This is a genomic window from Aquimarina sp. AU58 (genome assembly GCF_900312745.1).
GTDB lineage: Bacteria > Bacteroidota > Bacteroidia > Flavobacteriales > Flavobacteriaceae > Aquimarina > Aquimarina spinulae.
In genome coordinates, this window is the sequence record NZ_OMPD01000004.1 from 57672 (window position 1) to 99107 (window position 41436).

Sequence of the window (41436 nt, forward strand, 5' to 3'; positions counted from 1 at the left end):
AAGAAAGAAGTTATCGATGAAGATATTCATCAAATTATGAAAAATACTAATGTAGCTACTGTAGTAGCATAAATAATACTAAAAGCCTACAAAAGCATTATTCCTTTTGTAGGTGTTTTATATGCATATGAAGAAAACTTTATTTGACAAAGTATGGGATGTACATGTAGTCAAAGAGATACAAGATGGCCCACAAATATTATATATTGATAAACACCTAATCCATGAGGTTACCAGCCCACAAGCATTTGGAGAATTAGAACAACGTGGGATTCCTGTTTTTAGACCCGATCAAATTGTAGCTACTGCAGATCATAATACTCCTACAGAAGACCAACATCTTCCTGTTAAAGATGCATTATCCAGAAATCAACTCGAGCAACTTACCAAAAATTGTAAAAAAAATGAAATTACATTATATGGTCTTGGTCATAAATATAATGGTATTGTTCATGTAATGGCGCCAGAATTAGGTATTACACAACCTGGAATGACTATGGTCTGTGGTGATAGCCATACTTCTACACACGGTGCATTCGGAACCATTGCTTTTGGTATAGGAACCAGTCAGGTAGCGCAGGTATTTGCCAGTCAGTGTTTACTACTTCAAAAGCCAAAAAGCCTTAGAGTTAATGTAAATGGGCAGTTAAAACCTGGCGTATTACCAAAAGATGTAATTTTATATGTTATTGCAAAACTCGGTACTAATGCTGGTACTGGATATTTTTGTGAATATGCTGGTAATGTATTTGAAGATATGTCTATGGAAGGCAGAATGACTGTCTGTAATATGAGTATCGAAATGGGTGCCCGAGGAGGAATGATTGCTCCAGATGAAACTACTTTTGAATATATCAAAGGAAAAGAATTTGCACCTAAAGGGGTCGAATTCGACAAAAAAGTTGCCTACTGGAAAACATTACCTACAGATAAAGATGCTGTATTTGATAAAGAGTATCATTTTGATGCAGCAGATATAGAACCTATGATTACATATGGTACCAATCCAGGAATGGGAATCAAAATATCAGAAAATATACCTGTAGAAGATAATGCTTCATTCGAAAAATCATTAGCTTATATGAATTTTGAGAAAGGACAATCTCTTGTAGATCAAGAAGTAAATTATGTTTTTATAGGAAGCTGTACCAATAGCAGAATCGAAGATTTTAGAATTGCTGCAAACTATATTAAAGGTAAGAAAAAGGCCAACAATGTAACTGCTTGGTTTGTTCCGGGATCGCAACTTGTAGCACAGCAAATCGTTGAAGAAGGATTAAAAGATGTTTTTGAAAACGCTGGATTTCAATTACGACAGCCTGGATGCTCTGCTTGTCTGGCAATGAACGATGATAAAATTCCGGAAGGAGAATATTGCGTATCTACTTCTAATCGAAATTTTGAAGGACGACAAGGACAAGGTGCAAGAACAATTTTAGCAAGCCCTCTGGTTGCTGCAGCTACAGCTATAGAAGGAAAAATTATTGATATTACTAAACAATTAAATTAATTATGGATAAGTTTACCAAACTAACATCCTCTGCTATACCATTATCTATAGAAAATGTAGATACAGATCAAATTATCCCAGCACGGTTTTTAAAAGCTACTAGTCGTGATGGATTTGGAGAAAATTTATTTAGAGATTGGCGCTTTCATAAAGATGGAAATATAAATCAGGATTTTGTATTGAATAACACTAGTTATAAAGGCAAAATATTAGTAGCAGGAGATAACTTTGGATGTGGATCTAGTAGAGAACATGCAGCATGGGCAATTAATGACTATGGTTTTAAAGTAGTGGTATCTAGTTTTTTTGCTGATATTTTTAAAGGAAACGCTCTTAATAATGGGGTATTACCCATTCAAGTAACTCCAGAATACCTAAAGGACTTATTTAATGAAATTGAAAAAGATGCCAATTCACAAATTGAAGTAGATCTTGAAGCTCAGAAAATTACCATTCTCGCTACTGGTTCTTCTTCAACTTTTGAGATTAACCCATACAAAAAAACCTGCCTTATGAATGGTTATGATGATATTGATTTTTTAATCAGTAATAAAGCAGAAATAGAAGAATTTGAAAACGAAAGAATATAAATATATATAAGTTGTCAGGCAGAGCTGGTCGAAGCCTTATAAACTATAGTTAAGAACAAAAAACACTTCGACAAGCTTAGTGTGACAAAAAGAATAAACTTATGAAATTAGATATCGCAGTATTATCAGGAGACGGTATTGGCCCAGAAGTGACCGCACAGGCTATAAAAGCATTAGAGGCAATCGCACATAACTTTGATCATTCCTTTATCTTTAAAGAAGGATTAGTAGGTGCTATTGCCATTGATAAAACCGGAAACCCATTACCAGACGAAACATTAGAACTCTGTGTACAAACAGACGCTGTTTTGTTTGGTGCAATTGGTGCTCCAAAATATGACAACGACCCAAGTGCTCCGGTTCGTCCCGAACAAGGTCTGTTAAAATTACGAAAAGAACTTGGGCTCTATGCTAATATTCGCCCTGTAAAGGCCTATTCTACCTTAATCGACAAATCACCTCTTAAACGTGAGATTATCGAAGGAACAGATATTTCTATCTATCGTGAGTTAACCGGTGGTATCTATTTTGGTAAAAAAGAATTAAGTGATGATGGTAACGTCGCTTCTGATCTTTGTGAATATTCTAGAGAAGAAATTGAACGTATTGCTCATTTGGCATTTAAAGCAGCACAAAAGCGAAGAAAAAAGCTAACACTGGTAGATAAAGCCAATGTACTAGAATCATCTCGCCTATGGAGAAAAGTAGTTACCGAAATTGCTGCTGCTTATAGCGATGTAAACTTAGACTTTTTATTTGTTGATAATGCTGCAATGCAAATGATACTAAATCCTAGTCAATTTGATGTAATTCTTACCGAAAACATGTTTGGTGATATTATTTCTGACGAAGCTAGTGTGATTGGTGGATCTATTGGGCTCTTAGCGTCTGCTTCTATTGGAAATACCTGTTGCATGTTTGAGCCTATACATGGATCTTATCCTCAGGCAACAGGAAAAGGAATAGCTAATCCAATTGCCGCTATATTATCTGCCGCCATGTTATTAGAGCATTTTAATTTATTAGGAGAAGCCAATGCGATTAGAGATGCTGTAGAAAAAGCATTAGAATTAAATCTTACTACTTCTGATCTAAATCCTAGTAACCCACTTACCACAGAAAAAGTAGGAGATTTTATTGCTGATTATATATTAAATCCCGAGGATTCTAATATCAATTTTGAGAATATACACGTAGGACAATCTACGATTATATAATTTTTTAAATAATGATTCTGTTTAAAAGCAATCAAAGAGGTGTCTTTGGTTGCTTTTTTGATTTTATAATAAATCAGATAAGATTATACACTGAATAAAAGGAGATTTTATTAATACTTACCTAATACCTTTTCTACACACATAATTACGGATGAATTAAAAGTGTAGTTCTCAATTTATCAAGCTGTATACATTTCTATATATATTTTAACAATACTCTATATATTTTATTAAAAACAGGAAACAACGTAGTTTTAATTGTTAAAATAATACAAAATTATCAATTACTAACACTATATTATCTCATATTTTATTCCTTATAATTTTGATGGTATTATTGTTAATATAAATACAAACTAACTCTAATATTTTCAATCTTATAACCAATGAAACACAAACTCCAAACAGTAATCACCTTCGTACTATTTTGTATGTTGGTAAGTTATAGCCATGCGCAAAACGGATGCGGGACAAAGTTGTCTTCTGAAGAAAAGATCATCTTTAATCAGGTCATATATAAAGTAAAAAATCACAAAAAAAGTAAATCAGCAGCAGGTCGATATGTTATCCCTGTTGTTTTCCACATACTTCATAACGGTGGTGGTTCTGTTAGTAAAGCAGACATGAAATGTAGGATAGATGATGTATTAAAAACCGTAAATGGAGATTTTAATGGTACATTTCCTGGATTCAATCAAATCGACCCCAGATTCGAATCTATTAAAGACAAAATGAATATTGAATTTGTTGCAGCATCTATAGATCCAGATGGTAATACAATGGCAACCCCAGGAATGGATTGGCATGCAGATGCTAACATATCTTACGGTTACGACCCCAAAATATACAATTATATGTGGTGGGGTAAGAAGAATAAATATTATTTAGATGTAGTAGTTGTAGAAGCGCCTAATGCAGAAGGAGAGACTAATGGATCTGGTCATGCTTTTTTACCTATTCAGAAAGTAGTTCCCCATGTGACGTATAACTACAGATATATAGGCAGTACTTGTGGATCAGATTCTGCACCTGGATTTGAAAAAGTAATGACTCATGAATTTGGTCACTATTTTGGATTAAGACATACTTTTTTTGATAACTGTGAAGATGCCAATGATGGAATAGACGACACTCCCCCAACCACACAGGCAGAAGGCTGTGAAAGAGATAAATTAAACAATTGTGGAGTATATGCAAATCTAGAAAATCATATGGACTACAATACGAGTTGCCAAAATATGTATACAAAAGGACAAGTAGAGGCTATGACGTATTGGTTAGATGATATCAATACAGCAAAATACCCACGAAGTTTACTATGGTCTGATAGCAACCTTAGTTCTGTTGGTATTTTAAACAGAACTCCGATAGCAGAGTTTAGAAGTAATAACACTGCTGTTTGTACAGGAAAATCTATAACATTTGAAGACATATCATTAGGTTCACCAACTTCGTGGAAATGGGAATTCGAAGGTGGATCACCATCTTCTTCTTCTCAAAAAAAACCACAAATACGATACGATAACCCTGGAATATATAAAGTTCGTCTTATAGCATCTAATGACAGTGGACAGGACACCGAAGAAAAAAGTAGTTATGTTTATGTTTCACAAAAAAGAACATCAAATTTATCTGAAGATTTCCAAGGACAATTTCCGCCTGCACAATGGGATATTATTAACCCTGATGACATATTTAATCTCGGCTGGGAAAAAAGGGATGATGCGGGTAATGGAGACAACTCTAGTCTGGTTATGAATAATGCTGACAATGGAATTATAGGAGAAGAGGATTTTATCAGACTACCCTATTTTGATTTTTCATCGGCAAAAAACAGTGAAATGTACTTTGATATCGCTTATACCAAATTTGATAACAATAGCAAAGATGTATTAAAAGTACAAATATCTACAAATTGTGGAGGTTCCTGGACAGATGTATACTCAAAAACGCATACAGAATTAGAAACAGCAAACGTGACTACTGGCCTCTCTAACGATTGGATTCCTAAACAAGAATCCGACTGGAGAAAAGAAATAATAGATCTCAGTAATTATGCTGGCCAATCAGAAGTAACTATTAGATTTAAGAATATATCTGGATGGGGAACCAGAATATGGATAGACAATATTAATGTCTTAATCAATAACGATACCACTCCGGTTTCAGACTTTTATTCTAAAAAAAGAATATCCAACTGTAATACAACAGAAATATCTTTTAAAGATGTATCTACAGGAAAACCTACTTCCTGGAATTGGACATTTGAAGGGGGGTCACCAGCAACATCAACTAGCCAGAACCCTACTGTAACTTATAATTCACCAGGATCATATACTGTTACATTAAAAACAGAAAATGCTAACGGAACAGGCAATACTGTAACAAAAAATGGGTACGTAACGGTAACAAATCCAACAACAAACTCTTTTACAGAAGGGTTTGAAGGAAGTTTCCCTCCTATAGGATGGGAAATCATTGATAACGATGGATTATTAGCCTGGGAAAAGAGTACTAAAACAGGACGTAATTCTTCTTCGTGTATGATTATGAATAATACAGATAATGAAGAAATAGGAGAAATAGATGAAATTATTCTTAATCCTATAGATATGTCTGGCGGAGAAACTACCTTTTCTTTTGATTTGGCGTATACCAAATTTGATGACGACAGTAAAGACAAATTAAGAATATTGGTATCTACCAATTGTGGAAACTCCTGGACAGAAGTATATAATAAAACACATACAGAACTAGAGACCGTAGCAACAACAGACGATCCAGATACCTGGATTAATGAAATTAACCTATGGGTACCCACACAGGATTCACATTGGAGAACAGAAAATGTATCATTATCTCAATTTAGCGGAAAAGAAAATGTATTGATCAAATTAGAAAATACATCTGGGTACGGAACTAGAATATGGATCGATAATCTGAAATTCGATATTGAAAATTCTAGTGGAAACAATTTATCGGCACCAACAGGATTAGTGGCGTCTAACGTATCAGAAACATCATTAACGCTATCCTGGGATCCTGCTCCTAGCAACGAACAAGTAGTTGGCTATGATATATATCAGGACAATGCCATCGCTACATCTGTAACAGGAACATCTGCTAATATTACAGGATTAACTGCAAATACACCATATCAATATAAGATAAAAGCTAAAGATGCTTCAGGTAATACTTCTGAGTTTAGTAATATCGTAAACGTTACTACTTCTAGCGAACCAAGTCCTACTTGTACAGATGGGATTCAAAATGGAGATGAAACCGGAATAGATTGCGGAGGTTCTTGCAAACCATGTAACCCTTCGTCTTATTGTTCTTCTAATGGAAGTAATCCTAATGATGAATATATTAGTCGTATACAATTAGGAAGTATTGATAAAACTTCTACAGCAGGGAATGGTGGGTATAGTGATTTCACATCAGAGTCTACACCACTACCAAAAGGAGCAGTTCAAACGATTACAATTACTCCAACATGGTCATCAACTGTGTACTCAGAAGGATATAGTGTATGGATTGATTACAATCAAGATGGGGATTTCGAAGATTCTGGTGAACAAGTATTTAGTAAAAACCCTTCAAAAGATACTTCAATAAAAGGAAAGTTTACGGTACCAGATGGAGCAAAAAATGGAAATACCAGAATGAGAGTATCTATGGCATACAATACAATTCCTGGTACTTGTGAAACATTTGATTATGGTGAAGTCGAAGACTATACCGTTTCTATAGAAGGAACAACATCTACCCCTACCTGTACAGATGGTATCCAAAATGGAGATGAAACCGGAGTAGATTGCGGTGGAAGCTCTTGTCCCCCATGTAATAACACCGATGGGATTGTTTATGTAGATATCGAAGATCTTACAGTTACTTCATCTAATAGCTGGGAGTTTTTCCGAATCGAAGTTGGTGATAATAGAGATTATGGCGCATGGTACACTAGTAATTCGGTACGATTAGTTACATATGATAAAGATATTGTATGCGAAGGAAACGAAGGTAATATAACACTAATCGGAGAAGGTGAAGGAATTGATGGTTCTGATAATTTTATAGCAAAATCAAATAGTTATATTATAAGTTCATCTTCTTATACAACTTGGAATGGGAAATCAGGATTTATTGGATTTACCTTTAAGATTAATGGAAATACACATTATGGATGGTTTCATATATCTGTAGCTAATGATGGTTTATCTTATACCATACTGGATTATGCATATAATAAGAAACCAAATGAGATCATTTATACCCGATCTTCAAATGCAATAAATAGCATAGCAAACAAAGGAATTTCTAAAAACAAAACATTCACATCTCCTAATCCTTTTAACGATACTTTTGTGATTAACACTTCAAAACTTGACAAAACTAATATCACGGTTAAAGTATTTGATATACACGGAAAACTTCTGATACAAGAAGAATACACAAAAAACCCTAGATCCATAATTTTAGGAAGTGAGCTTAAAATGTCTGGGATTTATTTTGTTCAAGTACAAACAAATTCAAAAATGGAAACATTAAGAATTCTTAAGTACTAAATAACTTTAAATTTATTTTTGAAAAAAGGCTTGATTATGATATCATAATCAAGCCTTTTTAGTTTTTATGAAATCTTATCGAATAAATCCATCAGATCATAGTAGCTTTTTGTATTTTAGAACATATTAGAATTAAAAACTAAGCCTACTTAACATATATAACAAATGAACAGTAAATCTTTTATAATTTTTTTCTTTTTAATGACATATGCTATTCAGGCGCAAGAAATTATCTGTTCTGCAAAAGATAAAGAAATCTTTACCACCAGAATTACAGCTTTAAAAAAAGAATACACTCCAAAAACTGCTTTTGGAGAGACTCTGGTGTTTGTTGGAAAAACTTTTTTAGGTACTCCTTATGCTGCCAAAACTCTGGAGATCGGATCAAAAGAGTCGTTGGTGATTAATTTTCAGGGATTAGATTGCACTACTTTTGTAGAAAATGTACTGGTTTTAAGTCTAATGCTTAAAAATGGTAAAGATGATTTTGAATCCTATACCGCTTATCTAGAAAAAATACGTTATAAAAATGGAAAATTAGATGGATATGCCTCGCGGCTACACTACTTCTCTGAGTGGATTACTAATAATGAACAAAAAGGTATTATAAGAAATATTACAGGTGATATTGGTGGAGTAGAAATAGAGAAAGATATTAATTTTATGAGCACACACCGAGAACTTTATCCCTTTCTTAAAGATGATAAAAACTTTAAAGGCATACAACAATCCGAAATTAATATCAGCCAATCATCGGTATGTTTTTTACCAAAAGATCAGATTAAAGAACATGAAGCTTCAATACTATCTGGCGATATTATCGCATTAACTACTTCGATCAAAGGATTAGATATTACACATACAGGAATCGCTATACGCAAAGAGAATGGGCGAATTCATTTATTACATGCATCATCAAAGGGTCAGGTAGAAATCTCTGCGCTTCCATTGGTTGAATATCTTAAAAAGATAAAAAACAATACCGGAATTATTGTTAATCGGGTGCTGTAATCTTTTACTAGACTATCTCTTTAATCTTGTATAACTTAACCCAAATTGTTAATTTAGTAGAGCTAAAAAAAGAAGATGTTATTTCCCAGAACAAACATAGAGCAACAATTAGGTAAACTACGGGATAAAGAATTTAATGCCTCTACCTGGAAAGAACAAGTATATACAATCTTCTCGGAAGAAGAGAAACACGAGAATCAAATTCTTAAAAATCTGGAAAATTCTTCTCATGTAGTTCAGAATGTTTTTAATCTTGATCACATAGAAACTCACAGCATATACCATCTGGATCAAATCAAAAAAATCTGTATTACCTATCGATTACGTTTTTTGGATGTTAAATATTTTAAAGGAAAGTTGCCCTTATCTGCAATTTCTGCTATTAAAAACCTTGAGAAAAAACATCAAACCGAATTAAAAGGATTTAAAATTATTGCGCCATCTAAATTATTTAAATTAGAAAATGCTGATGATCCTCTACTCTTTGCTCCTATGGGTAATGACTATTTTTATTTAGTGCATAAATGGGGGAATGATTTACACCCACTTCGTAAATTTATGATGTGGTTTTTTAAGAGTTTTGAAAATTTACTCATACTCACTTTTTTAGTAAGTCTTTTACTTACATTTATGGTTCCAGAAGGTATGTTCACTAAACACAGTACTACCTCAACATTTATCATGATTTTATTCTTTATGTTTAAATCGGTAGCAGCTGTGGTGTTATTTTATGGATTTGCACTTGGAAAAAATTTTAATACTGTCATATGGAACAGTAAATATTTTAATGCTTAAACAAATAACACTATGTTTCCTGACAGTGAATATGAAAGAGTATATGCAGGTGGTTTAATTAAAACAAAACTTTTATAAATGATGATTGAAAGGCTTCAAAATAATGATGTAGAAGTATCCAAAAAAATACATTCAGTTTTTCAAGCATCGTACAAGATTGAGGCAAAATTATTAAATGTTACTGATTTCCCTCCTTTAAAAAGGTCTATTGAAAATTATGTAAATAGTAGCACACAGTTTTTTGGATACTTCAAAGATCAGGAGCTAGCTGGAGTAATTGAAATAGAACATAACAATAATTTTACAGACATTAATAGCTTAGTTGTAGATCCAAAATTTTTCCGACAAGGAATTGCTCGGAAATTAATGGAATTTGTTTTCAATACATTTGATTCGGATCTGTTTGTTGTTGAAACTGGACTGGAGAATAGACCCGCTACTAAATTATATAAAAACTCTGGTTTTAAAGAAGTTAAACAATGGGATACTGACTTTGGAGTTAGAAAAATAAAATTTGAGCGCAGAATAGAAAAATAAATAACTAAGCACAATAAAGTGCCCTAAAAATGTATTATAACACATTTTACACTAAATATCACCTAATTAATATTGGCAGTGAATATCAGTTTTGACCTTGACAGTACATTAATTCCAAATGGAAAAGAATTTGAAACCGAGAAGAGAAATAGAATTGCAAGACTTTTCGGAATCGAGGAAATTCGAAAAGGAACTCATGAATTGATTTCTGATTTACAAAAACAAGGGCATAAAATTCATATCTATACGACATCATTTCGAACTAAAAGGAAAATAAGACTGACTTTAAAATATTATGGAATAAAGGTTAATCGAATTGTGAACCAGACGGAAAATCAGAACGTATTAAAATCTCAGAATATAAACTCATCGAAATTTCCTCCTGCATTTGATTTTGATTTGCATATTGATGACTTAAAAGGTGTCGCTATCGAGAGTGAGAGATTTAATTTCAAAGTAATTATTGTTAAACCAAGTGACAAAAACTGGATTGAAAAAATAAAAAATGGAATTAAAAATAAGCGGAATCAATGATATATAAAAATAATTTCTCAATTTTGGGCTTAACCAAAAACAATTATTGGTTTACTTATTTCCAATTATCAAACAAAACTTAACCTAAAATTATGGAAAACGAAGATAAATCACCTCGCAAAACCTGGGATTTAATGATCGGTATTGCTCTTGTTTTATTTGGAGGTTTACGATTATATAATAGATTACAAGCTCAGGCAGAATGGGACTTCAGAGTCATGATAACCATATTATTTATTGGTTATGGAGGGTATCTAATTTACAAGCATTTTCAAACCCCATCTAAAGATTGAATTGGACCTAGTGTCATCGTTTTTTCTAATAATCGAAATCCTGCAAATACACCATAACCCCCTTCTCCTTCTATATTATTAGGCGGTATAATAGGCTGAAAGAAAGGGTTTGATGTTTGATCTTTATTTAAAAAAGAGGCTTTTAAAGTGGTAAAAATAAGTTCGTCTACATTTGCGACTTTTACGGTAATTTCTAAGCTTTCGTTTGTATTAAAGATTGTTCCATTTGCAGATATGCTTAATCCATCTCCATTTACATCAGTGGCAAATCTTTCAATATCAAAATTTGCAATAGAGCGATTTTCTTCTGTACTATTGGTCACATTAAATAATGCTCCTACGATATAAAAATTATTTTCGCCCTTTATATCATCAAAACTTACACTAAGATTCTCTACAACAGCACCATCTGCAGCTCTAAACCCAACCGCCGCCGATACATTTTCTATTTTCATAACAGGAATAACACAAGTAGCTTTAAATTCTTTTCCTTCTGCTAAGACATTTAGAGTATACCTTTTTCCCGGTTCAATCAAGAATTCACTAGATGCAATCTGATATAACTTACTATCGCTAGAATATCTTAATTCTACTTCTTCTTGGTTTTCATTTTTGATAACTACTACTGCATCTTTAATGATTAAAGTATTTACAAAATCTGCTGGTTCGAGTTGTAAAGGTTTATCAAAGACAGATATTGTTTTAGAAACTTCAACTTTTATTACTTCTTCTTCTGGAGATAAAAAACCATTAATCAAAACTAACTTCTCTCCTTCTGGTCTATTTTTTATCTCTTCTTTTAGATCTTCGCAACCTAAAACTATAAAACCTATGATTAATAAAATGTAGAGTCTCATATACTAAAATTTTAAACTATAATTAAACGACGGAAGAAACTGAAATAAGTATCTTCTATACAAAACATTGGGAGAACTTTGATTTTCGCTAGCAATTTCATAATAAAAAGGGTTTTTTCTAGCATATACATTATAAAACGAAAAGCCCCAAGTTCTTTCTCTATTACGTTTTGTGATTTTATGAAATTGAATTCCCAAATCTAAACGATGAAAATTTTCTCCTTTAAAATTATTTTTTTCTGTATTAAACAGTAATATATTATCATTATTGTTTACATCCTCTATCGGGAAATTATTACCCGCTGCAACTCCTAATGTATTAGGGAGGTTGTAATTAATTCCTGATGCAAATAACCAATTACCAGAAATCGTTATTCTTTTACTAGGCTTATAAATCCCTACAACAGAAAAATCATGTCTTCTATCATAGCGTTCATTAAATATCTTTCCTCCATTTAAATCTTTAAACTGTCTTCGTGACCATGATAAGGTATATCCCAACCAACCTGTTAGTTTTCCTTTCTTTTTTCTAAGTAAAAACTCTGCTCCATATGCCCAACCTTTCCCGGTAGTAATGCCATTTACAAAATCAACAGTTCGGATAGAACCTGTAATTTCTCTTACGCTTTCGAGACCTGCAAAAGAAGCACCTTCTTTAAACGCTATAATGTCCTTCATTTTTTTATAATACCCTTCGATTGTTAATCCAAATATATTATTCTTGAAATCCTTTGCCACCCCTAAAGCAATTTGTTCAGAAAGCTGAGGCTTTAATCGTTCTGTAGAAGACACCCAAAGATCTGTTGGTAATCCCAAACCACTATTAGATAACCGATGTATGTACTGATTCATTTTTGCATATGAAGCTTTTAATGTAAGCAAAGGATACAATTTATAAGCAGCAGAAAGCCTCATCTCTGGTTTAAAATAACCTTTAGATTTATGCTGAAAGTGACTAAACCTCAAACCCGGATATATGCTAATCTTGTCGTTAATTCTCCAATCATCTTCTATATATATTGCACTCTCTAAGGTTTTGATTTTTTGTGTGTTTACAATTTCATCATCATTAATATTTTTAATATTAATTTCTTTTGGTGTAAAATCATGATAGGTCGATCTAATACCAAACCTAAATGTATGATTAGGTGTGGGATAGTAATTAAAATCGAATTTAACTCCATAATCATTGATTCCTGAGCTTGTCTTAAATGTAGAACTTCGATTTGCTCTTCCTCTATCATCTTTACTTACCGTAAATTTATAATTACTAAATATTAATGATGTATTAGAGAAGAGCTTATTATTAAATTCATGATTCCAGCGTAAAGTAGAAGTTATATTTCCCCAAAGTATTTTCTGCTTAGATCTTTCATTCTCAAAAACGGTTCTGTTTCTATATTTATCTTGCCCATAGTATGTGCTCCAATACAACTTATTTTTATCATTGATAACATGATGAAGCTTAGCATTGACATCTGTGAAATAATAAGCAAGTTTCTCTTCCTTGGTCATTAATGGTAAAAGTAACAGATCTGCATATGTTCTACGACCACTAATTACAAAGGATGTTTTTCCTTTTTTTATGGGGCCTTCTAACAATAGAGATGAAGAAATCAAACTAATATTTGCTTTGCCAGCAAATTTTTCTTTATTCCCATTTTTAGTATTTATCTTCACTACAGAAGATAACCTTCCGCCATATCGAGCAGGAAAACCTCCTTTAAATATTTCTACGGATTTAATGGCGTCTCCGTTAAATATAGAAAAAATCCCAAAAAGATGGTTTGAATTATAAACTGTAGCTTCATCTAGTATGATCAAATTTTGATCTGGTGTTCCGCCACGAACATAAAAGCCTGTAGAACCTTCACTACCTGATTGTATTCCTGGTAATAATTGTAAGGTTTTAATAGCATCTTTTTCTCCCAGGATTGTAGGAATATCTTCAAAAAATGAAGGGCTTAGTTTCTCAGAACTCATCTGTGTAATCTGACTTTTACTTGTTTCCTGATCAGAATTTATAATAATTTCATCCAGATATTCAGTCTCTGGTTCTAAACTTAAATTTATCGTAATATCAGAGGTAAGATCAATGTTTTTCTTAATATTTTTATATCCTACAAATGAGATTAATATCTGATGATTGCCCTCTGGTATAGAAAGGGAATAAAACCCATAATCATTGGTTGTTGTACCCGTATTGAGTTTGGGGATATAAATAGATACACTACCAAGATATTCCTGGCTTCCTTTTTCAGAAATATACCCGCTAATTGTGTACTTTTTTGGACGTTTATAAATTAGTAGTTTTTTACCCAAAACTTTGAATTGATAGAGTTTCGAGGGAAATAGATTTCTTAATATCTTAGCTAAAGTTTTTTCTTTAGCATTAACCGATACTATTTTAGAAATATCTATTGCGCTATCAGAATATCCTATCGTAAAATTTAATTTTGTTTCTAACTCACCTAAGACACTGGCAATAGATACATTTTCTTTAACTAAACTAATTTTTTGATCTAAAATTTCTCCCTGGGTATAACCACTAAACCCTCCTATAAAAAGCGCTACAAATAGTACCCTAATTACTTTTATTCTCACTAGAAAATTAAATCGGCAATTTGATTTTTGCAAAAAGAATAATGTTTTTTAAGAATTACAATCTCCTCCTTTTATAACAATATTATTCGAATCATTTTTTTCATATGTGACATCAAATAATATTTTAAGAGTTTCCAAAACATCCTCAAACGATTCGTTGTCAAAGATAGTGGTTAACGTACAATTAGCAAATTCTCGACTCTCGATAATTATGTTCTTATTGTAATACAGTTCTATATCTTTAATTACTTGTTCTATAGAAGTTTTTTCAAATTTAAGTACTCCCGATTTCCAGGAAGAGAAATTTAGGCTTTTATTTGAAGTTTTTATCAATTTGCCACTCTCTTTTGCTGTTACCATATCTCCCGGAGCTAAAATTTCTTTATATTTTTTTGATGAAAACTCAACACTACCTGTTACCAATACAAGCTCTACTTCTTTTGTATTAGCATTATTTTTTAGGTTAAATGACGTACCTAAAACTTTAGTTTGTGTGATATTGGCAATAACAACAAATGGTTTCTCGGGGTCTTTTGTAACTTCAAAAAAACCTTCTCCTTTTAGGTTTAACTGCCTGTTATTTCCTTTAAAATCCTTTTTATAAGTAAGTTGACTACCTTCATTAAGCCATACGATAGAGTTATCTGGTAATACAAATTTGTTTTCTGCTCCCGTTTTTGCCAGTAAAATTACTTCAGTATTAAAAAGTGAATTAAAATAAAAGCCTAAACCAATCAAAAGCACAATAGAGGCTGCGATTTTAAGATAAACATTATTTAATTTTGGTTTCTTCTTTACTGTAGCATTTATGCCAGATTCAAATTTACTCCATTGTTCATCTACATCAATTTTATCAAAATCCTCTATATTTTCTGAAGTACTCCATATGCGTTTAACATCTTCAAAATAGGTTGTATTTGATTCGGATTCGGCAATCCAATCCTCTACAAACTTTCGTTCATCATCTTGTACGTCATTTTGTAAATAACGTGTTAAAAGTTGTAGTATGTGATCTTCTTGTTCGATATTCATTTCTGAAATTAAAATCTGGCTCTAAAAGTAATAAATTATTAAGATTATGTTGTCAAAACAACTTTAAGTTCGCTTTTTAAATAATAGTCTACTCGATTTTATCTTTTTTGTTTAAAGAGTTTCTTCCACTTCTGTTAATTGATACCCCGCAAAAACACCATATCCATTCTCTCCTTCTATATTGGTCGGAGCAATAACTGATTCTGCAAATGGATCTCCGTCATTAAAATCATTTAAATATGTTGCCCTTAGCGCTTCGTATAATATTTTTTCTGCATTGGCTACCTGAATCTTTATCTGAGGATTAGGTAATGCATTATCTGATAAAGTAAAAAAACCATCTGCTGTGATTACAGAATTTTCTCTACTTACATCTGTCGCAAACTGTTTAAACTCGAAATTTATATTTTCTACCTGGTTACTAGTTGTGCCTCCTCCATTATCAAAAGACTGAGTGACTACAGCACCTATGATATAAAAATTATTTTGATCTTTAATATCTCCTACCGTAACTTTCAACAAACGATTACCAGAGAATTCACCTTCTTTTATCTGAATATCCTTCTCTATCCTTTGTACAGATTCGGTTGGTATTGTACAAGATGCTTTATATTCTTTACCTAGAGCCGTAACTTTCAAAAAGTATTTCTTGCCAGGAGAGATTACTAAACCACTTGCTGGTGCTTCATAGTTTAAAGACGCATCTGTATATACAAGTGCCACTTCATTATTTTCTTCATCTGCTATTACCACAGTAGCATCTTTAATAACCATATCCTTAATATTGATTGCATTTGATGCTCTTGATTTAGATCTTGACACTTGTACTTTTAGTGTAGTGTCTTGTGGTGATAAATAGCCATTAATAACAACTAGTTGTTGTTTTTCTAACAAATCACTTGCGTCTACACTTGTCTCGCAGCTTACTAAACAAATACTTAGGGTTATTAATAGTATACTTTGAAAATATTTCATCTGTGTATCTTTATATTTTTCTAATAATTTTGACCTTGTTGATTTCACTTTTTAGAATTTATAGGTATAATTAATTGATGGAATAAACTGTAGTATTGATACTTTTTTAAGTTTAGCATCATCAAAATAATAATAGAAAGGATTCTTTCTTCCATAAATATTATATATCGAAAATCCCCAGGTACGTTCCCTATTCTTTGAAAATCGTTTATGAAATTGAATTCCTAAATCTAAACGATGATAATTTTCTCCTCTAAAATTATTTCGCTCTGTGCTAAAAGGTGTTCCTCCATTAGAGAGATCAGGTATTGTTATCGGAAAAGTACTTGTGTTTGATAATGACTCGGTATCCGGAAGATTAAAATTATTCCCCGAAGAAAACAGCCATGTTCCCGATAGTGTAATACGATCATTAGGCTTGTAAATCCCTACCAAAGAAAGGTCATGTCTTCGATCATATTTTGCAAAGAATTTTCGTCCTTGATTTAGTTCATCAAATTGTCTTTCTGACCACGATAATGTATACCCTAACCAGCCTGTAAGTTTCCCTGTTTTTTTACGTAATAGTAGCTCTGTACCGTAAGCCCACCCTTGGCCTGTAGTAATATTTTCTTCCCAATCTATTTCTTTTCCTGTTCCCAGGTCTTCTAACAACAAGAATGAAGCACCTTCTTTATATGCTATCACATCGTCCATTTTTTTATAATACCCTTCGACAGTAATAGAATATCCATCATCCATAAAATCTTTTGCCACTCCAAATGCATATTGTTCAGAGACCTGGGGTTTTAATTGGTCTGTAGAAGACACCCAAAGATCTGTAGGCAACCCTATTCCTGAATTAGAAAGTAAATGAATGTATTGATTCATTTTAGAATACGAAGCTTTTAGTGCCAAATCGGGTTTTACATTCCAGGCAATAGTTGCTCTTGGTTCCAGATTAAGGTAATCTGTTGATTTATATTGAAAATGAGTTAACCTTAACCCGGGAGAGAAACTTAATGTATTGGTAATTTTCCAATCATCCTCGAGATATAAAGCGCTCTCTAGAGATTCAATTTTTTGTGTGATATCAGAATTACTTTCTCCTGTTTCTCTTATCCTGGATTGTTTTGGCACAAAATTATGATATGTAGATGCTAGTCCAAACCGTATAGAATGCTTAGGGTTTGGGTAGTAATCAAAATCTGCTTTAATTCCATAATCATTGATTCCAGAGTTTGTTTTCAATTTAAAAATTTCATTCTGAAACTTTTCATCAACTTTAATTCCAAAGTTATAATTACTAAAAATTAAAGAAGTGTTAGAAAAAAACTTATCACTAAATTGGTGATTCCATCGTAATGTAGAGGTAATGTTACCCCAGAACAATTTTGTTTTTAAGTCATCTCCTGCTTCCTTTTCAACTGCATGGAATTTATCTTGTCCAAAATAATTACTCCAGTATAGTTTATTTTTTTCATTAAAAACATGGTGTATTTTAAAATTAAGATCCATAAAGTAATAGCCCGCTTTTAGATCTGATTTTTGAAAAGGCTTAGACAGTAGATCTGCATATGTTCTTCGTCCACTAAAAATAAATGAAGTTTTTCCTTTTTTAATTGGCCCTTCTACCAATAGAGATGAAGATATTAACCCGACGTTTATTTTTCCGCTCAGCCTTTCTTTATTTCCGTTTTTTGTATCTATTTTGAGTACAGAAGATAATCTACCACCAAATCTTGCCGGAAACCCTCCTTTAAAAGTTTCTATAGACTTAATAGCATCTCCGTTAAATACCGAAAATATTCCAAATAAGTGGTTAGAATTATACACAGGAGCTTCATCTAGTATGATCAGGTTCTGATCCGGGGTTCCTCCTCTTACAAAGAACCCTGCACTTCCTTCATTACCTCGCTGAATTCCTGGCAATAACTGCAATGCTTTGATTACATCTTTTTCTCCCAAAATAGCGGGAATATCCTCTATTTCTGAAGGTTTTATAGAGACAACACTCATTTGAGTTACCTGGCTTTCATTCACCCTTCTGTCTCCATCTATAATAACTTCATCAAGGCTTTCGGTTTCTAGTTCCATATCAAAATTAAGTGCGAGATCACTAGTAAGATCAATCGATTTTTTAATGGTACCATATCCTATAAAAGACACAATCAATTCATGTGCTCCTTCAGGAATAGTAAGTGAAAAGAATCCGTAGTCATTGGTAGTAGTCCCCACTGCACTACCTGGAATATAAATTGATACAGCCGGTAAATATTCCTGACTACCTGATTCTTTTACATACCCACTAATTGTATATTTTTCTACTGTTTTTTGTTGGCTAAATATTTTACTAAAGCCCATAAGTATCACCCAAAAGGCAAGAATTACTTGTTTTGTTTTCAATTTTCTAAAAAGTTTAATGATTATATATTCAAAACACCTATTATGATCAAATCATTGATTTTATATTCTAAGCGATATCATAACACTATTCTTTGAATCCATAATCGTTGAATCTTATGATAATATGAAGTATTGTCAGAACTCTCAGAAACCCACTGTTGTACAAAAAATTCTTCTTCTGGTGTTGCTTTATCCGAAAAATATTTAATTAAAGCATATTCTAAGTTAATTTGGTTGTGCATATTCATAACAGATCTCATTTTAATAAAAATTATATGTTATTTTTTCTTTCTACAACAAAGCATTTTACATTATCTCTGTATAGTTAGTTACCTATATGACGAATAGAAAAGAAGTTACACGTAACTGGAAAGTAAAAAAAATGAAAATAAATCATAAACAACTAACAATCAATATTATAAAAACAAATAAAAGTAATGCTTTTATTTTTTTAAGGGCATTACTGATATGAGTTTCTACTGTTCTTTTGCTAATATTAAGCTCATCAGCAATCTCTTGGTTTGTTTTTCCTTCGAACCGACTAAGCATAAAGATTTTTTGATTTTGATCAGGAAGGGTCTTGATAGCTTTATAGATTTTTTCCTGTAATTCTGTTTTCTCTATTTCATTATCATTCTCTTCTACAAGAATAGACGATTCTTTTTGAATGATATCCTTATGTTGTTGGCGAATATTATGAATTTTGATGTAATCCAAACATCGGTTTTTTACAGATGTATATAGGAATGATTTTAAAGAAGTATGGATGATAAGTTCATCTTTTCTTTCATAGAGTTTTATAAACACTTCTTGTGTAATATCTTGTGCTGTATCCAGATCCAAAACATACCTTTTGGCATATATGGTAAGTACTTTAAAATATTGCTTAAATACAGATTCAAAAACTTTGACATTTTTGTTTTTGATTTGTTCTATGATAAGTTGATCACCCAAACGTTGGTTTTGAAAATTATGCTATCAAATATCTTGCAAAGATAAAATTACATTACTATTCTCAAAGAACGAAAAATTCGAGTATATGTTACAAAAATTAAACAAACACCCCCTTCTCTTATCACTTCTTAATCTAATGCAGAATATAAAAAGGGGTATTGAAATTTGTTTTCTAATACCCCATCAATAGTAAACAATTAGAAATTAAATCTATATGATATCCCTACTTGCAAAACTTCGTTAAATTGGTTTTTTTCTTTATAAAGAGATTGTTGTGAAAAATTGTGAAAATCTCCATCAAAAACATCTAATGTTCCTCTTTTATATCTGGCCTCTACTCCTATGCCATTTTTAAATTCGTATCCTAAACCAACCGCGATCGAAACATCAACAAAAGTAACATCATTACCTTCATCCCTGTTTACGATTCCTACCGGAGTATCATCTACATCAAAATCAATACCTGGTGCAATTAAAAAATGTAAGCCTGTATTTTTAACAAAAAATTTATTTGTTGCAGATATTGAAAGATAATGAATTTCGACATCGCTCCCAGTAGCAAACTTAGTATTACCTCCTTGATTTGAATATCCGATTTCGGGTTGAAGAGCATAAAGTTTTGAGAATCTGATGTTCAATAATGCTCCTAAATAAACTCCTGGTTTAGTTTCTAAATTTGAATCAGAAAGATTAGAAATATTAACTCCTCCTCTTAACCCAAAAGATGTCTTCTTTTGTGCTGATGTGATTCCGAAAATGCTAATACATGTACATACTAATAAAAGTTTCTTCATTGTAATAAAAAATTATATGTTTTACTTTTTAGAGAATAAAGCATTATGCTTCACCTTTGTTCATTTATCAATATGACGTATAGAAAAGAAGGGACACGTAACTAAAAAGTGATAAAATTTCAAAAAAAACACAAATAGCTAAGAGTCAATATTATAAAATAGTCAAAACCTATAATTTTATTTTTACAGTATTAGTCACTAAAATTATTAATCTCATTTCCTCAATAGTAAACTCTTTAAGTACTATGGGAATAGCGTTTTTCCTGAAGAAGGTTATTCTACATCATTGTAATCTTATAATTTTTCATACTGTTTATATAAAAAATAATACAAGGATTAACCTTTATTCATGCATATTTTCACATAACTTTTTGGTTATTTATGTTGTAAACGATTAAGTTTGAAAAACGGAAAACAAAAAAGCAGAACTACTTTATACTAAGTAGTTTGATTTTAGTAAACTTATTAAACGTGGGAAGAAAATCTATACTCAAAAATAGAAAAGAAAAGAACCGAAAAGTAGAACAATGGACCCTGGCAATACTCCCTAAATTGAAGACCGCAGATTTAGGTGAACTAACCATGGATGACCTGGCTTTGCTTATGAAAAAAAGTAAATCTACTATCTATCAATATTTTACTACAAAAGAAGAGATTTTTGAATATATCACACAAGTAAGAATAGATTATTTGTACACGTATAAAAATCAGATTACAGAAGAAATTTTGAAATTAGATTACAGATGTGAAACTCTAGGGCGTATTCTTATGGAAGGAGCTAAGGACGTTTCTTCTTTTTTTTTAAGACAATTACAAGAACATTATCCCACAGCATGGAAAATTATTGAAGAATTTTTATGTGCATTACTCGAAGATCTAAAACAATTTTACATCTTAGGAATAGAAAGCAATATCTTTAAGCCCATATCGTCTGAGCTTCTTGTTAAATTAGATGAATACTTTATCAGGCAATTAATTACTGACGATAATTTCTTTGATCAGACTGAAGAAACATTAGAATCTATAATGAGAGATTACATGTTTTTAAAATTTGAAGGGTTAAAAAAATAAGTATACCTATAAGCAGAAACTTATAGGTATACCATATCTTATCGTTATAATAAAAAAGCTTATCTGATAACAATTCTTGTTGTATTTGTTATCCCACCATCTCCAAAAACCTTAACCAAATACATTCCTGATTTAAGATTTTCTAAGGACAACGTTTGTTGAGATTCATTTAGTGTTCCAATTCTTTTTGAGTATACGAGTCTACCACTTATCCCATATATTTCGACCACGCTGTTGTTCATTGTGGTTCCTGATGAAATCTGTACCTCTCCATTAGAAATTGTTGGATATAAAAGAGCGCCTTCTGAACTTCGAGGAGGTTGCACTATTTCTTCCTGTTCTTCTGCTACCAATTGTTCTTCTGGTGCATTTATAGAGCGAATAGCCCAACCAAAGGAAGTAAATAAAGGATCAGAAATTAACCGAAAACGTACTGCAATAACATCTCCTTCCTGAAAAAAGTCTAATAAATTGATTGATTGTTCTTTAAACAACTCATCATTTATTGCTGGAGAGGGGCCAGAATTAAAAGCATCTGTCCATTCTGGAAATCTTTGTGCATCATAAGCATCTAATCGTACCCAATCTTTTAAGTTACTAGAAGCTTCTATAGTTACGTAATCATAAAATTGACCCGGTGCAGGATCAAATTCTGTGATTGCAACATCCTCGTATGTAAAATTTCCATTCTCTGCATTAACAATAATAGGATGCCTTAAAACAGTACGATATTCTGAATCATTTAAATAGGGATGTGCAGAATTATTAAGAACCGCTTGACTTACTGTTTCATTAACTGTATTGATAACAAACTCTCCTCCAAAAGTATATACATCAGACATCTCAAAAGTTGCAATAGATACAAGATTTTTTGGAACTGTATAGTTTATAATATCAAATGATGCCGACGAAGCAACAGATGTATCTCCTGTACTATCAACGGCTTTCAATCCAACAGTATGGTTGCCTTCTACCAAATTTTCTATCGTATAAGTAAACTCGGTACCTTGCACGATATTATCTGTAATTTGGGCGATTTCTTCTCCATCTAAATACACTACTATTCTCTCAATATCTTCATTCTCCTGTACATAGGTAATCGTTGCATTCTGATTTTCTACAGATTCTTGTGTCGAAGCCGTAATTGTTGGAGGTGCGTAGTATATAGGAGGTTCATAGCCTTCTAGTTCCTCAAGAGTAGCGGTCCAGACTCCTCTACCATGAGTTGCCATGACTACTTCATCATTTACAATTTTCATTTGCCAAACAGAAAAAGCTGGTAATCCCGCCAGAAGAGACCAGTGCGCTCCTCCATCTAATGTTTGAAACACTCCAATATCTGTACCTACCCAAATTCTATCTTCATCAAAAGGCATTTCTACCAAACTATGTATTGCAACATCCGGAAACCCTCTGTCTTCTCCTGCAGAAAACCCAGAGATATCAACCCAGGTTTGCCCTAAATCTTCTGTTTTTAATATTTTAGCGGCTCCCTGCCCAGAAAATAACACATAAGCTCTATTCTCGTTTGTAGAAGAAGTTTCTACTCCTGAAATAAAATAATTATGATTAACACCATCTCTTGGGTCAGAGAATAAAGCCGTAGGCTCATAAGACACTCCATTATTCTTAGAAACATGAATCACATAACTTCCTGATTCTGTCATTGCATTACCAGCCCATACAATATCTGGGTTAGCTGTTGACACAGAAACATCTAATGAACTTGAAGCTCCTACAGAAAAATTATTTGGAATAGAAGTTAACTGCCATGATTTTGCAAAATCAGGAGATCTCCATACTCCACTAATAGAAGGACTAAAGAGTACATTAGGATTATTATTCGAGTTTGTAATTTTAGAGTAAAAAGGTGATGTTCCTGCTCCCGATTCTCCATGCCTTGCATTATACCCTTGGCCATCCTCATAGCGTACAAAACCATTAAATTGAGAACCACCTATAAATTCATTGGGGTTGTCATAATTCCACAATACTTCAAACCCATCTCCTCCGATGATAAACTGATACCCAGTTTCATCGTTTGCTCCATTTTCGGTAAATGATATCCAGGTTCCATTATCTTGTGCTCCAGCCATATAATCTTCTGTACCGTTACGTTTATCGGCTCCATAAAACTGCGTACAGTTAAGTCCTACTGCAGAAGTAGACCAATCATTAAGTGTTGTTCCCGGTTCATACAAATAATCTGTATGATATATCCCTCCATCGTTAGCAAGAATTAATTTAAACTTTTTCTCTTTTCTTTTCTTAATCCATGTTAGACCATGTTGATCTACGTGAACATAATTATTTAATTCACCATTATAACCTGCTGCGATAGGCTGAAAAGTATAACTCACTGGTCCATCTTTACTTTTAGTTTTGGTTCCAGTTCCTGCTTTAACTATTTGCACTCTATGCATCACTACTCCTCCAGCATAAAAAACATTTTCATTAAAAGGATGCGCTCGTATTATATTGTCATACCATCCTTGCCCAGTAATTAAATTTCCTGCTGCAGGAGTTCCTTCATAACCAATTAATCTAAACGTTTCTCCTGCATCACTGGTAAGGTAAAAATCGGTATTCACTGCAGTAGTTGCTCCTCCATTGCCTGTGTACACCGAAATGAAAACCCTATTTGGATTAGCTGGAGAAACATCAAGCTCAAAACGTGAATGGTTTGAGTTGTAATCATCCCTATTTAACACTAAGTCCCATGTTAATCCACCATCTGTACTTTTTATAACTCCTATACTATTTACGCCTCCATATAGAGTATTAAAATTAGTAGGGTCATAATTAAGATCCTGAACATTTCCTCCACTATACGTATTCTGCCACGTTACTCCTCCATCTGTGGTAACATAAATTCCATTTCTACTTGCAACAACAAGGTTATTTTCATCTTCAGGATTTAAGGCTAATCGACCAACTCCTCCAAAACTTTTGGTATTATTAAGGTATTCCCAACTGTGGCCTCCGTTTTCGCTTTTTAAAACTCCAACTCCTCCAACTGCATCTAGGTTGTTAAAAGGCTCTCCTGTTCCCAGATATAATGTTTCTGGATCACTTGTTCCCACTGCTACTGTAGATGTAGACAGGTTAGGTATTTTATAATCTGTAAGATTTTCCCAGGTGGTTCCAGCATCTTCGGTTACCCAAAGTCCACCACCAACGGTACCTGCATACCATTTATCATCATTATCAGGGGCCACTACAATACCACGTATCCTACCTGGTACATTTACAGGCCCTCTTTCTTTCCATTTAATAATACTAGAGTTCTTGGCCGTAGACCTATTTTTCATAGCTTTTTGATGCTCTGTCATCAAGAAACCATCTTTATATGTAGATTCTTCGGCACCAATAGGTTTTAAAAGGTTTGCCTTATACTCTGCTATGATTTCAATTCCTTTCTTCTTGTTATAATCTTTCTTTTTTTTGAGTTTTTTAGAAGTTTCTACGATGCTTATTTCAGTGAGTTTTTGTTTTTGATTTTTATCGCACGAAGAATAAACGATTAGTAGAAAGATAAGAACAGCCAATTTTCGAAAATAAAATTTGTGTGTCATGAGTTAGTTGTTTAAATTAATAATTGTTATTTGTGTTTGAGTCTTTGACGGGAGTAGATCATCGGGATTTTCGGAAGTCGGTTTTTGTTCCATCCCGATGTAAGGAACAAGTTTTATAGAGGTATCATCATTCCAATCAACATTAGATCCTCTAAAATAGCCTTGTTTTATAATATTTTTTGTTACAACGTTATATACAGTATATTCAAAATGAGTAGCTGGATCTCCTGGCATTATTATCTTTTTAATATGAAGTTCCATCAACTTATTTCTGTTTGGTTTTGAAATAATCATATCATTTTTCATAGGTGTAACGGGCTGATGTGATGGTTTATCTTGCGTAGTTTTATTTTCTACAGTTTTACACTGAGCAAAAGAAAATATGGTTAAACCAAAAAAAAAGATGCTTATAATTTTTCTCAATAACATCGATACTATTTTATAAATCGCTTGTGAAAGTTTCATTAACTATACGTTAAACCGGTAATTACTTTCGACTTTTGGGGAAGGAATATGGTGAAAGCTTATACTTTTATATAAATAATAAAAGACAACCGCATAACATACCTCTAAAATAGTTTTTATTTTTTTAAAAATCAACAACTTACTTATTGATTTAACAAAATAAATGTAGCTTAGTTTTATGCATACAGAAAGTTTCTGGACGATGGTTTTTTATTTAAATCCAGATATGTTACTAAACGATCACAACTAAAGTTTTAAGGTTTTATTAATTTACACATTAACTTAAGCTATAGGTAGAGCTAATCTCGTGTTTTTGAAATTATCTTTTAGATTTTTCAAAACAGAGTTATACTCCCAAATTTCCTTATTAGGGAATATTATATATGGAAAGATTTATAAAATTATAAGATACAACTCTAAAATTAATTTATTACTTGCTGATTTTGGCAATAAAATTAAACATTTACACCATACATTTTTTCTCGTAGTTCTTTAATTTTTGGGTCACTCATATACTCATCAAATGTAGCATAACGATCGATAACTCCGTTTGGTGTTAGTTCTATTACCCTGTTACCTACAGTTTGAGCAAACTCGTGATCATGAGTAGTAAATAAGACTGTACCTTTAAATTTTTTCAATGAATTATTAAATGCAGTAATTGATTCTAAATCAAGGTGATTTGTAGGTTCATCCAGCATCAATACATTTGCTCTTGTCATCATCATTTTAGATAACATACAACGAACTTTTTCACCTCCAGATAATACATTTGATTTTTTTAATGCTTCCTCACCACTAAAAATCATTTTTCCTAAGAACCCTCTAATAAATACTTCTTCTCTTTCTTCTTCTGTAGTTGCCCATTGGCGTAACCAATCGACTAGTGTAAGATCATTCTGAAAATATTCACTATTATCTGCAGGTAAATACGATTGTGTAGTAGTAATCCCCCAGTTAAATTTACCAGAGTCTACTTTTTGTTTATCATTTAGTGCCTGATAAAATGCGGTTGTAGCTCTTGAGTCTTTAGAGAAAATAACAACTTTATCTCCTTTGGTTAAATTAATATCAATATCTTTAAATAATGTATCCCCGTCCTGGCTTGCGGCTAACCCTTCTACATTAAGGATTTGATCACCTGCTTCTCTATCTCTTTCAAATATTATAGCAGGATAACGACGACTTGATGGCTTAATATCTTCGATATTAAGTTTTTCTATCATTTTTTTACGGGAAGTAGCTTGTTTAGATTTTGCTACGTTTGCACTAAACCTCGCAATAAATTCTTGTAATTCCTTTTTCTTCTCTTCCGCTTTTTTATTCTGTTGGGCTCTTTGTCTTGCAGCTAATTGAGAAGATTCGTACCAAAACGTATAATTACCGCTGTAATGATTAATCTTACTAAAATCAATATCCGAAATATGTGTACATACGGCATCCAAAAAGTGACGGTCGTGAGATACTACAATAACTGTATTATCAAAGTTTGCCAAAAAGCTTTCTAACCATGAAATAGTTTCATAATCTAAGTCGTTTGTTGGCTCATCCATTATTAAAACATCTGGATTACCAAACAAACATTGTGCTATCAATACTCGTACTCGTTGTTTAGTATCAAGATCAGACATTTGTGTATAATGCAATTCTTCTTTGATACCTAAGTTAGAAAGCATTGCTGCTGCATCGCTATCAGCATTCCAGCCATTCATTTCTTCAAACTGTACCTGCAACTCCCCTATCTTCTCTGCATTTTCATCTGTATAATCTGCATAGAGAGCATCTATTTCTTTCTTTATTTTATAGAGAGGTTTATTCCCCATAATTACTGCTTCTAATACCGTATACTCATCATATGCGTAATGGTTCTGTTCTAGAACAGACATTCGTTTACCTGGCTCTAGATGTACGTGCCCCGATGTAGGCTCCATCACGCCAGAAAGAATTTTAAGAAACGTAGATTTCCCAGCGCCATTGGCACCAATAATACCATAGCAATTACCTTGTGTAAAAGAAGTATTTACTTCATCAAAAAGTATTCTTTTACCAAATTGAACAGAAAGATTAGAAACTGATAGCATGAGTATGAAAAATTGTAAGGTTTAAATTTGCGGCAAAAGTAGAAAAATGGATTCAGAACCTGAAACAATCTATCATTAATTTAGAGGTTTATCTTGTAGTTTATTTATCATCAAAAACCCAAGAATTAAAAAATTTTAATAGCTCAATTCGTTAATATGCATAGAATTAACTTATAATTAACAACCGTAATAGGTGTTTCCCTTTATTTTTGGACACAGAGTAAGTTAATTTTATAGCGCCAAAAATGCAATTTTCAGTACTAAGATATTTTATTCACGTTTCTTTTTTATCATGCTTTGTATGTAGTTGTGGTTCTTCTGAAAAAGACAATAAAGAGTATACTTATTTTGGTGGTGAAATCGTAAATCCTAATACAAACTATGTTATTTTATCCAAAGGTTACGATTATAGAGATACAATACAATTAGATAAAAATAATAGATTCCTACACAAAATAGAGAATTTAGAAGATGGATTGTATTCTTTTAAACATAATCCAGAATATCAGGTGGTACTTCTTGAGAAAGGAGATAGTGTATTAATTCGCTTAAATACTTTAGAGTTTGACGAATCTCTAGTTTTTACTGGTAAGGGTTCTGGAAAAAATAATTTTTTAATCGATTTGTTTTTACAAAACGAAATTGAGAGGGAACATTTAAAAAGAACAGGCTTCATGCAGTCTGCTTCGTATTTCAAAAAAAAGCAGGATTCTTTACTAAACATAAAATCGGATACTTTTGAAAAGTTAATCAACAAAAATGAGTTGAGTAATTTGGCAAAAAAACTTACTCAAGCTAGTTTCATATTTGAATACTACATGAGACATGAGTTCTATTTTACCAGTCGTTATAAAATGGGAGGTCCTGATGCAACTAAAGAATTATCTGCCTCTTTTTTTAATTATAGAAACCAGATTGATTTTAATGATGATGAATTAAAAAGACTATATTCTTATAATTGGTTTTTAAATTGCTACTTCACTAATGCTTCTATTTCTAATAATGATAATCGATTACAACACAACAATAACTTAGAGAGCTTTATTTACAAACTGGATTTAATTAACAATGTTGTAGAGCATTCATATATTAAAAACAACTTATTAAGGAGGTCTACAATTCGTTTTTTACTCGATGATAGTAAAAATAATAAAGAATCAAACATAGCTTTAAAACATTACCTTTCTGTAAGTACTAATAATCGATCACAAAAAGAATTAAAAAAACTTGCCAGACATATTTCAAAATTAAGACCCAATAAAGTTATTCCTGATCAGGACTTAATTACTTCAAAAGGGGAAACCGTGAAATTGTCGTCACTTTTTAACAAACCGATTACTGCCTTGTATTTCTGGTCGATAGAAAGTAAAGATCATTATGTAAAGGCCCATGAAAAAGCAACCTATCTTAGCTCTTTATACCCTGGTATTGATTTTATCGCTGTAAACATCGATCCTGATCAAACAAAAAACTGGCTAAAAACTATAAAAAGACATCATTATAATTTGGATAATGAATACGAGTTTAAACATCCAAAATGTTCTTCAGAAGAATTGGTAATTCACTATCGAAATAAAGTTATTCTTGTAGACCAAGATGGTAAGATAATAAATCCGAGTACAGATTTGTTCGCATCTGTTTTTGAGAAACAGCTTATGCAATACACACAATTAGCAAGTTTAGAAAATTAAAAAGCCACTCGATAGAGTAGCTTTTCTAAAACTTTATATGTTAGGAAAATTACACTAGTTTCCTTTTTTATAATCTGCAAGAAACTTAGCAAGACCAATATCTGTTAATGGATGTTTCAGTAATCCTTCTATAGAAGAAAGAGGCCCTGTCATTACATCTGCGCCGATCTTAGCACAATCAATTACATGCATTGTATGTCTTACTGAAGCTGCCAAAATTTGTGTGTCAAATCCATAATTATCATAAATCAATCTTATCTCTGCAATAAGATTAAGTCCATCTGTAGAAATATCATCTAATCTACCAATAAACGGAGAGACATAGGTAGCTCCAGCTTTAGCAGCAAGTAAGGCCTGCCCAGCAGAAAATACCAAAGTACAATTGGTTTTAATTCCTTTATCACTAAAGTATTTGATTGCTTTTACACCATCTTTGATCATTGGTACTTTTACAATAATTTGATCATGAAGTTTAGCCAGCTCTTCTCCTTCTTTAATAATACCATCAAAATCTGTAGAAATTACTTCTGCACTTACATCTCCGGTTACGATTTCACATATCTTTTTATAGTGATTAATAATATTTTCTTTACCCGTGATACCTTCTTTAGCCATTAAAGACGGATTTGTAGTTACTCCATCAAGAACTCCTAAATCTTGTGCTTCCTTAATCTGATCAAGATTTGCAGTATCAATAAAAAATTTCATAGTATTGTTTTTAAAATTGTTGTGTTTAAATTTTGCGCTTTTTATAGATCGCGAATATAAAAATAATCGTTGTAGGCCAATAAAATCTTTTTGTTAATTAAAAAAAATATCTTTCATCTGTCGAATTCATAACGCTTCTATATTTAATTACAGAACTATAAATTATAATTTATAATGATTCATCAGCATTTTCTCATACATTCTATCTGGTAATATTCGTTTTAGCACAATAGAAAACTTTTGCATAAACGCTCCTACTTTATAATGTACTTTTGGTTTTTTAGTTTTTATAATCTTAAAAACTGCTTCGGCCATTTCTAAAGGATCATTACCCGAATCTACATGGCTATCCATTAGTTTTAATGTATCTCCATATGGTTTTTCATATGGAGAATTTTTAATAACGGGAGCATGATAGCGTCCTGCAGCAATATTGGTTGCAAAATCCCCGGGAGCTATATTAGTCATTCTAATATTGAAATCTTTCAATTCCATTCGCCAGGCTTCTGTAGTCATCTCTAATGCAGCTTTAGAAGCACTATAAATCCCTCTATACGGTAATCCCATATATCCCGCGATAGAAGTGATATTAATAATTAATCCACTTCCCTGTTTTCGCATTACTGGCAAAACCGCTTTGGTAACATTGATTGGGCCAAAATAATTTGTAGTGAAATTTCTTACTATTTCTTCATTAGGAATTTCTTCTATTGGCCCGGTAATACCAGCTCCGGCATTATTAATTAATACATCTAATCTTCCATGCTTTTGTTCTATAGTTGTAATAGCAGAATTGATACTGTTCGTATCTGCTACATCTAACTCTAAAAGTGTAAAAAACTCAAAATCAGGAAATCGAGATGGATTACGGCTTGTACCGTATACAATATATCCTTTTTGTGCCAAAAATATTCCTATTGATTTTCCTATCCCAGAAGACCCTCCTGTAATTAAAACTACAGTATCTTTTTGATTTGTGCTCATAATCGCAAATATACAATTCTGATTAACGATCTACTAATCTCAAAAATATAAAATGGCAGGAAACAAATGATGGTAATTTAGGTATTAATAGTATTTAAATTACATCAAAAATTAAGGTACAAAAAAAGGCAAGCTACCTACATCACACTGCTACAACCGTCTACCTTTGCTGCGTTCCCGCCCTGGAGGATTCAACAGGAGCTAGTTGTGTAGGACTTGCCGCTGCAAAGATACAATCTTTAGGATATAAAACAATGATTTTTTAAACCCAATTAAAATAAATATCTTGCTTAAAATTTAATTATCACAATGAAGATCCATAACTCCTTCGTCATCATTATTTTAAGCATACTTAGTTTTTCTTGTGGAAGTAATCAGGATAAGCGAAAAAAATATTTTTCTATCAAAATTGAGGATAATAAAACTAAATTTAAGCTGGGTGAGACGATAAAAGCAAACATTATTAATGCTCAAAATATAAAAATTGATTCTGTCACTTTTCTTTTAGATAATAAAAAAGTAGCTTCTAAAAAAGATTTCAGTTATGAAGAAAAGATTGATGATGAAAAACTAGGAAATCACATCTTAACGGCTCAAGTCTTTTATGATGGAAATATAGATACCATAACCAAAAAGATTGCTTTTCTTAATAATATATCTCCAAAATTATATTCCTACAAAATTATTGCAGAATACCCTCATGATAAAGAAGCCTTTACCCAGGGGTTAGAATTTTTTGGGGATACGCTATATGAAAGTACTGGTAAAAAAGGAATATCCTCTTTAAGGAAACTTAACTATAAAACCGGAGAAATTCTTGTAAAAAAGGATATACCAAAGGAATATTTTGCAGAAGGAATTACCATTATGAATGGTAAAATATTTCAACTAACCTGGACATCTAAAGAAGGATTTATCTATGACCTAAATACTTTAGAAAAAACCGGAAGTTTTGCATATAACCAAAGTAAAGAAGGTTGGGGATTATGTAATAATGGAAATCATATCTATAAAAGCGATGGCACAGAAAAAATCTGGATACTCGATCCTAATACCCTTGCAGAAAAGGATTATATAGAAGTTACTACAAACAAAGGTGTCAAATCCAGATTTAATGAATTAGAATGGGTTGACGGAAAAATTTATGCCAATACCTGGCAAAAGGATGGGATTGCCATAATTAATCCTGACAGTGGTGCTTTAGAAGCGGTTATTAATCTTAGTGGTCTTCGTAAAAAAGTAGCGCAACATGAAAAACTAGATGTTTTAAATGGTATCGCGTATAATGCAAATACCAAACGGTTATTTGTCACTGGTAAAAACTGGAATAAACTTTTTGAAATTGAAGTTATAAAAAAACCATAGTGTTTCCTTAAAAAAACAATGATATGCAAGTTAGACGTTGATCTTTTTATTTTATTTTTCTGATACTAAAAAGATTCATTCTTCGATAAATTTCTGCAACACTATAATAAGTTACTCGTTATTGTAATAGACAGATAATAAACCGTACCTTTGCGGCTTATTTTTAGCTATATGAATAAATTTGAAGCGTTAGGTCTTGGTGAAGCCATTATTAAGGCGGTGAATGATATGGGTTTCGAAACCCCAAGTGAAGTACAGGAAAAGGCAATCCCTATTTTATTAAAGGAAGATACAGATATTGTTGCTTTAGCACAAACTGGTACAGGAAAAACAGCAGCTTTCGGTTTTCCATTAATCGAAAAAATTGATAGCAGTAGCAGGATTACACAAGGATTAATACTCTCTCCTACTCGCGAACTTTGTTTACAAATTACTAACGAACTTAAAAACTACTCTAAATATATTCCTGGATTGCACACTGTAGCAATTTATGGTGGAGCAAGTATAACAGATCAGGCAAAACAAATAAAACGTGGTGCCCAAATTGTAGTGGCAACTCCTGGAAGAATGCAGGATATGATCAACCGTAAAATGGTAGACATTACCAATATTAGTTATTGTGTATTAGATGAAGCTGATGAGATGCTAAATATGGGGTTTTATGAAGACATCAATACCATTTTGTCTCATACTCCGGAAGATAAAAATACCTGGCTATTCTCTGCAACAATGCCAAAAGAAGTTTCTACCATCGCAAAACGATTTATGCAAACTCCTATAGAAATTACTGTAGGGCATAAAAACACTGGTTCTAAAAACGTTTCTCATGAATATTATGTAGTAAATTCTCGTGATCGATATGCTGCTTTGAAACGACTGGCAGATGCTAATCCTGATATCTTTTCTGTAATTTTTTGCCGTACCAAACGAGATACTCAAAAAGTAGCAGAAAACCTGATTGGTGATGGATATAATGCAGCAGCATTACACGGTGATTTAAGTCAAAATCAACGTGATTTGGTAATGAAAAGCTTTAGAAATCGCCAAATACAAATGTTAGTTGCTACAGATGTAGCTGCACGTGGTATTGATGTTGATGATGTTACCCATGTAATTAATTATCAACTTCCTGATGAGATAGAAACGTATACACATAGAAGTGGAAGAACGGGACGTGCTGGAAAAAGTGGTGTTTCTATGGTTATCGTGTCCAAAAGCGAAGTTAGAAAAATTAAATCTGTAGAACGAATCATTAAGAAAAGCTTTGAGAAAAAAGAAATTCCTAGTGGTGAAGAAATATGTCAGGTTCAATTATTTCATTTGGCCAGTGACATCGGAAAAGCTGAAATAAATCACGAAATCGATAGTTACTTACCATCTATTAATGAGGTATTAGAAGAATTTTCAAAAGAAGAATTAATCAAAAAATTCTTTTCGGTAGAATTTTCTCGCTTCCATAATTACTATAAAAAATCAAGGGATCTAAATGCTGTAAATGAAAGAGATAATGATTCTAGCAGAGGTAATAGTACACGTTACTTTATTAATGTAGGAGAAAAAGATGGATTTGACTGGATGACTTTAAAGGATTTCCTGAAAGAAGTATTAGAACTAGGAAGCGATTCTTTAAGCCGAGTAGATGTAAAAGAAAGTTTTTCTTTTTTCAATACCAATACTGAACATCAGGAACGAGTTCTTCAGGTTTTTGAAGATTTCAGAATGGAAGGGAGAAAAGTTAATGTAGAAATCTCTAAAGATTCTGGCCGTAGAGGAGGAAGACGTCGTCGTGATAATGATGGTGGTGGTTTTAAAGGAAAACGTAGAAGCGACGGATTTAAACCTAAAGGTAAAAAACGTTTTGATTCAAAAGAAGATAGAGGTAGCGGAGGTAATCGAAAAAGAGATCGTAGAAAACGTAGTGATCGTAGATAAATCAGAGGTTTTGTCCTTAATATATTCAAAAATTACGTTTTAGTAAATCACTGAATATAAGAACTTAACAAATAAATATGATTTTTGGCGCGATTTTTATGTTATATTAATTAAAATTGAACGTCATATTATATACATGAAGAGAGTATTATTTTACATAGCCCTATTAGCAGGTATAACTACTTATGCTCAGGAGAATGATTCAAGTACTGTATCAGGAAAAGTATTAAATGCTGCTAATGATCAGATACTAGAAAATGTTCATATCGTTAATCTTAGTCAAGTCATAGGAACAATTACTAATGAAAAGGGAGATTTTAATATTCCTGCAAAAGTAAATGACACTCTATATTTCTCTTATATTGGGTATAAACCATTACAGGTTAGAGTAACTAACGATTGGGTTAAGTTTGGAGAAGTTAAGATTAAGATGACCGAGCTGGGAATTGCACTAGAAGAGGTAGTCGTTGCCGATGTACAACTTACAGGTTACCTTGAGATTGATGCTAAAAGAATTCCTGTTTATAATAATTACAGATATAGTATTTCTGGACTAAACTCTGGTTATGAAGGTGGTAATAAACAACCTGGTGCCGTAAACAAGGTGTTAGGTGCTATCTTTAATCCTGCCGATTTTTTATATAATATATTTAGCAAACGCTCAAAAGAGTTAAGGAAATTACGTAAAATGAAAAAAGACGATGAGATTAGAAACCTTTTGGAGACCAAATTTGATCGTGCTACCTTAATGGCTCTTCTACAAGTAGGACGGCTAGATATAGATGAGATTTTACGTAATTGCAATTATTCTGTTGATTTTATAAAATTCGCAAATGATCTTCAAATCCTCGATGCCATAAGTGAATGTTATGAGGAATACAAAATACTAGACAGAAAGTAAGTAATCTACATATAAGAAGAGTTATAGTATAATCAACGTAATGAATGCAACGCAATTCGGTTTCCTTCTGAGTCTACAAAATACGCCATATACCCATGTTCTTCAGAGATTTGCTTTTTGTCTAAAACTACTTTCCCTCCTGCATCAGCTACCCTACTCATTTCATTAGCAACATTATCACAAGAAAAGTATACCAAAACTCCATCTTCACTAGGTTTATAATGTTCTCCAGCATAGATCAATGTTCCGGTAGCAATTCCTGCCTGATTTTGATTAGGAAACCATCCCATTTGTACACCTTCCATATCATGAAGGCTAATTTCTATATCAAAAACTTTTTCATAAAAAGCTTTAGCTCTCTTCATATCTATAACCGGAATTTCGAACCAAGTAACCATAATATTAGATGTTAGATGTTAGATGTTAGATGTTAGATGTTAGATGTTAGATGTTAGATGTTAGATGTTAGATGTTAGATGTTAGATGTTAGATGTTAGAAAGTTACTCATTCTCATGATATCGTGCAATAATTTGTTCATGGCTTTTAATCACTTTCTTTGCCCATTCCATTCGTTTTTCTAATTTTTCCTCTTCAGATAATTGCCAATTGCTATTTGTTTCTTTAAGTTTAGATGTAACATGTTGTAGTATTATTGCAGCCGAAACCGAAATATTAAGGCTTTCTGTAAATCCAACCATTGGGATATGTAACTTGGCATCTGCCGCTTCCAAAACCTGATCACTTAACCCTTGCTGTTCTCTTCCAAAAAAAAATGCAGCTGGTTTATCAATATCAAAATCCTGTAAAACTTTAGAATCATCATGCGGAGTAGTTGCAACGATTTGATATCCCTTTTTTTGTAGTGTAGCCAGACATTCTTTGGTAGTAGAATATCGATTAATATCTACCCATTTCTGAGCACCCATTGCAATTTCACGGTCTATACGTTTTGCATTTACCTCTTCAATTACATGTACATTTTGAACTCCAAATACATCACAACTGCGTATCACCGCACTTGTGTTATGCAATTGATACACATCTTCGACTGCTACCGTAAAATGATTTGTACGTTGTTCCAAAACTTTTTTATTTAAACCTTGTCGTCTTGGAGTAAGAAATGATTCTAAGTATTCGAGAAGTTTTATATCTATCATAATTGCTAAAATATAAAAACATCGATTATTTTTAATAAAAAAGAGCTGCCAGTTATGATATCAGACAGCCCTTTTACAATCTACTTAATTTAACTTAAACATATGCACCATAGTTTTCTGCATTGCAATATTTATGGCTTATTACAACAAAGCTCTTGTATGTGCATAATTCGGATTTAAAAAACACTTAAAATTTGATATCACCTATCAAATATTATTTTCACAACTAATTACTATTTAAACTTTTTTAGACAAAAAAAACCTCCCGAAATTACCCCTAAAAACGGAAGGTTTAAGTAAACACATTGTCAAAATGTTTCTTACAGACTAATTATTCGTATCATAATTAGTCTAATTTTTCTTTTTCATTATTTTTTAATTTATACTTTATTATATTGTTGTTATGTAATTTATAGTCATTAATTTCAGTATTAGCATAGCTATGACCGAAATAAAATTTGGCATCATTATACTGTATAGCGTCGTAAATAAATATCAAGAAAGATCTTAACAACTTGTAGCTGTGTACATTAAATTCTAACACAAGATTAACTACAGATAAAGCACTAGTTTTTCTGGTAGTATATCGTGTTAAGAAAGTGATAAAAAATGTACGGTAAGTCCGTAAAAAAGATAAAGAATTACTATATTTCACCCTTCGAAAAGAAGAGAAAAACAATATTTGTTTTTCCTTAAGGGAAAGAAGCATCCTGTCAATTGAAAATGGAAATTGACAATTTATAGACGCATGAAATAATAGTCCACTCATAATGATTGATTTATTTTAAATTAATCGCTATTCAGACCCTGCTTTTGTTGGCTCGCCAAAGTTTCACAATCGCGGGGTTGTTTTTGTCTTAACCTTAATTTTTAATGCTCCATATTTATAAAAGAAACTAACATTAAAAATCTACAGTTTTTACACATTTATTTATTACTCTTTATTTTAGTACTACACTCAAAATACCTTCAAAAACAGAAGTTTTTGATTTTATAGTATTATTATTTTATTATTAATGCAATTTGACAATAAAAATGTTCATTTCTTCATAAAAGTATATTACTACCACTTAGATGAAAAACTACATATCCTTTTACAAAACAATATCGAATATAAAACTCAGGGAGGGGTAAGAAAATAAGTTTTTTATCCTGTAATTATTACATTATGTTTTGCTTAAAAACAATACTTAAAGATAGTTACTATTTGTTAAAACAGAACACTGAAACACCACATAATTATTCCGGTTTTACCATAAAAAAATAAATGTCTAATCATATTTTAAAAATAATAAACAAAATTAACATTTCCGTCAATCCAAAAAATCATAAAAACCTAACTATCAAGTATTTAGCACACAAAATGAGCTATGCAAAATATTATAAATTCTTTAAAAAAGTAGGAATATTCTATAAAAAATATCAAAAAATAGCTTTTAAACCGATGTATTATGCTTTTTAACTGTTTTTGGATTGTTGAAAAAACGTCAATTATAGATAGGTAAACTGTAATTTTTTATCAAGATAAAAGTATAGATCTCATTTTTCAATACTAAAATAGATAATAGGTTTAGGTTATTATATTATCATCCTGAACTCTGATATTTTTAACCTACTAAATTTAAGCAGTTTACAAAAAAAATCACTTTCCATAGAAAATAGAAAGTGATTTTTAATTTCAATTTATTTTATACGATTAGCTTTCTTTATGAATTTCTACTGAGTGTGGATAAGGAATTTCAATACCTGCATCATCAAGAGCTTGTTTACAGTTTTCTAATGTAGTAAAATACACATCCCAATAATCTTCTGGAGTGCAGTAAGGACGAACAGCCAAATCGACAGAGCTTTCTCCTAATTGGCTAACATTTACAGAAGGTGCAGGATCTTTCATTATCTTAGGGTTTGATGTTAAAACTCCTAGTAATACATCTTTTGCATTTTTTATATTTTCATCATAACCTATACCTATTGTGATATCTACTCTCATCATTCCTTCTGCCGTATAGTTAATGATATTTCCATTTGCCATTGCTCCATTAGGGACGATAGCTAACTTATTTTGAGGAGTAGTCAATTTTGTTGTAAAAATTTCAATTTCCTTAACTACACCCAATACGCCTTGCGCCTCTATAACGTCTCCTATTTTGTATGGTCTAAAAATCATAATAAGCACTCCTCCTGCAAAATTAGATAAAGATCCTTGTAGTGCTAAACCAACTGCCAAACCAGCTGCAGCAATTACAGCAGCAAAAGTAGTGACATCGACACCTAATCTTGAAATTACGAGAATGATGAGGAATACTTTTAGGGACCAGGTCAATAAGTTTAATAAAAACTTTTGTAAAGATTCATCATACTTACTTTTAGACATCATCTGCCTAACACTGTTAATTAATTTCTTAATAACCCATGATCCTATAATATAAATAAGGATGGCTGTAATGAGTTTAGGGCCAAATTCTTTTGCAAGTTCAATACCGTAATTGAACCATTCTTGAGCTTTTTCCATTATAATTTGTGTTATTTTGTGTTGAAATATTGCAGTAATAAAAACTATAACTACAACAGATAAAATTTAGGATAGCAAAGATATATGAAATCAATATCAAAGCCAAAACGTTTTCTGTACGATCATTATTGTAGTATAATAAATTCGCTTCTGCGGTTAAGTTGATGTTCTTTATCACTACATGGTACTCCATCTGCACATTTATTAATAAGCGCAGTTTCACCATATCCTCTACCCGTTACGCGAGATTTATCTATCTTACCTTTTTCGACTATATACTTAATCGTGCTTTTTGCTCTGCGTTCACTTAAATACATATTATAATCATCATCTGCCCTACTGTCTGTATGAGATCGAACATCAATCTTTAAATTGGGGTATTCGTTAAGTGTTGCAATAATTTTTTGTAATTCTATTTCTGCATCTGGCCTTATAAAAGATTTATCTAAATCAAAATATATAATCTCCAGATCCAATAGCTTAGCCAAATCATCACCTGGTTTCACTTCTTTTTCGGCTAATCCACCTTTGCTAAGTTGTAGCGCTAAGTCATGCTTATGTTCTAATATATTATTTGCAGTAAGAAGTGCTTCTGTAGGGCCATACCCTATCTTATTTGCTCTAACAATATAGGAAGTATCACACTCGAGATCAAACCTATATCTCCCCTTCGAATCTGTAACTGTACGTTGTAATTCGTTATTGGTATCATCTAATAAAAATACTTCGGCATCTACCAAAACTTCTCTAGAACTTGCATCAGTAACTACTCCGGCAACATATTGATTACATTTAGTAATTAATTCTTCTGTTTGTTTAAAGCTATAGATATCATCGTTTCCTTTTCCTCCAGCTCGATTGCTTGAGAAATATCCAATTTTTGTGTTTTCATTCAATACGAAGGTAAAATCGTCTTCAGAGCTATTTACTGGTTTACCTACATTATAAGGTATAGAAAACTCTCCTAATTCCTCGGGAACAGTTACAAAAATATCTAATCCTCCTAAACCAATATGTCCATCACTAGCAAAATACAATCGTCCCGAATCACTAACGTATGGAAAAGTTTCTCTTCCTTCTGTATTAATTTTATCTCCCAGATTTTTGGGTTCACCAAAAGTACCATCTTCATGTATATCAATAACATATAAATCAGAAAGCCCTCTACTATCAGGCATATCACTTGCAAAATAAAGCTTGGTCCCATCTGAACTCAATGCAGGGTGGGCTATAGAATATTCATTGCTATTGAAAGGTAACTCTTCTATGTTTATCCATTTATCATTCTCGAGTGTTGCTCTATATATTTTTAATAAAATAGTCCCCTCTACATTAGAACCTAATTTTCTTTTGATATAATTATTTCTAGTAAAATATACTGTTTGTCCATCACTACTAAATGAAGTAGAGGATTCGTGAAACTTTGTATTTATTTTCCCTTTTAACTTTTTGGGTGTTTGCAAAATTCCATTAGATTCAATAATCGTTGAAGAAAACAGGTCTAGAAATGGCATTTCATCCCATTCATGAACAACCTTACTCATTCCACTTCCTCCTTTTCTCGAAGATGCAAATATCAACTCTCCCTGGTTATTAAAACTGGGTGCATAATCAGAATATTTAGAGTTTATACTTAATTTTAATAATCTAAACTTACCCGATTGCATTTCAATAAATTTTAAATAATCTCTGGTATTCATAAAGAATTCTGCCCTTTGATCATTACCAGTAATCGTATTAAATTGCTCCATTATCTTATCTGCTTCCTCGTATCGTTGAATACTTTTTAAGCTTTGAGAATATCTAAATAAATATTCAGGATCAATATCATCTGCATACTTAGTAGTTAACTTTTCATACCAAGGAATTGCATCCTCTAACCGGGCATTAAAATAATAAGAGTCTCCTAGTTTTTTAAACAAATCTGCCGATTCATAACCACTTTCTGCAACTTGAAGATATATTTTACGGGCATCAACAAAGGCATAACGATTAAAGCTTTCATCAGCTTTAGCCATTCGCTTTTCCTGGGAAAACGCAATCCCCGACAACAATATACTTAAGGAAATATTTATAAAGTATTTGGTAAAATTCATAGTTTTTCGTTTTTATTTAATTCTAAAAACTAGGTTTTAATATGGTTCTAATCATTTTTTTGAAGGCCTAACATCTTAAATAGTTATTAAAAGAAGCGAGGTGTTAGCATTCTATTGTATTTTTTGAAGAGTTCGAATCTGAGAAATACCTCATAACTCCCATCATTAAATTGACTCTGACCTAACTCTGTCGTTTCTCGATCATAAGCAAAACCAATCATTAATGCATCCGAGATCTGAA

Annotated in this window: 32 protein-coding genes, 1 other RNA gene and 1 pseudogene (1 of these 34 cut by a window edge); 15 read left to right on the forward strand and 19 right to left on the reverse strand. The window is 32.1% G+C overall.

Features of this window, described 5'->3' with window-relative positions; all coding sequences use genetic code 11:
• The 10 genes from DK441_RS00610 to DK441_RS00655 form a co-directional block, all read left to right on the forward strand.
• A protein-coding gene (locus DK441_RS00610) for a 2-isopropylmalate synthase (RefSeq protein WP_109097022.1) crosses the window boundary here: on the forward strand, positions 1-72 show its 3' portion. 1098 nt of this gene lie to the left of the window's left edge; only the last 72 of its 1170 coding nucleotides appear in the window; its start codon lies beyond the left edge, outside the window; its stop codon occupies positions 70-72.
• A 55-nt stretch (positions 73-127) separates the two neighbouring features.
• A complete protein-coding gene (leuC, locus tag DK441_RS00615; RefSeq protein WP_109097023.1) occupies positions 128-1510 on the forward strand; it encodes a 3-isopropylmalate dehydratase large subunit in 1383 nt (460 codons plus the stop codon).
• Positions 1511-1512: 2 nt separating this feature from the next.
• The gene (leuD, locus tag DK441_RS00620; protein WP_109097024.1) at positions 1513-2100 is read left to right on the forward strand and encodes a 3-isopropylmalate dehydratase small subunit; all 588 of its coding nucleotides are present in this window, start codon (positions 1513-1515) and stop codon (positions 2098-2100) included.
• Between the two features lie 101 nt (positions 2101-2201).
• Positions 2202-3317, forward strand: coding sequence for a 3-isopropylmalate dehydrogenase (leuB, locus tag DK441_RS00625; protein WP_109097025.1), 1116 nt, complete (start codon positions 2202-2204; stop codon positions 3315-3317).
• Positions 3318-3703: 386 nt separating this feature from the next.
• Complete coding sequence (locus DK441_RS00630; RefSeq protein WP_109097026.1) at positions 3704-7885, forward strand: M43 family zinc metalloprotease; 4182 nt, start codon at positions 3704-3706, stop codon at positions 7883-7885.
• Positions 7886-8050: 165 nt separating this feature from the next.
• Positions 8051-8896 carry an N-acetylmuramoyl-L-alanine amidase-like domain-containing protein gene (locus DK441_RS00635; protein WP_109097027.1) on the forward strand — a complete coding sequence of 282 codons (846 nt, stop codon included), beginning with the start codon at positions 8051-8053 and terminating at the stop codon, positions 8894-8896.
• 75 nt (positions 8897-8971) lie between these two features.
• The gene (locus DK441_RS00640) at positions 8972-9691 is read left to right on the forward strand and encodes a hypothetical protein (protein WP_109097028.1); all 720 of its coding nucleotides are present in this window, start codon (positions 8972-8974) and stop codon (positions 9689-9691) included.
• Between the two features lie 78 nt (positions 9692-9769).
• Positions 9770-10228, forward strand: a complete 459-nt coding sequence (locus DK441_RS00645; protein WP_235015683.1) for a GNAT family N-acetyltransferase — start codon at positions 9770-9772, stop codon at positions 10226-10228.
• Between the two features lie 78 nt (positions 10229-10306).
• A complete protein-coding gene (locus tag DK441_RS00650) occupies positions 10307-10762 on the forward strand; it encodes a hypothetical protein (protein ID WP_109097050.1) in 456 nt (151 codons plus the stop codon).
• Positions 10763-10854: 92 nt separating this feature from the next.
• Positions 10855-11055, forward strand: coding sequence for a hypothetical protein (locus DK441_RS00655; protein ID WP_025667966.1), 201 nt, complete (start codon positions 10855-10857; stop codon positions 11053-11055).
• On the opposite strand, the gene DK441_RS00660 is transcribed toward DK441_RS00655, so the two are convergent.
• The 8 genes from DK441_RS00660 to DK441_RS00690 form a co-directional block, all read right to left on the reverse strand.
• The gene (locus DK441_RS00660; protein ID WP_109097029.1) at positions 11034-11912 is read right to left on the reverse strand and encodes a DUF4249 family protein; all 879 of its coding nucleotides are present in this window, start codon (positions 11910-11912) and stop codon (positions 11034-11036) included. The genes DK441_RS00655 and DK441_RS00660 overlap by 22 nt on opposite strands.
• A 3-nt stretch (positions 11913-11915) precedes the next feature.
• Positions 11916-14516 (reverse strand): TonB-dependent receptor, encoded by a 2601-nt coding sequence (locus DK441_RS00665; protein WP_160111881.1) that lies wholly within the window; start codon positions 14514-14516, stop codon positions 11916-11918.
• 48 nt (positions 14517-14564) lie between these two features.
• Positions 14565-15548 carry a FecR family protein gene (locus DK441_RS00670; protein WP_109097031.1) on the reverse strand — a complete coding sequence of 328 codons (984 nt, stop codon included), beginning with the start codon at positions 15546-15548 and terminating at the stop codon, positions 14565-14567.
• A gap of 111 nt (positions 15549-15659) precedes the next feature.
• Positions 15660-16523 carry a DUF4249 family protein gene (locus DK441_RS00675; RefSeq protein WP_109097032.1) on the reverse strand — a complete coding sequence of 288 codons (864 nt, stop codon included), beginning with the start codon at positions 16521-16523 and terminating at the stop codon, positions 15660-15662.
• 51 nt (positions 16524-16574) lie between these two features.
• Positions 16575-18908 (reverse strand): TonB-dependent receptor, encoded by a 2334-nt coding sequence (locus DK441_RS00680; protein ID WP_235015684.1) that lies wholly within the window; start codon positions 18906-18908, stop codon positions 16575-16577.
• A 77-nt stretch (positions 18909-18985) separates the two neighbouring features.
• Entirely contained in the window at positions 18986-19156 is a 171-nt protein-coding gene (locus tag DK441_RS26340; protein ID WP_160111882.1) for a hypothetical protein, read from the reverse strand.
• A 145-nt stretch (positions 19157-19301) separates the two neighbouring features.
• Positions 19302-19862 (reverse strand): RNA polymerase sigma-70 factor, encoded by a 561-nt coding sequence (locus DK441_RS00685; protein WP_109097034.1) that lies wholly within the window; start codon positions 19860-19862, stop codon positions 19302-19304.
• A gap of 197 nt (positions 19863-20059) precedes the next feature.
• Positions 20060-20656, reverse strand: coding sequence for a porin family protein (locus DK441_RS00690; RefSeq protein WP_109097035.1), 597 nt, complete (start codon positions 20654-20656; stop codon positions 20060-20062).
• Positions 20657-21127: 471 nt separating this feature from the next.
• Between DK441_RS00690 and DK441_RS00695 the strand changes: the two genes are divergently transcribed.
• Complete coding sequence (locus DK441_RS00695; protein WP_109097036.1) at positions 21128-21727, forward strand: TetR/AcrR family transcriptional regulator; 600 nt, start codon at positions 21128-21130, stop codon at positions 21725-21727.
• A gap of 59 nt (positions 21728-21786) precedes the next feature.
• Here DK441_RS00695 and DK441_RS00700 read toward each other — a convergent pair whose 3' ends face one another.
• From DK441_RS00700 to DK441_RS00710, 3 genes are all read right to left on the reverse strand, one after another.
• Positions 21787-25302, reverse strand: coding sequence for a T9SS type A sorting domain-containing protein (locus DK441_RS00700; protein WP_109097037.1), 3516 nt, complete (start codon positions 25300-25302; stop codon positions 21787-21789).
• A 3-nt stretch (positions 25303-25305) separates the two neighbouring features.
• On the reverse strand, positions 25306-25767 hold the full coding sequence (locus tag DK441_RS00705) for a hypothetical protein (protein ID WP_160111884.1): 462 nt from the start codon (positions 25765-25767) through the stop codon (positions 25306-25308).
• 455 nt (positions 25768-26222) lie between these two features.
• Positions 26223-27848: an ABC-F family ATP-binding cassette domain-containing protein gene (locus tag DK441_RS00710; RefSeq protein ID WP_074410046.1), complete on the reverse strand. Its 1626-nt coding sequence runs from the start codon at positions 27846-27848 to the stop codon at positions 26223-26225.
• A 245-nt stretch (positions 27849-28093) separates the two neighbouring features.
• Here DK441_RS00710 and DK441_RS00715 point away from each other — a divergent pair, with 245 nt between their 5' ends.
• Positions 28094-29539: a hypothetical protein gene (locus DK441_RS00715; RefSeq protein WP_109097039.1), complete on the forward strand. Its 1446-nt coding sequence runs from the start codon at positions 28094-28096 to the stop codon at positions 29537-29539.
• Between the two features lie 54 nt (positions 29540-29593).
• Here DK441_RS00715 and fsa read toward each other — a convergent pair whose 3' ends face one another.
• The 3 genes from fsa to ffs all read right to left on the reverse strand — a co-directional run bounded on the left by fsa (position 29594) and on the right by ffs (position 31453).
• Positions 29594-30247 (reverse strand): fructose-6-phosphate aldolase, encoded by a 654-nt coding sequence (gene fsa, locus DK441_RS00720; protein ID WP_034247234.1) that lies wholly within the window; start codon positions 30245-30247, stop codon positions 29594-29596.
• Between the two features lie 162 nt (positions 30248-30409).
• Positions 30410-31231 (reverse strand): SDR family oxidoreductase, encoded by an 822-nt coding sequence (locus DK441_RS00725; protein ID WP_109097040.1) that lies wholly within the window; start codon positions 31229-31231, stop codon positions 30410-30412.
• Positions 31232-31354: 123 nt separating this feature from the next.
• Positions 31355-31453, reverse strand: an RNA gene (gene ffs / locus DK441_RS00730) — signal recognition particle sRNA small type.
• Positions 31454-31540: 87 nt separating this feature from the next.
• Between ffs and DK441_RS00735 the strand changes: the two genes are divergently transcribed.
• The 3 genes from DK441_RS00735 to DK441_RS00745 all read left to right on the forward strand — a co-directional run bounded on the left by DK441_RS00735 (position 31541) and on the right by DK441_RS00745 (position 35429).
• Positions 31541-32596 (forward strand): glutaminyl-peptide cyclotransferase, encoded by a 1056-nt coding sequence (locus DK441_RS00735; protein WP_109097041.1) that lies wholly within the window; start codon positions 31541-31543, stop codon positions 32594-32596.
• Between the two features lie 171 nt (positions 32597-32767).
• A complete protein-coding gene (locus DK441_RS00740) occupies positions 32768-34528 on the forward strand; it encodes a DEAD/DEAH box helicase (protein ID WP_109097042.1) in 1761 nt (586 codons plus the stop codon).
• 136 nt (positions 34529-34664) lie between these two features.
• Positions 34665-35429 carry a carboxypeptidase-like regulatory domain-containing protein gene (locus DK441_RS00745; RefSeq protein WP_025667943.1) on the forward strand — a complete coding sequence of 255 codons (765 nt, stop codon included), beginning with the start codon at positions 34665-34667 and terminating at the stop codon, positions 35427-35429.
• A 32-nt stretch (positions 35430-35461) separates the two neighbouring features.
• Here DK441_RS00745 and DK441_RS00750 read toward each other — a convergent pair whose 3' ends face one another.
• The 5 genes and pseudogenes from DK441_RS00750 to DK441_RS26975 all read right to left on the reverse strand — a co-directional run.
• The gene (locus tag DK441_RS00750) at positions 35462-35827 is read right to left on the reverse strand and encodes a VOC family protein (protein ID WP_025667942.1); all 366 of its coding nucleotides are present in this window, start codon (positions 35825-35827) and stop codon (positions 35462-35464) included.
• Between the two features lie 103 nt (positions 35828-35930).
• The gene (locus DK441_RS00755; RefSeq protein WP_074410051.1) at positions 35931-36587 is read right to left on the reverse strand and encodes an RNA methyltransferase; all 657 of its coding nucleotides are present in this window, start codon (positions 36585-36587) and stop codon (positions 35931-35933) included.
• 1696 nt (positions 36588-38283) lie between these two features.
• Positions 38284-39099, reverse strand: a complete 816-nt coding sequence (locus tag DK441_RS00770) for a mechanosensitive ion channel family protein (protein ID WP_109097045.1) — start codon at positions 39097-39099, stop codon at positions 38284-38286.
• A 125-nt stretch (positions 39100-39224) separates the two neighbouring features.
• Positions 39225-41195 (reverse strand): OmpA family protein, encoded by a 1971-nt coding sequence (locus DK441_RS00775; RefSeq protein WP_109097046.1) that lies wholly within the window; start codon positions 41193-41195, stop codon positions 39225-39227.
• An 86-nt stretch (positions 41196-41281) separates the two neighbouring features.
• Positions 41282-41436: pseudogene (locus DK441_RS26975) on the reverse strand (type IX secretion system membrane protein PorP/SprF); the annotation flags it as partial.

Coding starts and splice junctions, on each gene's coding strand:
- DK441_RS00770 (WP_109097045.1), bottom strand. CDS start 39,099: ATGGAAAAAGCTCAAGAATGGTTCAATTACGGTATTGAACTTGCAAAA.
- DK441_RS00705 (WP_160111884.1), bottom strand. CDS start 25,767: ATGAAACTTTCACAAGCGATTTATAAAATAGTATCGATGTTATTGAGA.
- DK441_RS00700 (WP_109097037.1), bottom strand. CDS start 25,302: ATGACACACAAATTTTATTTTCGAAAATTGGCTGTTCTTATCTTTCTA.
- DK441_RS00745 (WP_025667943.1), top strand. CDS start 34,665: ATGAAGAGAGTATTATTTTACATAGCCCTATTAGCAGGTATAACTACT.
- DK441_RS00670 (WP_109097031.1), bottom strand. CDS start 15,548: ATGAATATCGAACAAGAAGATCACATACTACAACTTTTAACACGTTAT.
- DK441_RS00645 (WP_235015683.1), top strand. CDS start 9,770: ATGATGATTGAAAGGCTTCAAAATAATGATGTAGAAGTATCCAAAAAA.
- DK441_RS00675 (WP_109097032.1), bottom strand. CDS start 16,523: ATGAAATATTTTCAAAGTATACTATTAATAACCCTAAGTATTTGTTTA.
- DK441_RS00775 (WP_109097046.1), bottom strand. CDS start 41,195: ATGAATTTTACCAAATACTTTATAAATATTTCCTTAAGTATATTGTTG.
- DK441_RS00750 (WP_025667942.1), bottom strand. CDS start 35,827: ATGGTTACTTGGTTCGAAATTCCGGTTATAGATATGAAGAGAGCTAAA.
- DK441_RS00715 (WP_109097039.1), top strand. CDS start 28,094: ATGCAATTTTCAGTACTAAGATATTTTATTCACGTTTCTTTTTTATCA.
- DK441_RS26340 (WP_160111882.1), bottom strand. CDS start 19,156: ATGAATATGCACAACCAAATTAACTTAGAATATGCTTTAATTAAATAT.
- DK441_RS00640 (WP_109097028.1), top strand. CDS start 8,972: ATGTTATTTCCCAGAACAAACATAGAGCAACAATTAGGTAAACTACGG.
- DK441_RS00630 (WP_109097026.1), top strand. CDS start 3,704: ATGAAACACAAACTCCAAACAGTAATCACCTTCGTACTATTTTGTATG.
- DK441_RS00740 (WP_109097042.1), top strand. CDS start 32,768: ATGAATAAATTTGAAGCGTTAGGTCTTGGTGAAGCCATTATTAAGGCG.
- DK441_RS00655 (WP_025667966.1), top strand. CDS start 10,855: ATGGAAAACGAAGATAAATCACCTCGCAAAACCTGGGATTTAATGATC.
- leuD (WP_109097024.1), top strand. CDS start 1,513: ATGGATAAGTTTACCAAACTAACATCCTCTGCTATACCATTATCTATA.
- fsa (WP_034247234.1), bottom strand. CDS start 30,247: ATGAAATTTTTTATTGATACTGCAAATCTTGATCAGATTAAGGAAGCA.
- leuB (WP_109097025.1), top strand. CDS start 2,202: ATGAAATTAGATATCGCAGTATTATCAGGAGACGGTATTGGCCCAGAA.
- DK441_RS00735 (WP_109097041.1), top strand. CDS start 31,541: ATGAAGATCCATAACTCCTTCGTCATCATTATTTTAAGCATACTTAGT.
- DK441_RS00710 (WP_074410046.1), bottom strand. CDS start 27,848: ATGCTATCAGTTTCTAATCTTTCTGTTCAATTTGGTAAAAGAATACTT.
- DK441_RS00660 (WP_109097029.1), bottom strand. CDS start 11,912: ATGAGACTCTACATTTTATTAATCATAGGTTTTATAGTTTTAGGTTGC.
- DK441_RS00635 (WP_109097027.1), top strand. CDS start 8,051: ATGAACAGTAAATCTTTTATAATTTTTTTCTTTTTAATGACATATGCT.
- leuC (WP_109097023.1), top strand. CDS start 128: ATGAAGAAAACTTTATTTGACAAAGTATGGGATGTACATGTAGTCAAA.
- DK441_RS00690 (WP_109097035.1), bottom strand. CDS start 20,656: ATGAAGAAACTTTTATTAGTATGTACATGTATTAGCATTTTCGGAATC.
- DK441_RS00725 (WP_109097040.1), bottom strand. CDS start 31,231: ATGAGCACAAATCAAAAAGATACTGTAGTTTTAATTACAGGAGGGTCT.
- DK441_RS00755 (WP_074410051.1), bottom strand. CDS start 36,587: ATGATAGATATAAAACTTCTCGAATACTTAGAATCATTTCTTACTCCA.